This window comes from Armatimonadota bacterium (assembly GCA_031459765.1).
Lineage (GTDB): Bacteria > Sysuimicrobiota > Sysuimicrobiia > Sysuimicrobiales > Kaftiobacteriaceae > Kaftiobacterium > Kaftiobacterium secundum.
Genome location: JAVKHY010000005.1, coordinates 57,672 through 114,568 on the forward strand (window position 1 = coordinate 57,672; position 56,897 = coordinate 114,568).

The following is a 56,897-nucleotide window of genomic DNA, read 5'->3' on the forward strand; positions in this document are numbered from 1 at the left end:
CATCGTGGAGTGCCTGCCGACACAGATCCCCGAGCACATCGAGGTGGATATCTCTCCGCTCGGCCTCGGCGACTCCCTGCACGTGCGGGATCTCGCCATCCCGGCCGAGGCGACCCTGATCTCCGAGCCGGACGAGGTCGTGGCCACGGTGGTGGCCCCCAGGGCGGAGGAGGTCCCGGCTCCGGCCGTCCCGGAGGCCGCGGTGCCGGCCGAGGGGGTGCCGGCGACCCAGGCCGCGGCGGTGCCCACGGGCGCTCCGGCAAAGCCGGAGAGGACGGAAGAGAAGGAGAAGGGCAAGGGAAAGGAGTAGGGGCGCTTTCCTCTCCATTGACCGGGACCAAGGGCGCTGCCGTGCAGCGCCCTTGATATGAAGCTCATCATCGGGCTCGGCAACCCCGGCCGCCGCTACCGCGGCACGCGCCACAACGTCGGCTGGGAGGTCGTCTCACGGCTGGGCCGCCGTCTCGGGGTTGCCGCCTGGCAGGAAGAGGGATTCTCCGAGGTGAGGCGCGGGTCGATCGGAGGCACCCGTGTGCTGCTGGCCCGCCCCCAGACCTACGTCAACGTCAGCGGGGCGGCGGTGCTGGAGCTGTGCCGGCGCCATCGGGTGGACGTCCAGGACATCATCGTCGTGGCGGACGACCTGGATCTGCCCCTGGGGCGGATCCGCCTGCGCCCCGGCGGAAGCGCCGGCGGACACAACGGGTTGAAGTCCATCATCGAGGCCCTGGGGACGACGAACTTCCCGCGGCTGCGGGTGGGGATCGGACGGCCGCCGGAGGGAGTCGATCCGGCCGACTATGTCCTGGCGCGGTTCCGCCCCGAGGAGCAGCCTGTCGTCGATGAAGTCCTGGAGCGGGCCGCACAGGCTCTGGAGGTGGCGGTGACCGAGGGGATTCCGGCGGCGATGAACCGGTTCAACGCGACCACAGGCCGTCCAGGCGGGCGCGGCAGGGATGGCGAAGGTATCCCACCCCATGCCTGAACGTCCGCCCGCCCCCTCCGGCCGACTGCCGCCGGGTCAGTACGAGACCGCCAGGTGGCCCGTCCTGCACTACGGCACGGTGCCGCCCTTCGACCCGGCGCGCTGGGACTTCCGCATCTTCGGCGAGGTGGAGACGCCGGTACGGCTGACCTACCAGGAGTTCATGGCCCTCCCCAGGACGACGCTGACCTGCGACCTGCACTGCGTCACGGCGTGGTCGAAGTTCGACGTCACCTTCGAAGGGGTGCCGGCGAAAGCGGTGCTCGATCTGGCCGGGGTCAGACCGACGGCGGCGTTCGCCATGGTGCACGCGGAACAGGGCTATGAGACGAACCTGCCCCTGGAGTACCTGCAGGCCCCCGATGCCCTGTTTGCCTTCCGGGCGGACGGCGCGGACCTCACCCCCGAGCACGGCTGGCCCCTGCGTCTGGTCGTCCCCCGCCTGTACTTCTGGAAGAGCGCAAAGTGGGTGCGGGGCGTGGAACTGATGGCCCGGGATCGACCGGGGTTCTGGGAGCGCAACGGCTACCACAACCATGCCGATCCCTGGAAGGAAGAACGCTACGCCGACCCCTGGTAAGGGGGCGGCCCGGCGAGGGAGGTGATGCCGCTGGCGGATTTCAACTCGATGTGGTACGGGGTGCTGCTGGTCGGGGTTCTGGGGCTGGTCTACGCCCTGGCTACGGCGTCCTGGATCCGCCGCGCCGAGGCGGGCGATGCCCGGATGCGCGAGATCGCCGGAGCGATCCGCACCGGGGCGATGGCCTTCCTGGCGCGGGAGTACCAGGTGCTGGCCGTCTTCGTCGCCGTGGTCGCCGCACTGCTCTGGATCGCGCTGGAGGCGAAGCTGGCGATCTCCTTCGTGACCGGAGCCACCCTGTCGATCCTTGCCGGCAACCTGGGCATGCGGATCGCTACGCTGGCCAACGCGCGCACGGCCTGGGCGGTGCAGGGCGACCTCAACGCGGGACTGGTCATGGCCTTCCGCTCCGGGGCGGTGATGGGGTTCGGCGTGGTGTCGCTGGGCCTCCTGGGGGTGCTGGCGCTGTTCCGCATCTTTCACGACGCCAACGCCATCTTCGGCTTCTCCTTCGGCGCCTCGTCCGTGGCCCTCTTTGCCCGCGTCGGCGGCGGGATCTACACCAAAGCGGCCGATGTCGGGGCGGACCTGGTGGGCAAGGTCGAGGCGGGGATCCCCGAGGACGACCCGCGCAACCCGGCCGTGATCGCGGACAACGTGGGCGACAATGTCGGCGACGTCGCCGGGATGGGCGCCGACCTCTTCGAGAGCTACGTGGGCTCATTGATCGCGGCCGTGGCCCTGGGGGTCGCGGGGGCCGGCGGAGCCCTGGTCACGCTGCCCTTCGTCCTGGCAGCGCTGGGGATCGTGGGCAGCCTGGTGGGCACGTTGATGGTCCGGGTGCGGGCCGATGAATCGGCGCATCAGGCCCTCAACCGCGGGATCCTCGGCGCCACGGTGGGGACGGCGGTCCTGGGCGGGGCGGCGATCTACGTCATGCTCCGCGACCTGGCGCTGTACTGGGCTTTCCTCTCCGGGCTGCTCGCCGGCATCGTCATCGGCTACGCGACGGAGTTCTACACCTCGTCGTCCTACCGGCCCACCCGACGCCTGGCGGCGGCGGCGCAGACCGGGTCGGCCACCAACATCATTGAAGGGCTGGCTCTGGGGATGCAGAGCATCCTGCTCCCCGTGGCCGCGGTGGGCGCGGCGATCCTGCTGGCCCACGCCTTCGGCGGCCTTTACGGCATCGCCATCGCCGCCGTGGGCATGCTCTCCACCCTGGGCATCACGCTGGCCACGGACTCCTACGGTCCCGTCGCGGACAACGCGGCGGGGATCGCCGAGATGGCCCACCTGGGCGGGGAGGTCCGCCGCCGCGCGGAGTCGCTGGACGCCGTGGGCAACACCACGGCCGCCATCGGCAAAGGGTTTGCCATCGGTTCGGCGGCCCTGACCGCCCTGGTCTTTCTGGTCTCCTATGCCGAGGTGGTCGGGCTCCGCTCCGTCGATCTGCTGGCGCCCACGACGCTGCTCGGGCTGTTCATCGGCGGGGCAATGCCGTTCCTCTTCGCCTCCTTCGCCATGGCCGCCGTGGGACGCGCGGCGATGCAGATGGTGCAGGAGGTGCGCCGGCAGTTCCGCGATACGCCGGGGCTGCTCGAAGGTCGTGCCGCTCCCGACTACGCCCGGGCGGTGTCCATCTCCACCGCGGCGGCGATCCGGGAGATGGTCGTCCCTGGGCTCTCCGCCGTCGTCGTGCCGGTGGCCGTGGGGTTCCTCCTCGGCAAGGCGGCCCTGGCCGGCGTCCTCGCCGGGTCCATCGTCACCGGCTTCATGATCGCGGTGATGATGGCCAATACCGGCGGCGCCTGGGACAATGCGAAAAAGTTCATCGAAGAAGGGCATCTGGGCGGGAAAGGGTCCGACCCCCACAAGGCGGCGGTGGTGGGCGACACCGTGGGCGATCCCTTCAAGGACACCGCCGGGCCGTCGCTCAACATTCTGCTCAAGCTCATGGCCATCGTCTCCATCGTGATCGCGCCTCTGCTCTGACCCATCCCGAGGTGAGCGCACCGTGAGCGAGTCATCCGTGACGTTGCCGATCTTCGGCCGGCTGGAAACCCTGCTGCGGACGATGCTGCTCTTCATCGCCGCGGTGACGGTGGGGCTGTACCTGTTGTACCGCCCGATCTACGCCGACCATCCCACGCTGGCCACGGGCATCGCCCTCGCCTTCCTCCTCGGGTGTTTCGCCTCCTATGGGGCGGGGTTCGTCGGCATGACCTCCGCCGTGCACGGGAACGTCCGGGTGGCGAACGCCGCGCGGCGCAGCTACCGCGAGGCCCTGCAGATCGCCTTCCAGGCCGGCACGATCTCCGGCATGTTCACGGTGGGATTGGGCCTGCTCGGGGCGACGATCATCTTCATGCTGTTCCGGGAGCACGCGATGCGGGTGCTGGTCGGGTTCGGCTTCGGCGGCTCGCTGGTCGCGGCGTTCATGCGCGTGGGCGGCGGCATCTACACCAAAGCGGCTGACGTGGGCGCGGACCTGGTGGGGAAGGTCGAGGTGGGCATCCCCGAAGACGATCCGCGCAATGCGGCGGTGATCGCGGACAACGTGGGCGACAACGTCGGCGACTGCGCCGGGATGGCCGCCGACGTCTTCGAGAGTTACGAGGTCACGCTGGTCGCGGCGATCATCCTGGGCGCGGCGACCCTGCTCGACCCGGAGTTCGTGGCGCGCTACGGCGGGCCGGCGGAAGCGGGCCGCTTCGCCCTGAAGCTGATCATCTTCCCGCTGCTGGTGCGGGCCATCGGGGTCTTTGCCTCGCTGGTAGGCACGTGGGTGGTGCGGGGGAAGGACGAGGAGATCGGCGATCCGATGCGGCCGATCAACGTGGGCTTCTGGACCGCGGCGCTCCTCTCCGTGGCCGGCTTCGGTCTGGTGAACTGGCTCTACCTCAGGGACCCGGCGACCGGTGCGCCGGACTTCCGCTTCTTCTTCGCCACGTTCACCGGCATCGTGCTCGCCGTGGTCATCGGATGGCTGACCGAGCTGTTCACGCACCCGGACCGCGGTCCGGTGTCGGAAATCGCCTACGCCACCAAGACCGGGCCGGCCACCATGCTGCTCACCGGCCTGGGCACCGGGCTGGAGAGTACCGTGGCCTCCATCCTGGCCATCGCCGTGACCCTGGTCGCCTCCTTCGCCATCTTCGGGGGCAGCGTCGCCCTCGCCGCCTACGGCATCGCCCTGGCCGGCCTCGGCCTGCTGACCACCACAGGATTCATCCTGGCCGAGGACACCTTCGGGCCGATCGTGGACAACGCCAACGGCATCTTCGAGATGTCGGGGGTGGAGCGCGGGGAGTCGCTCGCCGGCCGCATCGTGGCCCGGCTCGATCAGATCGGCAACACGACGAAGGCGCTGACCAAAGGCTTCGCCATCGCCACCGCGGTGGTCGCGGCGATCGCGCTGTTCCGATCCTTCATCGGCGAAGCCCGCCTGTTCGTGACGGCCCAGGACCTGGCCGCATCCGGCGCGGCGCGGGCCGGCGAGCTGCTCACCCGTGTGGGCATCCAGGTCAACCTCCCCCTGGTCTTCATCGGATTGCTGATCGGCGGGGCGGTGCCGTTCCTGGTCTCCGCCTTCCTCATCCGGGCCGTGGGACGGTCGGCCTTCCTCGTCGTGGAGGAGGTGCGCCGGCAGTTCCGGGAGATTCCGGGACTGCTCGAGGGGCGGGCCCGCCCCGATTACTCCCGCAGCGTGGACATCGTCACCAAGAGCGCCCAGCGGGAGTTGCTCAGCCCGGCCATCCTCTCGATCAGCGCGCCGGTGATGGTCGGCTTCGGCCTGGGGGCGGGCGCGCTGGGGGCCTACCTGGCCGGCGCCATCCTCACCGCGCAGCTGCTCGCGGTGTTCATGGCCAACACCGGCGGCGCCTGGGACAACGCCAAGAAGAAGATCGAGGACGGCTACCTGGGCGGGAAGGGCACGGACGCCCACAAGGCCGCCGTGATCGGCGACACGGTGGGCGACCCGCTGAAAGACACCGCCGGCCCGGCCCTGAACCCGCTGATCAAGGTCATGAATCTCGTGGCGATCCTCATCGCGCCGGTCGTCATCCAACCGCTCCCACCCGGCGTCCGCTACGGGGTGGTCGCTGTGGCTGTGGTCCTCGTCGTGGTGGCCGTGGTCCTGAGCCACCGGAGCACGATCATCGCGGAGGCGGCCCGGGCGACGCTGGCGGTGGCGGCCCGGGTCAAGTAGTGCGCCTCGCCCCGGTGGGATCCTGATCGGCGAGCTCCGCTGACGGACGGACTGGTGAGCCTCCTCCTGCGTCACCGATGCCGGACGACACGGCGGTAGCAGTTCGGCAGTACGTCCCGCCCTTCTCGCCCCTCCGGCACCGGAACTTCCGGCTGCTGTGGACGGGCCTGCTGGTCAGCAACACCGGGTCCTGGATGCAGTTCGTGGCCCTGGGCTACCTGGTGGATCGCCTGACGGAGTCGCCGCTCTACCTCGGTGTGCTGGCCGCCGCCCAGGCCGTGCCGCGCATCGCCTTCTCCCTGCTGGGGGGTGCGATGGCCGACCGCATCGACCGCCGCCGCCTGCTGTTTGCGACCAACCTCTTCCTCATGGTCAGCGCCTCGCTGCTGGCCGCACTGACCATCAGCGGCCAGATCCGCATCTGGCAGGTCCTGGCCATCGCCGCCGTCAACTCGCTGGCCCAGTCCTTCGACATGCCGGCGCGGCACTCCATGGTGCCGGCCCTGGTCGACGAGCGCGAGGTGCTGAGCGCGGTCAGCCTCAACTCCGTGGCCTTCAACGGCGCGGGCATCTTCGGCCCCTCCCTCGGCGGCCTGATCATCGCCTGGATCGGCGAAGGCGGGTGCTTCCTGCTCAACGCGGTGTCGTTCCTGGGGACGCTCGGCGCCCTGCTGCTGATGCGGGTCCCGCGGCAGGAAAGAGGCGGGCAGGTGCGTATCTCGGAGGACCTGCGCGAGGGGTGGCGGCTGCTCCGGGAGCACCGGCACCTCCTGCTTTTCCTGGCCACCGTGGCGACCACGAGTTTCTTCGGTCGGCCGTACGTGCGCCTGCTGCCGACGTACGCCCGCGAAGTCCTGGGCGTGGGCGCCACCGCGCTGGGCCTGCTGCAGTCGGCGCCGGGCATCGGGACGGTCTTCTCGGCGCTGGTCGTGGGGCGGGCCTCGGCCCGTCGCGGGAAGGGGACGCTGCTGGGGACGGCGGTCCTGCTCTACGGCGTGCTGGTCACCGCCTTCGGGTTCGCCCGGTCGTTCCCGCTGGCCCTGGCCCTGCTGGTCCTGATGGGGATGATGCAGGCGATGGCGCTGGCCTCGGCCAACACGCTGGTGCAGCTGAACACGCCGTCCCACGCCCGGGGACGCCTGATGGGGTTCTACAGTATGGTAGCCTTCGGCGGGATGGCCCTGGGCAGTCTCCCGGTGGGGGCGGTCGGCGACGTCGTCGGCGTGGGCCCGGCCCTCTCCGGGGGCGGAGTGATCCTGATCCTGTTGGCCCTGGTCTTCATTCCCCGTCTCCGGGCCTTCGAGTGACGGTCACGCCCCCACCTGCCCTCCGGGGCGGTTCATGCCTCATCGAGGGTACCGGCCGAACACCAGCGCGGCGTTGATCCCGCCGAAGCCGAACGAGTTGCTCAGGACGTAATCTACCCGCCGGGCGCGGCCTCCGCCCGGGATGTAGTCCAGGTCGCACTCCGGATCGGGCTCTTCTAGGTTGATCGTCGGCGGCAGGTACTCGTCCCGCAGCGCCAGCAGGCAGATCGCCGCCTCGATGGCGCCCGTCGCGCCCAGGGCGTGGCCGTGCATCGCCTTCGTGCCGCTTATCGGGATCCGATAGGCGCCCTCCCCGAAGACGGCTTTGAGCGCCTTGGTCTCCGTGACGTCGTTCAGGGGCGTCGAGCTGCCGTGGGCGTTTATCCACGCCGCCGGCCAGCATCACGTCGGCATGCCCTTGGCGGATCGTGCGGAAGGCGGCGCCGATGGCGACGGCGCCGGAACTGCAGCTGTCGGAGTTGGCGCTGGTGGGGCCGGTGAGGCCCAGGTCGATGGCGATGTTGCAGGCGGCCGCGCCGCTGAACACGGCCAGGGCCAGCGTCGGCCTGACCCGGCGCAATCCCTCCCTCAGGAACACCGCGTGCTGCTCCTCGGCGAAGGCGCCGCCGCCGAGGGCCGCGCCGATGAAACAGCCCACCTGGTCGCGGTCTTCGTCTTCGAGACGGAGTCCCGCGTCGTCCACGGCCTGGCGCGCCGCGGCCACCGCGAACTGCGCGAAGCGGTCCAGCCGGCGGGCGCGCCTGCCGTCCAGGTACCGGAGGGGGTCGAAGTCGCGCACCTCCGCGGCGATCTGCGACGAAAAGGCGCGGGCGTCGAAGCGGGTGATGCGGTCCACGGCGGAGTGGGCGGCACGCACCCCCAGGCGCAGCCCCTGTGCCCCTGAGCCGATGGGGGTCACCGCGCCGATCCCCGTGACCACGACCCTCCGCATGCCGATCACCTCCCCTCCAGGATCCGGGCCAGGCCGGCGAGCGTCCGGGCGGCGATCCAGTCGATGAACACCGGGCCGACGAGGAGGTCGGAGACCACGCCCCCGAGGAGCGGCCAGGACAGGGCCAGATCGTGCACGATGGTGACGCGGGTACCCTCCGCAACCGGCTGCAATCGCCATTCCACGATCATGCCGCGGGTGATGCCGGCCACGTGCCGGAACACCATGCGCCCTTCCGCCGGCCGTGGTTCCAGACGGGCCGTCCAGCGGGCCGGCCGTCCGCGAATGCGGCCGCCCATCTCAAAGAGGACGAACTGCTCGCTCCGCTCCAGCACGCGGCACCAGCGATAGGCAGGATGCAGCGCTGGCCAGCGATCCACATCCGCGGCCAGGGCAAAGACCGCCGCGACCTGAGCCCGGATCAGCCCTTCATGCCGGGTGTGCATCGGTCCCCAGGAGCAGGCCGAGGAGGAAGCGGATGGAGAGGACGGCCCGCGGATCCAACACGTCGCCCGTGGCACCGAGCAATCGGCGGGCGGACTCCTGGTTCCCGGCCAGCCGGCGCACCAGCGCCGGCGCGGCGCGAGGATGGAGGGCCAGGGCACAGACGGTCTTCAGCAGGCGGATGCGCGGTCCGAACCATGCCGCCCGTTGGCGCTCGTAGCGGCGCAGGGCGGCGGCCGAACAGTCGCCCGAGCGCAGGGCGCGGTCGGCCGCCTCCGCGGCGAAGAGCGCCGAGCGCAGGGCAAAGGAGACGCCCTGACCGGTGAGCGGCTCCACCTGGCCGGCCGCGTCTCCGGCCAGTAACAGCCGGTCGGCGACGGCGGGATGGGCGGAGAAACCCAGCGGCCCCGCCACCCGGAAGGCGGATTCGCGGCGCCAGCCCCGGAGGGTCTCGGCCAGGACGGGGAGCCCGGCCAGGCCGAACGCGAACGCCTGCTCCGCCGACCGACGGTGGAAGATGCGTCGCGGCAGGGCCAGACAGGCGTTTGCCGTGCCGTCCCCGAAGCGGGCCACGCCGCCGTAGAGCCCCGGTCCCAGGTGCAATTCCCCCGCGGGCGGGCCCGGCACGCCCGAGAAGTATGCGCCGATCGCAAACCGGTCTCCGGCGGGCGCGCGCCGCCATCCGAGGCGCCGCGCGATCAGGGAGTGCATGCCGTCGCAGGCGATCAACAGCCGCGCGCCCAGGGTCCGTCCGGAAGGCGTCTGCCGGACCGCGACACGGTCGCCGACGGTCACGGCATCCACCCGGAATCCCTCCACCACCTCCACCCCGCGGCGCTGCGCCCGGCGCAGCAGCGACAGATCGAGGTCTTCCCTGCGGATGAGGGCGCCGTACCCCGAAGGAAAGGCTCCCCGAAAGCAGGAGCCGTCCTGGGCGAAGACGCTCATCGAGGTGACGGCTCCCGCACCGTCCAGCACGGGCAGGGTCTCGGGGCCGTCGGTGAGCAGGCGGATCGCGCCCGGATTGCAGTAGTCGCCGCAGGGCTTGGGCCGGGGGAAGAGGGCCCGGTCCACGAGCACGACCCGCCAGCCCAGTGCGGCGAGGTGCGCGGCCGCGGCGGACCCGGCCGGCCCCGCGCCCACGACAAGGACGTCGGCGTCCCTCATGGACGGCTGTCAGCCGGCGGGCGGACAAGGGCCGCGCGGAATCCGCCGTGGCGCCGGACGCGGGCCGAAAAAAGACCGGCGCGATCGAGGAGGTCACGCATCTCGGGAACGGTGAACGCCCGCAGGACGGAGACCGGCCCATCGTGGCGGGCCAGGCTGCTCCGCGCGAACAGTCGCGTGTCCAGCCACGCGCCGGCGTAACTGGCCCAGGACCGCACGACGTCGTGGATCACGAACGCCCCGCCGGCCACCCGGTCGACCTCCCGCAGGAGCCCGATGGCGTCGTCCTCGGCAAAGTGGTGGAGGGTCAGGCCGCAGTTCACGATGTCGAAGACGTCGTCACCGAAGGGCAGCCGCAGGGCGTCGGCCCGCACCAGCGCCACCGCGACGCCTTCCCGCTCCGTGCGTTCTCTGGCCCGGACGAGCACCGCGGGATTCACCTCCACCGCTACCACCCGCACCGCGATGCCGCGCCGCGCCGCCCAGGCCGTGATCGCCACGGGAATGTCCGCCCCGCCGGTGGCGACGTCCAGCACCCGCAGCGGCCGGCGGGGGATTTGCCTGGCGAAGGCGTCGAGATAGTGCAGGACGAGCCGGAGGCCGCCGTAGCGAAAGTTCACCCGGCGCAGGTCAGAGAGCAGGGCGGCCAGCGCCCGGGGGTCCTGCCCGGGTGTGTCGAGGAACTCGCGGATCTCGCGGCGGGCCGGGGCCGGCATGGCTCTGCCACAGTTCTACGCACGAGGATGTGACGCTCCTGTCACATCCTGCGGCGTGGAGTCCGACCGGGGCTGTGATGCGGGGTCGGTGGGGTGGCGGGGCGTCAGGGAGCGCTGCCGGCGCGGAGGATGAGCAGCGCCGATCCCACCGGGCGCTCCGCCCCGTCCGAGGGTTCGTTCACGGTGCGGCCGCCGACGACCATCGTGGCCGAGCCGCCGCCGTCGAGGTTCATCGCCTCCCGCGCGCCCAGGCTGACCATCAACCGGGCCAGCTCGTCCAGCGTCATGCCCGTGTTCCGCCGGCTGCGACCGTCCACGGTGACAAAGATGAGTTTCCCCTGGGCCGTGATGCCCACGGCGGTTCGCGGAGCGCGCTGGGCGAAGAGCCGGAAGGGAAACCACTCCCAGAAGAAGGGGACGAAGACGCGGCCGTCTTTGACCAGCCGCGGGCCGCCGCCCAGGGCGCTGACCAGGTCCGCCTCCGGCCAGAGGGTGAACCGGACCGTGACCCGCTCGCCGATCGTGAGATGGCGGGTGAGCAGTGCGGCGTCGTTCTGATTGACGGCAAGGACGTACCCGCGGTCGGGGATCATGATCCGTCCCGAGGCAAACCGCTGGACGATCCCCTCCCGCACGACCGCGGCCGTGGGCAGGGCGGGGGTGAGGGGGCCGTAGCGCGGGGTGTAGACCGCCACCGCGCCGGCGTGGGGTGGCCGGTTCACCGCCGAGACCCACAGCACCACGTTGCCGGCGGTCTGCACGCGGCCCTGGAACTCGAAGGCCCGGATGAACGGCTCGCCGTCGCGGGTGATGGCGAAGACCGACCGCCGGGGGAGCGGGGCGGAGACGAGTTCTCCGTCGATCACCACCATCCCCAGGGGGGCTCCCGTGCCGGAGAAGAAGCCGCCGTTGATCCCCGCCACGGCGTCATACCGGGTGGCCACGACGCTCGTCGTCTCCATGCCCGCGCCCACGTCTCCCGCAATCACCGGCCGGATCTCCACGTCGGAGGCGCGCGGGTCCACGCGCAGGACGTGGACGGCCGTGGACCCGCGCCCGGTGGCCACGCGCATCTTCTCGTAGGCGACGCTGGGCGGCAGCGGGGTGGTGGCCATCCAGGGGGGAATCACCAGCACCGCCACCGCCTGGGGGTGATACTTGATGAAGGTCTTGTAGCGGGCCGGCTTCTTCAGGTCCAGGTAGATGCGGGCGAGCCCCGGCATGTACTGCCGGATGCGCAGCCGGCGCACGTACTCGTGGTCGACGGCCTCGGTGTGCCAGCGCGCGTTCCCCGCCTCCCACAGGTCCAGGACGATGCTGTGCCGCTCCGCATAGGCTCGGAAGTTCACCGGGCCGTCGAGGCGGATCAGGAGTTTCCCGATGGGACCTTCCGTCGTCCACTCCACGCCGCCAATCATGGTCTGGGCCGCCGTCACCGGCGACCCGCCGCCCACCGGGCGGGGCGGAGCAGCCGTCGCCGCGTTCACCTCCGGCGGCTGGCCTGGGCCGGAGGAAGGCGCGGCGGAGGCGGGGGGGCCGGTCGAGGTAGCATCGGTCGGAGCGGACTCCTGAGGCGCGGAGGCCGCCGGCGTGGTCGTCACCGACGGAGCGGGCGGAGGAGAGGAAGGAGCCCCCGCCGGTCCGGGCACACTGCCGTCCGGCCCCAGGGCGCCCCAGGCAGCGGAGGCCAGCAGGAAGATCAGGACGGTGATGAGCGAGAGTCGAAGTCTCCTCAGCGACCTCACCGTGTGCAGGAACGGCCTTGCCACTAGAAATACCCCGCCCGCGGGGACCGCTAGACGCACCGGTCGCCGCCCGGAGGGGACCTTCCCGCAGGGCGATGCAGCCCGGCCGCGTCGGGTCAAGGGCGCGGCGCGTCAGGCGGGAGCGCCGAAAAGAAAAGCGCCCCGGCCCACGAGAACCAGGACGCTGGGAAGACCGAGAAGGTTCCGATCTATCCCGAGATCCCCTTCCGGTGGGCCGGGGTCAGTCTACGCATCGCCGGCCTCACCCCCTTTCTGGTCAGCCATCTGGAAGACCTAAAACGCGTCCAGGGTAGCATTGCCCCTGCGGAGTTGTCAAATGCGGGGGCGCATCTGGGGCGGGGTCGTCGGGCATGGTCGAGGGGATCGCGGGCCGTTGTCGAAGAGGGCAGCAGTTCCATGAACCTTCCCCGCATCGTGGTGGCCGGGACCCACAGCGGCTGCGGTAAGACCTCGGTGGCCCTGGGCCTGATCCGCGCCCTCCGCCGCCGGGGGATGACGGTCCAGCCCTACAAAGCCGGCCCCGATTTCATCGACCCTTCGCTGCTGGGCGTCGCCGCCGGGCGTCCCGCCCGCAACCTGGATTGCTGGATGCTCCCTCAGGCCACCCTGGTGGAACTGCTGGTCCGGGGCGCGGAACAGGCCCAGATCGCGGTAATCGAAGGCATGATGGGGCTGTACGACGGTCACGGCGGCGTCGGCGACGACGGATCGACCGCCGAAGTGGCCAGGATCCTGCAGGCTCCCGTCATTCTGGTGGTCGACGTGGGCGGCTCCGCCCGCAGTGCCGCCGCCACAGCCCTGGGCTTCACGGCCTTCGACCCCCGGGTGAACATTGCCGGCGTGATCGCCAACCGGGTCGGCGGGGCGGCCCACGTCCAGATGCTGCGGGAGGCGATGGCCTCCTCCTCCGCCCCGCTGCTCGGCACTCTCCCCTGGGACGACCGGCTCCGGCTTCCCGAGCGTCATCTCGGCCTGGTGCCGGCCGCGGAGGCCTCCCCCGAGGCCGCGATCGAGGCGCTGGCCGACGCCGTGGCCGCGAATGTCGATCTCGATGCGGTGCTCCGGGTGGCCCGGACGGCCCCGCCCGTCGTCGTCCACGGGCCGCCGGCATTCCCGCCGATTTCCGCCCCGGGGTCGGCGCGGATCGGCGTGGCGCGCGACGCGGCCTTCACCTTCTACTACCAGGACGGGCTGGAACTGCTGGAGGCCTACGGCGCCCGGCTCGTTCCCGTGAGCCCGTTGAAGGATGCCGGTCTCCCGGAGGTGGACGGTTTGTACCTCGGCGGGGGATTCCCCGAAATCTACGCCCGCGAACTGGCGGACAACGTCCCGATGCGGCGCGCGGTGGCCAGGGCCATCCGGCAGGGGATGCCGGTCTACGCCGAGTGCGGAGGGATGCTGTACCTGGCCGAGACGCTTGTGGACGGGACGCGCCGGGCGGAGATGGTCGGGGTCCTGCCCGCGTCCGCCCGGATGCACGGACGCCCCATCGCCCTCAACTACGTCACCGTGGAGGCGGAGGCCGACACGCTGCTGCTGCGGACCGGCGAGTCGGTGCGCGGGCACCAGTTTCACTGGTCCACGCTGGAGCCGACCGGTCCGCTGCCACTGGCCTACCGCTGCATGGGTGGCGCGGGGATCGCCGGCGGCCGCGACGGCATCGCCATGGGGGCGGTACTGGCCACCTTCACCCACGTCCACTTCGCGGCGAAGCCCGAGATGGCCGCCCGTTTCGTGGCCGCCTGCCGCCGCTTCGCCTCCGCCGGTGCGGCGCGCTGACGCCGCAGCAGGGCCGAGGGGGGCCGCAGGCTAAAGGGAGGAAGCAACGGGCATCATCGATCCGAAGGGGTGAACCGTCCATCCGGGGCACCGTCGCAGCGCTGATCCTCATCCTGGTCCTTGCCGGCACAGGGTACGGTGCCTTGAAACTCACCCGCTACTCCTGGGACGCCGTCGCGGCGTACCGCTCACCCTTCGTCACGCCGCTGCCCCGCGGGGCGGGCGGCCCGGCCCTGACCCGGCGGGTCGTCCTCGTCGTGGTGGACGGGCTGCGGCTGGATGCCTCCCGCGCGATGACGACGCTCAACAGCCTCCGAGAGCAGGGCGCGGACTTCACGGCCTGGACGGAGGAACCGTCGCTGTCCTATCCGGGCTGGACGGTGATCGCCTCCGGTGCGACCCCGGAGGTCAGCGGGGTGACCACCAACTGGTACGAAGGCCGGGTGCCGGTGGACCACCTCTTTGCCTCGGCGCTGTCGGCCCGTCTGCGCACCGGCGTGGCCGGCAGCCCGGGGTGGGCGATGCTCTTCGACGGCGCGGTGGAGGCCCGGGTGCTCGTGAAGGATCCAGAAGACTACACCGACGTCGCCGCCGCCCACCGAACCAGCGCGGAGGCCACGGAAGGGGCGCTGGACCTGCTGGCGCAGGACGTCGAGTTCCTCCTGCTCCACCTGCCGGGCGTCGACATCCTGGGCCACGGCTTCGGCGGCGCCAGTCCCCAGTACGCGGAGGGGGTGCGCCGCACGGACGGCCACCTCGCCCAGGTGCTGCAGGCCGTGGATCTCGCCACCACGACGTTGATCGTCACGGCGGACCACGGCCACACCGATGCCGGAGGGCACGGGGGATGGGAAACGGCGGTGAAGCGGGTGCCGCTGGTCCTGGCCGGAGCCGGCATCCGCCGCGGGGTGCAGGGGGCCGACGTCCGGCAATCCGACATCGCCCCCACCGTGGCCGCGCTGCTCGGCATCCCCATCCCGTCCCACAGCCAGGGACGTCCGCTGGTCGAGGCGCTCGACGGCGACCTCTCCACCCTTCCCCGGCGCTGGGCCGAGCAGCAGCGCAACTTCTACAGCTACGTCGCCGGATTTCTCGGCCACCTGCCCCTGGCGGCGCTCTTCACCGATGCCCGGTTGAACGCCCTCCACGATGACGGACCGGACGGCATCGTCGCCCTGGCCGACGAGATCGCAGGGGACTACGCCGCCGGGCGGGAGGCGCGCCTGGAACGGGAGCGGCGGCGGCGCCTGCCTGTCGCCGTCGGCGCGGCGTTCCTCCCTCTCATCTACCTCGCCCTGCACGGGCGCAAGCGCGTGCTGCTGCCGGCGGCGCTCGGGGCGGCGGTCTTCTTCGCCGTCGACTACGGCCTGTTCTTCGCCCGGGGGGGCTCGTTCTCGCTCAGCGTGTTCAACAGCGAGGCGATGATTCAGCGGTTCTTCCAGCGCCGGCTGCTCGATGCGGCCGTCGCCGTCTCCGCCGGGGCGCTGCTGGCCGGCCTGCTCACGGCGCGGGGCGGGATGGGCGATGCCGCCCGGGCCGGCCTGGACACCGGAATGCTGACCGGCTACGCGCTGCTGCTGCAGGTGCTCTACTTCTTCTGGCGGTGGGACATTGCGTTCGCCTGGTACCTGCCGGACCTGCGGGCGGGCTTCAAGTACTACCTGGACCTGCTGAAGATGGTCCCCGTGGGGGTCCTGGCGCCGGGCTACATGCTGGTCGCCGTGCTGGGCCGCGGGATCGCCCGGACGCTGTTCGCCTTCCGCTAGACGGGAAAGCCGAGGCTCTGCAGGGCGACGCGGCCGTCCTCGGAGAGCCGCTCCGGTGTCCAGGGCGGGCTCCAGACAAACTCCACCTGAACCTGGTCGGCCCCGACGGACTGCAGTTTGTTGCGGATCTCTTCCGCCACATAGGGACCGATCGGACACCCCACGGCGGTGAGCGTCATCTTGATCGCCACGTTCCACCCGGTGATCTGCAGGTCGTAGATCAACCCCAGGTCATAGATGTTCACCGGGATCTCCGGGTCGTAGATCGTCTTCAGGACGTCGACGACCTGCTCCCGGGTCAGCGCCTCCGTGTCCTGCCGCTCCGTCGTCTCCACCATGGCCTGATTGTACCACGGCAAAGGAAACCTCTCCCGCAGCGACAATACCTCGTGGGGGAGGCGCGACCGTGAGACTGCGTCTGTGGCTGCTGATCCTCTTCGTCCTGCTCTTCATCCTGGCGCCGACGCTGGCCCGCTGGTACACGGACTGGCTGTGGTTCGGCGAGCTGGGCTACCGCCGCGTCTTCTGGGTGCCGCTGCTGTCGCGCATCGGCGTCACGGCCGTCGTCGGCGGGGGCCTGTTCCTCCTCTTGGTCCTGAACCTCCGTCCGCTGCTGCCGGCGCGCGAGGCCGACATCATCGATCTCGAGCCCCGGGGCCCCCGCCGCTTCCGCCGGCCGATCCGCTCCCGCGGGGGGACGCTGCTCTGGTCGCTGGCCGGCCTGCTGGCCTTCGCCGCCGGGCTCGCGGCCAGCCGGCGGTGGGCGATGTTCCAGCAGTTCGTGCACAGCCGCCGATTCGGGGTCGCCGACCCGCTCCACGGCGCCGACGTGGGATTCTACGTCTTCCGCCTCCCCGTCTACCAGTACCTGGAGGGGGCGCTCTTCGGGTGGCTGGTCGCGATCTTCCTGGTCGTGGCCGCCGGGTACTACCTGCGCTACGCCTCACGGATGGTGCGCGGGGTGTGGGCTCTGCCCGGGGGCGCGCGCGCCCACCTCAGCCTGCTGGCCGGGCTGACGCTCCTGGTGCGCGGCTGGGGGTTCTGGCTGGATGCCTACGGCCTGGTGTACTCCCCGCGCGGGGCGATCTTCGGGGCCACCTATACCGATGTGCACGCCGTCCTGCCCGCGCTGCGGTTGCTTGCCGCGCTGTTCGTCATCGCCGCCCTGCTGCTCTTCGCCAACGTGCGGGCCCGCACGATCCGCTTCGCCGTCCTCACCGTCCTGGGAATCGCCGTGGCCTGGGTCGCCGGGCTCGGCGTCTACCCGCGCCTCGTCCAGCAGTTCCGCGTCGCGCCCAACGAGCTGACGGTGGAGACGCCCTACCTCCGCCACGGGATCGCCGCGACGCTGCGGGCCTTCGGCCTGGATCGGATCCGCGAGGTGAGCTTTTCCGCGGATGCCGTCACCGCAGAGATCGTGGAGCGGAACCGCGCCACCATCGACAACGTGCGGCTGTGGGACTACCGTCCGCTGCTCTCCGCCTACCGGCAACTGCAGACCCTCCGACCCTACTACGTCTTCGGCGACGTGGACATCGACCGCTACCGGGTCGACGGCGGGCAGCGCCAGGTGATGCTCGCCGCGCGCGAACTGGACAGCGGCCGTCTGACGGCGCAGGCCCGCACCTGGGTGAACCAGCACCTGGTCTACACCCACGGGTACGGCCTGGTGATGAGCCCGGTGAACCGCATCACGGAGGAGGGGATGCCGGAGTTCTTCATCAAGGACATCCCGCCCGTCGCGGTGCGCGGGCTGACCGTGACCCGGCCGCAGATCTACTTCGGGGAGCACACCGGCCGTTACGTCATCGTCAATACGGCCGTCCAGGAGCTGGACTACCCCAGCGGCGATACCAATGTATACACGGCCTACAGCGGTCGCGGCGGGATCCGGCTCACCCCGCTGCGACGCCTGGCCTTCGCCTATCGCTTCGGGGATCTCAAGCTGCTGCTCTCGCGGGACATCGGCGCCCAGAGTCGGATCCTCTTCGCCCGGGACCTCGGAAGCCGGCTGCGGCGTCTGGCGCCCTTTCTCACCTACGACACCGATCCCTACCTCGTCCTCGTGGGCGGCCGTCTGGTCTGGATCGTGGACGCCTACACCACGAGCAGCCGCTATCCCTACGCCACCCCCCACGACGGGATCAACTACATCCGCAACTCGGTGAAGGTGGTGGTGGATGCGTACGAGGGGACGGTGGACTTCTACATCGTCGACCCCGGCGACCCGGTGGTGGACAGCCTGGCCGGGATCTTCCCCGAACTGTTCAAACCCGCCGCGGCGATGCCGGAGGAGATCCGTGCGCACCTGCGCTATCCGGTGGACATGTTCGAGATTCAGGCGCAGGTCTACGCCACCTTCCATATGCGTGATCCGCGGGTCTTCTACAACCGGGAAGACCTCTGGACGATCCCCACCGAGCTCTTCGGGAACGAGTCGGTGCCGGTGGAGCCCTACTACGTGACGATGCGCCTGGGGAACGAGCCCCGGCCCGAGTTCATCCTGATCCTCCCCTTCGCTCCCGCCAACCGGGACAACCTGATCGCCTGGATGGCGGCCCGCAACGACGCTCCGGCGTACGGCGAGCTGGTCGTCTACCGTTTCCCCAAGGATCGTTTGGCGTTCGGGCCGATGCAGGTGGAGTCCCGCATCAACCAGGACCCCGTGATCAGCCAGCAGCTGACGCTGTGGAACCAGGAAGGCTCGCGCGTCATTCGGGGGAACCTGCTCGTCATCCCGCTCGAGGACACCCTGATGTATGTCGAGCCGCTGTTTCTGCAGGCGGAGCGCAGCACGCTGCCGGAACTGAAGCGGGTGATCGTGGCCAGCGGCCCCCGCATCGTCATGGCGGAGAGCCTGGAGGCGGCCCTGGACCAGCTGCTGGGGCGGACGCCGGGTCCGACGCGGCCGGCCGGCTCCCCGCCGGCAGGCGGGACGATCGGCGAGCTGATCCGTCAGGCCCGGGAGGCCTACGATCGGGCGCAGCAACGGCTCCGGCAGGGAGACTTTGCGGGTTACGGACAGGAGTTCGAACGACTGGGCGAGCTGCTCCGCCGGTTGGAGCAGGTCGAGCGGCCGTAAGAGAGGTTACGGCTGAGCCGGGCCCAACGTGGGGCGCTCCTCCGGGCGGAGGCGCTCCTCCGTCTTCCGGCGCTCCTCGGCCCTGCGGGTCTCGCGCTCCACCCACTCTTCGGGTGTCCAGGTGCCGACCCAGAGCTCCAGCGGGTCGCGGTGCCGTTCACCCATCGATCAGTCCCTCCGAAAAAGAACAACGCCCCCGCCCCAGACGGAGGCGTCGCGGCCTCAGATCACCTTCATGATAGCACGGGTGTCAAGCGGCCGGCGGTTTCCCGCTCGGGCGGGCCGCCGGCGTCAGGCCGGGGCGAAAGACGCCCGGCGCGTGGTGACCTGCTCGATCCGGTCCAGGCGGACCTGGAACCCGAGGCCGGGAGCGCGGGGGACGGTGACCGTGCCGTCCGGGTTGATCGTCACCGGCGGATCGATGAGGTCCTCCTGGAAGTAGCGATCGCTGGCCGAGAGGTCGGCCGGAAGGGTGAAATTCGGGAGCGAGGCCAGGGCGATATTCGCCGCCCTGCCGATGCCCGTCTCCAGCAGACCTCCGCACCAGACGGGGGCGCCGGCGCGCTGGCACAGGTCGTGGGTGGCCACGGCCGCGGTCAGGCCGCTCAGACGCGCCGCCTTGATGTTGATGATCCGGCAGGCGCCGATCTCCAGGGCCTTGCGGGCGTCGTCCGGGCTGACGATGGACTCGTCCAGACACAAAGGGGTACGCAGCTGCGGTTGCAGCCGGGCGTGATCGACGAGATCATCCTCCCCCAGCGGCTGCTCGATGAGCAGCAACTCGTAGTCGTCGAGATCGCGGAGCACGGCGGCCTGCTCCAGCGTATAGGCCGAGTTGGCGTCAACCTGGAGCCGGATCTGGCCAAAGCTCCGGCGGATGGCCTGCACGACGGCGACATCCCATCCCGGTTTGATCTTCACCTTGACCCGACGATAGCCGCGGGTGAGGAACTCCTCGACACGTTGAAGCAGCGTGCCCACCGTCGGTTCGATCCCCAGGCTGACGCCGACGTCGATCCGCTCCCGGGTGCCCCCCAGAGTCCGGGCCAGGCTGATCCCGCGGGACCGGGCGTAGAGGTCCCACAGCGCGGCCTCCACCCCGGCCTTGGCCATGTGGTGGCGGCGGAGGTGGCGGACCAGCGGGGGGAACTCCGACGGGTGGGCGAAGTCGCGGCCCAGCACCAGGGGCAGGATGAAGGCCTCCAGCACATGCCAGGCCGTGCCGACGGTTTCCTCATTGTAGAGAGGCGCCCGCGCGGCCGGGGCCTCACCCCAGCCCTCCAGCCCGTCGGCAAAGAGCCGCACCAGCACGCACGTTTTCGTCTCCTCCCGCCCGAAGCTCGTCTCGAAGGGGAAGACCAGGGGGAGCTCCACGATCCGCAGTTCGGCACGTTCGATCTTCACCCGGCCACCTCCGCGCGTTTCTTCCGCAGGATGTACGCCCCCTGGACGAAGTCCACGGCCTCGTAGCCGGCGGCGAAGGCGCGTTGAAACGCCTCGCGGGTGCGCAGCCGCCACCGCCGGACGCCCTCGATGTCGGTCCGCCGGAGGGCGTCGAAGTCGGCGGGGATCTCGATCCGGAGGAGGGCGCCCTCCTCGTCGAGGACTTCGCCGGACGGCGGCCGCCCGCCGGCCAGCAGCCTCACGCGCTCGCTGCGCAGCCACCAGTCGACCTCCAGGCGGTCGCTGGGCAGGCCGCGGTTCAGGGCGTCCGGCATCTCCCCGTAGTAGTCCACGTAATACCGCGACGCGCAGGCGCCGAGCCGGTGCAGGTTGAGGTGGGCGTTGGGCGCCTGGAGGGGGTCAAAGGTCCAGACCATCCGTTCCAACCCCCGGGCCAGGGCGGCCTCGCGCTGCGCCTGTTTGAGGCGGAAGCCGACACCCCGCCCCCGCCAGCTCCGGACCACGCCGGCCATGTGGGAGTAGAAGAGCGGTCGTCCCTCGCGCAGGCCGACGAAGCCGTAGCAGAATCCGATCAGTGCTCCTGTCGTGTCGAAGGCGCCCAGGACCAGACCGCCGGCGGAGACCGAGGCCAGCAGGTGGTGGGTGGGGACGACGTCGCGATCGGGCATGCCCCACACCTCCTGCTGTAGCGCTTCGACGGCGCGGAGGTCGGCCAGCGCGGTGAGCGGACGGATCACGATGTCATCCATCGCCTCGCCCCCAGAGATTTTTCCACGGACCGGCAGGAGAATTCCACCTCGATGTCGCACACTTGCACAACGCACGTCTAACGTCCTGCGGCGTGTGGTAGGGTGCATCGGGAAGGAGCACCGGCGCACGGCGATCCGGTCGAGCTCCCCGGTGCGCGATTACGAGCGCGGAAGCGCGAAGGGGGGAACTTCGAAGTGGCAAAGAAGAAGGGTGCCAAGAAGAAGAAGCGGTAACCCACCGCTTCCCCGCGCGGCGATGGCCTGTTACGGCTGTCGCCGCGTTTCGTTTTTCTGGAACATCTCCCGTTGCAGCGCCTCCAACTCTCCGCTCAGCGTCACCGGGGAGGGCGGGACGGTGTGGAGATGGGTGAAGGGCGCCGGCAGTCCGGCCAGAGCCTGCCGGCACCGTTCCCGCATCCGCCCCAGGGGCTCCGCGGCCGTGGCCCGCCCTGCGGCCATCACCCTCCGCAGGAGCGGTTCGGCGCCGGGCGGGCCGGATTCGTCGGCCAGGGCGATGACGTCCTGCGGCCCCTCCGCGGTCCGACGGCGCCACACCTGCTTGCGGCCCGGCAGCGTGGCCTTCCCCGCGGAGAGTTTGATCTTCGGTCCCTGGCGATCCTCGACCAGTTTGTAGACGCCGCCCATGGTGGGCGCGTCCTCGGAGGTGCCGAGGGCGGTGCCCACCCCGAAGGCGTTCACCGCCGCCTGCTGGGCCAGGATCTGCTCGATGCGGTACTCGTCCAGGTCGCCGGTCAGGATGATCTGGACGTCGGTCAGCCCGGCCTCGTCGAAGATCGCCCGGACTGCCCGGCTCAGGGCGGCCAGATCGCCGCTGTCGATGCGCACCCCGCGCAGGCGCTGGCCCCGGCCGGCCATCTCCCGGGCGACGGTGACCGCGTTCCGCGCGCCCTGCAGCGTGTCGTAGGTGTCGATGAGCAGGATGGCGTTCTGGGGGAAGTCCCGGGCAAAGGCGCGAAACGCCGACAGTTCGTCCGGGAAGGACATCACGTAGGAGTGGGCCATCGTCCCGTAGACGGGAATCCCGTACTCCATCCCGGCCAGGACGTTGCTGGTCCCCACGCACCCGGCGATGTAGGCGGCCCGCGCGGCCTTCAGCGCGGCGTCGGCGGCGTGATCCCGGCGGGGGGAGAAGTCGATGACGCCGCGCCCCTGCGCCGCCAGCACCACCCGGGCCGCCTTGCTGGCCACCATGACCTGGTAGTTGATGGTGTTCAGGAGGAAGGTCTCCACCAGTTGCGCCTCGATCCGGGGGGCGATGATCTCCAGGACGGGCTCCGGCGGGAAGAAGAGCTCTCCTTCGGGGATGGCCCAGACCTCGCCGGTGAAGCGGAACCGGCGCAGGAAGTCCAGGAAGGCGTCGCTGAACAGGCGCAACCCCCGCAGATAGGCGATCTGGTCCTCGCCCACCCGGAGGTGCTGGAGGTAGTAGAGCGCCGACTCCAGCCCGGCACTCACCAGGAAGGAGCGCCGCGGCGGCAGCGAGCGGATAAACAGGTCGAAGACGGCGACCTCGTTCATGCCCTGGCGCAGGTAGCTGTCGGCCATCACCAGCTCGTAGAGGTCGGTGAGCAGTCCCATGTTCTGGGGGGAGACGAAGCCGAAGGACGGGTAGCTCATCTCACAGCCACCGCAGCCGTCTGAAGGCCGCCACCATGCCCGCGGCCACCGCCACCATGAACAGCAACACGGCCGCGGCGCCCCACGGCGCGCCGAAGGCCGGGACGGTGCGCTCGAAGTTCATGCCGTAAAACCCCGTAATCACGGCCAGGGCCCCGGACAGCGCCGTAATCACCGTGAGCACCTTGACGATTTCGTTGAGCCTGTTGCTGATCACGGACATGTAGATCTCCACCGCCCCGGTGAGGAGATCGCGGTGGGTGTCGATCATGTCCGTGATCCGCAGCAGGTGGTCGTAGACATCCCGGTAGTAGACCAGCGTCTCCGGCCGCACCAGGGCCAGGTCGCGCCGCATCAGGCTGCTGAAGATGTCCCGGAGCGGCGAGGAGACCCGGCGCATGTGCAGCAGCGACCGCTTCAGGGTCAGGAGGTGGTCGAGGGCCTGCGGCGTGGGCCGCCTGAAGAGCTGGTCCTCGGCCCGGTCCAGGGCCTGGTCGATGCGGTCGATCACGGGAAAGTAGGTATCCACCGCCGTGTCCACGATCGTGTAGAGGATGTAGTCGGTGTGGGTGCGCAGGGCGGGGGCGGCCTTGGCCAGCCGCAGGCGGGCCTCGTCGATGACCGGGCTGGGCTGGGGATGCACCGTGACCACATAGCGGGGAGAGAAGAACAGGTCGATCTCCTGCAGGCTGACGGTCTGGCGCTGCCCCGCAGGACGCAGGGCGTGCAGGGTCATGAAGCAATACCCGGCGTATTCTTCGAGTTTGGGACGCTGGGCCTGCTTCTGCGTGTCTTCGATGGCCAGGGGGTGGAAGTGGAAGACCTCGCGCATCATCCGGAGGTCGTCCTCGCCCGGCCCCGTGATGTCCACCCAGAGCAGGCCGTCGGGGCGGGCCAGCAGGTCGCCGACGGGCTGCGGCGGGTCTTCCACCACCTGCTCGCCGGCGCAGTAGACGATCTTCATCCGCCCACCCCCGGCGCGACCGCGGCAAGGGCGGCCACCTGCTCCTCCACCTCCGCGGGCATGAGGTGCAACCCGGGCGGGAACGCGTCGTGGCGGCGGACGATGAAGGCGATGCCGGCGAGCATCAGCGCCGTGGTCAGGTCGAAGGCATCGTAGGGATCGCCGAATCCCGCCGCCAGGTTCAGCATCGCCCCGCCGGCCAGGAGGTAGAGGCGGCGACCGTCCAGGAGGAACTCCTCGAGGCCCGGCCGCACTGGTGTTCGCCCGCCGCCGGGCGCGGCCGCGGCCCGGCGCAGCGCGGCGACATCGATCTCTCCGTTCGAATGTCCGGCGTTGGCCAGGATGCAGCCGTCGCGCAGCACCGCGACCTCCCCGGGGCCGATCACACCGTCCCGGCCGGTCGCCGTGATCACGACATCGGCCGCGCGCAGGGCGTCGGGCAGCGCGGCGACGCGGGCGCCCTGGTAACGCGCCTGCATCTGGCGGACGGGATCGAGATCGGTGACCGTCACGTGCGCGCCGAGCAGCCGGGCGTACTCCGCGATGCCCTGACCCACCAGGCCATAGCCTATCACCGCGACGCGGCGGTCGAACAGCGTCAGGCGGGTGACCTCGATGAAGGTGTGCCAGACCATCAGACCGACCAGGTAACGGTTGTGCAGGCCCCGCTTGAGCGTCAACCCGTCCCAGTTGAACACCGGCACCGGCAGGCGGAGCCGGCGGAGGAGGGCGATCCCCGTGCCGGTGGCCTCCATCGAGGCCCGCAGGGGCGGGATGCGCTCCGGGAACTGGTCCACCAGAAGCGCGGTCAGTTCTCCGCCCATCTCGCTGATGAACTCCGCCCCGGCGCCGGCCGCCCAGCGCAGCGCCTCCTGCCGTTCCGGCTCCGTCATCCCCGCCCAGGCGTAGACCTCCGCTCCGGCCGCGCTCATGAAGGCGGCGACGTCGTCCCGCGTGGTGGCAGGGTTGCAGCCCACGACGAACAGGCGGGCGCCCGCCCGGAGGAGCGCCTCCACCACGGGGACCATCTTCACGTCCAGATGGATGTTGAGGGCGATGGTGCGGCCGCGGAGGAGGTGCGGGTCCAGCCGCTCCGCCACCGCCTCGGTCAGGGGGATGTGCCGCCGCAGCCAGAGGAGCTCCGCTGCGGCATCGGCGGCACGCGAGGCATCCCTGAGTCGCGACATGGGAATGAACGACGGGTATCGGCAAGTTTGTTCGAGCGAAGGCGTCGTGCTCCTGCCGTGGTCCCGGGCCGGGGCGCGGCGGTGCCGCGGGCGGCAGCAGGAGATCACCCCGAGGAGGTGGCGTCGTGCCCGTCGAGGTCGGTCAAAAGGTCCCCGATGTGCCCCTGGTCAATGCCGAGCGCAGGATCGTGAAGCTCTCCGAGTTCTTGGGCCGACCCACCGTGCTGGCCTTCTTTCCCGGCGCCTTCACGGGCGTGTGCACGAAGGAAGCGTGCACCTTCCGCGACTCGATGGCGCGCTTTGCCGGGGTCGGCGGGCAGGTGATCGGGATCAGCGTGGACAGCCCCTTCGCTCAGAAGGCGTTCGCCGACGCCCACAACCTGAACTTCACCTTCCTGAGCGACTTCAACCGCCACGCGGTGAAGACGTTCGGGATCGAGGATCCCAACTTCGCCGGCGGCGCCCTGCCCGGCGTGGCCAAGCGGTCGGTCTTCGTCCTCGACCGCGAGGGCACGGTGCGCTACCGCTGGGTCTCCGACAACCCCGGAGTGGAGCCCAACTACGACGAGGTGGCGGAGGCGGTCAAGGCGATGTCTTGAGCGCGCCGACGGTCGGGCTGCAGACTGGCCGGTGACTCCACTGGGTGGTGGACACTGGGTCCGGACCCAGTTCCGTTCGGGAACCCGGGTGCGTCAGACCACCTCGCCCTCCGGGACGCGTTCCCCACGGGAATGGCGTGAATCGGCCTTCACCAATCGGCGGAACCCGGTTCCTCGCCGTCCACCCGCTCGCCGTCGCTCGCAGCGCCGCCGGCGTCTCCCGCTCCGCCACCATCCTCATGCGCCTCACGCCGGTGCGCCTCACGCCGGACCAGGCCCGAGACCCGCACGCCCACGAGGCGGACCGGCCGGTCAAGGGTAAACCGGTCCAGCAGGGTCAGGGCGGCCTCGCGGATCTGCCGGGCGTTCCCGATCTCTTCCTCCAGGGTGCGCGCGCGGGTGTGGGTCTTGAAGTCGTGGTAGCGGATCTTCACCGTGACGGTCCGGCCCCGGTAGCCGTCGCGGCGCAGGTCGTCCGCCACCTCCTCGGCCAGGGCGGCGATCGTCCGGACGATCACCTCCCGTTTCCGGGTGTCCACCTGGTAGGTGGTCTCCCGGCTCATCGACTTCGGTTCCCACTCCGTGACGATCGGGCTGTCGTCCTCCCCGCGGCAGACGTGATACAGGTACGCGCCGTGGTGTGGCCCCAGCAGCGCCTGGAGCCGCTCCAGCGGCACGGCGCACAACTCCCCGACCGTCCGGACGCCGAAGGCCTCCTGCAACCGCGCCGCGGTCTTGGGCCCGACGCCCCACAGCACCCGGACCGGCAGGTCCCGCAGCGTCTCCGCCGCGCGGTCGGCGGGAATCCGGGTCACCGCGTCGGGCTTGCGCAGCCCCGAGGCGATCTTTGCCAGCAGCTTGTTGGGTCCGATGCCGACGGAGATGGTGAGGCCGGTTTCCTCCCGGATGCGGCGGCGGATCGTCTCGGCGAGGTCGAGGGGGTCCTCCGGGCGGGCCGAGACGTCCAGGAAGGCCTCGTCCACGGAGACCTGCTCCACGAGGGGCGTGTACTCGCGCAGGATGGCCATGATCCGCCGGGAGTACTCTCCGTAGGTCCGGAAGTCGACCGGCAGGAAGACCGCCTCCGGGCACAGGCGGTAGGCCGTCCGCAGCGGCATCGCGGAGTGGATCCCGTAGGCCCGCGCCTCGTAGGACGCGGTGCTCACCACTCCCCGCCGATGCGGATTCCCGTCGCCGCCCACGACCACCGGCCTGCCCCGCAACTCAGGCCGCCGCAGCTGCTCCACCGCGGCGAAGAAGGCGTCCACATCGACGTGCAGGATGGTCCGGCCGGTCATGGGGCCCTCATCGGGGGCGCTTTCCCCCCTGCGTCGCCAGCAGCTGCGGGTGGACGAACACCGTCTCGCCGGCGATCTCGGCCTCAACGACCCGCCCGGCCAGCGCGCGACGCGCGGCGGCGAACAACGCCGGCGGCCACCGGAAGAGGCCGGCGGCGGTGTCCACCGAGACGGCGCCCAGGGTCTGCACATAGCGTTCCAGCAGCACCGTGGCCGCCTCCAGCGTGGTGATGCCCGCTGCGGCCCGGACGACCTCGGGCAGCCAGCGGTCAAAGGTGTCCCAGATGTAAGCGTAGCTGCCCCGCTCCTCCTCCGCCACCTTGGCGATCAGGCAGCGCTCCTGCAGGTCGTGCAGGGCGCGGTGAAAGGCGCCGGAGCGGTCGCCGCCGGGGACGAACTGCCGGCGCAGGGTCCAGGTGGAGCACCGGCCGTGATCGCGGAGATACTCGTAGATCTCCTTGCCCAGGCGCGGCAGCCGCCCTTCCCGGTAGGCCTGCAGGTAGTCGTCGGGTTCACCGACGTTGCCGGTCAGGACAAAGAAACAGGGGAGGTAGATCGGGGAGACGAAGGTCGGCTTGCGGGCCAGCAGCCGCCCGTAGAACAGCTTGCGCTGCCGGACCAGTTCGTCCTTCCACCGCCAGGCCCACGTCCACATCCGATCGACGCTCCGGGTGTCCAGGACATCGAAGAGCCCCGGGAGATCCCCCGGACCCGCGGTGAACGCGTAACAGAACCCCAGGGCGCGGACGAAGCGCAGCGCCCCGCCTTTGGTCCGAACCCGGTACGACTCCAGGAGCGCGCGACGGTAGCGTGCCACCTGAGCCCAGCGCAGACCGGCCACCCCCCACTCTTCTTCCACCGGGAGGACGGCCTCCTCCGCCGCGCCGCCGGGCGGGCACACCGGCGGCGCCGTCCTTTGGCAGGATGCGGCCGCAGTTGGTACACTGATACCGCGTTTGGTGTATGACGTGCCATCGCCCGTTCCGGTTGCTCCCACAAGGGGAACGTTTTCGTCAGGGAGAATGCACGGGGGAATGCGGTCCCTGCGCACAGTCCGGCTGGCCAACGGTCTGGAGGTCCTGCTCCTGGAGTCGCACGCCGCACCGGTCGCCACCTTCTGGGTCTGGTACCGGGTCGGCAGCCGCAACGAGGCGCCGGGCACGAGCGGCATCTCCCACTGGGTCGAGCACATGCTCTTCAAAGGGACCCCCGCCCATCCCAAGGGGACCCTGACACGCTTCGTCGACCGCCGGGGCGGACGCTGGAACGCCTTCACCTGGAAAGACTACACGGCCTACCACGAGGTCCTGCCCGCCGAACACCTCCCCGTGGCCGTGGAGCTGGAAGCCGACCGCATGGCCAACACGATCTTCGATCCGGGCGAGGTGGAGAGCGAGCGGACGGTGATCATCTCGGAGCGCGAGGGGAGCGAGAACTTCCCGTCCTACCTCCTGTACGAAGAGGTGGACAGCGTCGCCTACAAAGTCCACCCGTACCGGATTCCGGTCATCGGCTGGAAGGACGACCTGCGGACGATCACCCGGGACGACCTGTACCGTCACTACCGCACCTACTACCATCCCGGCAACGCGCTGGTGGTCGCCGTGGGGGCGTTCGACTCCGACCGGATCCTGGACCTGATCCGCCGGTCCTTCGAGCCCATGCCGCCGGGGGATCCGCCGCCGCCGGTGCGGAGCCGCGAACCGGAGCAGGAGGGGGAGCGGCGCGTCGTGCTGCGGCGACCGGGCGGCGCCACCGCCTATCTCCAGATCGCCTACCACGTGCCGGCGGCGACGCATCCGGATCTCGCCGCCCTCCTGGTCATCGACGGCCTGCTCTCGGGATTCAAGAGCATCGTCCCCTTCGATCAGGCCGGCGGCGGCCGCAGTTCGCGCCTCTACCGGGCGCTCGTGGAGAGGCAGCTGGCCACCGATGTGACGACGTCCGTGATTCCCGCGGTGGACCCCACGCTCTTCCGCATCATGGCCACGGTACGGGCCGGCGCGGATGTGCGGGCCGTCGAAGAGGCCGTGCTGCAGGAACTGGAGCGGCTGGCCCGGGATCCCGTCCCCGCCGCGGAGCTGGCCAAGGTCAAGAAACAGGCGAAGGCCCAGTTCGTCTTCGCCCGGGACGGCGTCTTTCGCACGGCCCTGGCCCTGGGCGCCTTCGCCGTCGTCGATCATGTCGAGGCCTTTCCCCGGTTGTTGGAGCGCATTGCAGAGGTCGACGCCGACGCGGTGCAGGCCGCCGCGGCCCGGTACTTCGTGGAGCGGCACCGGACCACCGGATGGTATCTCCCCGAACCCGGCGGGACCGCCGTCGCGGCACCCTCCGCCGCGTATCGTCCGGGAGTCTTCGGGTATCGCCCGCCCCCGCAGGCCGGGGCGCCGGCGGTCGCCGTCGTGCCGGACACCGTGACGCGCGGCGTCCTGGCCAACGGGCTCACCGTGCTGGCCCACGAGCAGCCCGGCAGCGGGATGGTCGCGGTGCACGGCTATGTGAAGGCCGGGGCCCTCTTCGACGGCGGCAGGTCGGGACTGGCGCGGTTCGTGGCCTCCCTGCTGCAGCGGGGGACGCTGACCCGTTCCTCCCAGCAGATCGCGGAGGCCCTGGAGGGGATGGGCGCCAGCCTCACCGTCCTGGCCACCCCGGAGACGGTGTCGGTCGCCCTCCGGGTCCTCGCGGAGGACGCCCCCGCGGCGCTGGAGATCGTCGGCGACCTCCTCATGCGTCCCGCCTTTCCCCCCGAGGAGGTGGAGAAGGTCAGGGGCGAGCTGTTGACCGGGCTGCGCATCACGGCGCAGGACACGCGGACGGTTGCCGAGCGCGCCTGGCGCCGGCTGGTCTATCCGGAAGGCCACCCGCACCGGCAGATGGTGGAGGGCGAGGAAGCCGTCATCCAGGCGCTCACCCCCGAGGCCCTCGCCGCCTTCCACCGGCAGCACTACCGGCCGGAGGCCACGATCCTGACCGTCGTCGGCGACCGGCCGGCGGGCGATATCCTGGAACTGGTGGCCCGGGTCTTCACCGACTGGCCGCGCCAGGGCGTCTGGCGCCTGCCCCACATCCCCCCGGCCGGAGCGGCGGGAGGGCCGCGACGGGTCGAGGTGCGCCTGCCGGGCAAGGTGCAGTCGGACATCGTCCTGGGCGGGCCGGGGCTGGCGCGGAACGACCCGGCGTATTACGATGCGATGGTGGCCAACCTGATTCTCGGTCAGATCGGCATGATGGGCCGCCTGGGGGACAGCGTCCGCGAGCGCCAGGGCATGGCCTACTACGCCTACAGCGATCTGCGCGCGGGCCTGACCGCCGGCCCCTGGTGGGTGCGTGCCGGCGTGAACCCCAGGAATGAGGCGCGCGCCATCGACAGCATCGTCGGAGAGATCCGCCTCTTCCAGCAGGAGGGGCCCACCGGGGAGGAGCTTTCGGACGCCCGCAACTTCCTCATCGGCTCGCTGGCCCTGCGCCTGGAAACGAACGGCGGCATCGCCCAGACGCTGGCCGACATCGAGTTGTATGCGCTCGGACTGGACTACCTGGTCCGGTACCCGGAGATCATCCGCGGGATCACCCCGGAAGGGGTCACCGCCGCCGCGCAGCGCTTTCCGCTGGACGGCTATGCGGCGGCGGTGGCCGGACCGCCGCCCGGATGACGGGGCGCCCCGCGGGACGGATTGCGATCGTCGGCGGCACCGGCCGCCTCGGCCTGGGACTGGCGCGGCGGCTGGCCCGGGCCGGCGCGGGAGCGCAGGTGCTCATCGGATCGCGGGATCCGGCGCGGGCGCGGGCCGCTGCGGCGGACGCGGGGCTGGACCCGGAGGCGGGGCGCGGGAACGCCGAGGCGGCGGAGTTGGCCGAGATCGTGATCCTCACGGTTCCCGCCGAGGCCCATGCGGTCACGGTGGCCGGGCTGGCGCCGGTGCTGGCGGGGAAGATTGTGGTGGACACCACCCTGTCCTATGACCGGTCCACACGGACGATCGTGCTCGTGGACGGGCTCTCCGCCGCCGAGCGGGCGCAGCGACTGGTTCCCGGCGCGCGGGTCGTGGCCGGATTTCAGACCGTGAGCTGGACGATGCTGGCCGATCTCGATCGGCCGCTACGCGGGGACGTCCTGCTCTGCGGCAACGACCGCGACGCCAAGGCGCAGGTGGGCGCGGTCGTGCGCCAGGTCCCGATGCGTCCCGTGGACGTGGGCACGCTGGAGCAGGCGCGCCTCCTGGAGCAGCTGGGCGGTCTGCTCATGGCGCTCAACCGTCGCTACGGAAAGAAGGATCTGGGCATCGTGATCGCCGGCCTGGAATGACGCCCCCTCCGCGGACGCTGACGGCGTGGGTGCCCTCCGGATTCCCGGACATCCGGCCCGGCGCGGACCTGGGAGCCGTCGTCCTGGACGTGCTGACCCGCAACGACCTGACGCTGTGGCCCCACGATGTCCTGGTCCTGGCCCAGAAGGTGGTCAGCAAGGCGGAGGGCGCCGTCGTGCGCCTGGCCGATGTCACCCCCGGGGCAGAGGCAGAGGCCCTGGCCCGGGAAGCGGAGAAGGATCCCCGGTTGTGCCAGGTGATCCTGGACGAGTCCCGGCGGATCCTGCGCGTCCGCGCCGGGTTGATCATCGCCGAGCACCGCCTGGGCTTCATCTGCGCCAACGCCGGGGTCGATTTCAGCAACGTCGGCCTCGGCGCCGACTGGGTGTCGTTGCTGCCCCGGGATCCGGACCGCAGCGCCGCCGGCCTCCGGGACCGCATCGCCCGGGCCCACGGCATCCCCGTGGCGGTGATCATCAACGACACCCACGGGCGTCCCTGGCGCGAGGGCGCGGTCGGCGTGGCGATCGGCGTGGCGGGACTGGAACCGATCTACAGTTACATCGGGCAGGAGGACCGCTACGGCTACGTCCTGCATTCGTCCATCGAGGGCGTGGCCGACGAGCTCGCCGCCGCCGCCAGCCTCCTCCAGGGGCAGGCGGCGGAGGGGACGCCCCTCGTGGTCATCCGGGGGGCGCGGTTCACCCCCGACGGAGGCCGGACGAAACTCCTGCGCGAGCCCGACCGGGACCTGTTCCGATGAGGACGCGATGAAGATCGCGAGCGTGCAGTGCCGCATGCTGGCCGCCACACTGCCGCGCCCCATCCAGTTCGGGATCGGGGCCTTCCCCACGTTCTCCGCCACCCTCGTCCGGATCACCACCGACGACGGGCTGAGCGGCGTGGGGGAGTGCATCGTGCGCAAGGCGCCCCGGGTGACCCGGACCGTGGTGGAGGAGCTGCTGGCGCCGGTGCTGATCGGGCGCGACCCCCATGATGCCGAGGGGCTGTGGGACGAGATGTTCCGGCAGCTGCGCGGGTGGGGACATTACCGGGGCTTTGTCTTCGAGGCGATCAGCGGCATCGACACGGCGCTGTGGGACATCCTGGGCCAGGCGGCGGGACTGCCCGTCTACAAGGTGCTGGGCGGCGCGGGACGGACGCAGGTGCCGTGCTACGCCTCGTCGGTGTACTTCGCCGACCTACCGACGATGGTCGAAGAGGCGCGGGCCCAGGTCGCCGCCGGCCATCGGGCGATCAAGGTCAAGATCGGCCGCCCGCCGGACCTGGGCGGGCGGCGGCAGGATGTGGCCTCGGTGAAGGCCATCCGGGACGCGTTGGGCCCGGAGGTGGACATCATGCTCGATGCCAACAGCGCCTACGACGCGGCGACGGCGATCACCGTGTGCCGCCAGCTGGAAAAGGAAGACATCACCTGGATCGAAGAGCCGGTGCCGGCCGACGACCTGGACGGGTACCGGAAGGTGCGGGAAGGACAGAGCATCCCCGTCGCCGCCGGGGAGAGTGAATTCGGCGTGTTCGGATTCAGGGAGCTCATCCTCAGGGGAGCGATCGATATTGTCCAGCCCGATGTGGCGCGTGTCGGTGGGTTCACGGCGGCGCGCCGCGTGGGGGCCCTCGTCCATGCCCACAACCTGCGCTACGCTCCGCACACCGGGTTCTCCGCCGGAGTGTCCCATCTGGCCGCGCTGCATGTGGCCGCCGCGGTGCCCAACCTGATGACCTACGAGTACTTCTATGCCCCCAACCCGCTGCGCGACCTGTTCACGGAGCCGTTCCCGACGCCGGTCCGGGGGGTCGTGGACGTGCCGCAGCGGCCCGGCCTCGGACTGGAACTCGATGCGCGCGTCGTGAAGGAGTTCGAACTGACCTGACGACAAGTACAGGAATGGTCGGGCCGCGACGGAGCGCGGCCCGATGACCCATGCCGGCGAATCTGACCCCCGAGTATCTGGCCGCGGATCGGAAGTTCAAGGCGGCGGTCACCCCCCAGGAGAAGCTGGCCGCGCTGGAAGAGATGCTGGCCACCATTCCCAAGCACAAGGGCACGGAGAAGATGCAGGCGGACATCAAGCGCCGCATCGCCCGACTGCGCGCCGAAGCCCAGCGGCAGCGCCGGGCCGCCCGGGGGAAGCCCTTCTACCATGTGGACAGAGAGGGCGCGGGCCAGCTCGTCCTGGCGGGCGCGCCGAACACGGGCAAGTCGGCGCTGCTGGCGGCTCTGACCAATGCCGCGCCCGAGGTCGCGGAGTACCCCTTCACCACCCGGGTCCCGCTGCCGGGGATGATGATCTATGAGAACGTGCAGATCCAGCTGGTGGATCTGCCGCCCATCACCGCCGATCTCACCGAGGGCTGGCTCTACGCCCTTATCCGGACCGCCGACGGGGTGCTGCTGGTCGCCGACCTGGCCAGCGACGACCTCCTCGAGCAGACCGACCAGGTGCTCACGCTGCTGGCCCGGGCCAACATCCACCTCAGCCCGCCCCCGGCGCCGCCGCACCAGAAACCTGCGCTGGTCATCGCCAACAAACTGGACGCCTCCGGCGCCGGCGACCGCCTGGCCCTCCTTCGCGAGTTCCTCGGCTCCCGGCTGCCCGTGCTGGCGGTGTCCGCCGGGATGGGAACCGGCCTGGAAGCGTTGCGCGAGGCGGCATTCCGGCTGCTGGGGGTGATCCGCGTCTACAGCAAGCCCCCGGGCAGGAAGGCCGACCTGTCCGCTCCCTTCATCCTGCCGGCGGGCGCCACGGTGCTGGACGCGGCGGAAGCCATCCACAAGGACCTGCGGGACAGCCTCCGCTACGCGCGCCTCTGGAGGCGGCAGGGCGCGCAGGGCCAGATGGTCGGTCGCGATCACGTCCTCGCCGACGGGGATGTGATCGAGATCCACGCCTAGGGCCCTGTGCGGGTAGGGACGCGGCCTCCGACGTTCGTATTTCACCGGTGAGGGAATCTACTCGCCGGCAGGTGTGGCGGGCGAAGAGGAGGACGGCAGATGAAGCTCACCTACTACGGCCACGCGAGCTTTCTGCTGGAGAGCGACGGGACGTCCATCCTGATCGACCCCTTCAACGAGAAGTGTGGGTACCCGTTCCCGAAGGTCTCGCCCACGGCGGTCGTCGTGTCCCACGAGCACTTCGATCACAACTACGTCCAGGTCGCCGGCGGCTCGCCGCGGGTGATCCGCGGCCTGCGCGCCGACGGCCAGGAGTGGGCCGACGTCCGGGAGCGCGTCGGGCCGGTCGCCCTGACGACGGTGAAGACCTACCACGACACCGCGCAGGGCAAAGAGCGCGGCCGAAACGCCATCTTCATCTTCGAGGCGGAGGGACTGCGCCTGGTGCACGCGGGCGATCTGGGCCACACCCTCTCCCCGGACCAGGTGAAGGCCGTGGGCCGGCCGGACCTGCTGTTGATCCCGGTCGGCGGCTACTACACCATCGGCCCCGCGGAGGCGACGGCGGTCGTGGACCAGCTCCGCCCGCGGGTCGTCGTCCCCATGCATTACAAGACGGAGGTGAACAAAGACTGGCCCATCGGCCCGGTGGACGACTTCCTGCGGGGCAAGAGCGGGATCAGGCGGCTGGGACACACCGTCACGGTGTCTCCGGCCACCCTGCCCGAAGGGCAGGAGATCTGGGTCCTAAGCCACGCCTGACAGATAGGTGAGCAGGGTGCGCACGCCGTAGCCCGTCCCGCCTTTGGGCAGGTACGGCCCCGTGCCTTCCTCCTTCTCGAGGAACGCCGTCGGCGCGATGTCGAGGTGAGCCCAGGGCCGGCCGCCGGTGAACTCCCGGAGGAAGATGGCCCCCTTCTGCGCGCCGCCGTACCGGCCGGCCGAGTTCCGCAGGTCGGCGATCGGACTGCGCATCTCCTCCAGGAACTCCTCGTACAGCGGCAGCCGCCACAGCCGCTCTCCGGCCGCCTCGGCGGCCTGGAGCAGCCGCGCGGCCAGGGCGTCGTCGTTGCTCATCAGGGCCGCGGCGTGGTAGCCCAGCGCCACGATTGCCGAGCCGGTGAGGGTGGCCAGGTCGATGATCTCGTCCACGTCTCCGGCGGCGGCGTACGACAGGGCATCGGCCAGGATGACCCGTCCCTCCGCGTCGGTGTTGTTGATCTCGATCGTCTTGCCGTTCATCGCCCGCACGATGTCGCCGGGTTTCACGGAGCGCCCGCTGGGCATGTTCTCCACCGCGGCCACGATGCCCAGAACCCGGACCTTCGGGCGCAGCGCCGGCAGCGCCTTCATGGTGGCGATGACCGCCGCGCCGCCGGCCATGTCGCTCTTCATCCACTCCAGGTCGTCGCGCTTGAGGTTGACCCCCCCGCTGTCGTAGCAGACCCCCTTGCCGACGAGGGCCACCGCGCGCCGGGCCCGTGGCGGCGCGTACTCGAGGACGATGAGCCGCGGGGGCTGGTCGCTCCCGGCGCCGATGGCCAGCAGCGCCCCCATCCCCTGCGCCCGCATCGCGTCCTCATCGAGCACCGCGCACCTCAGGCCTGCCTGTCGGGCGACGTCTGCGGCGATCTCCGCCAGCCGGGGCGGAGGGAGGTGGTTGGGCGGCTCGTTGACCAGGTCCCGGGCAAAGATCGTCGCCTCGGCGAACAGCGCGCCGCGCCGGCGGCCTTCTTCGAGATGGTGCCGCTGGCCCTCGTCGGAGGCCAGCAGGGTCACCCGCTCCACTCTGCCGGCGTCCTCCTTCTTGTATTTGTCGAACCGGTAGGCTCCCAGCAGCGCGCCCTCGACGCTGGCCTGGGCCACGCCTTCCAGCGGGGCGGAGGGCGCGGTGGCGGGGGGAAACGCCACGTGGGCGGCCCGCGCCGCGGCGGCCGTCCGGATCACGGCCGCGGCCGCCTTGCGTATCACCTCCAGCGTGACGCGCTCGGCGGCGCCGAGGCCGACGGCGAGGACGCGCTTCGCCGGGATCCGGCCGTGGGTGTGCAGGACCAGGGTGCGGCCCGGCCGGGCCTCAAACTGCTCTTCCTGCAGGACGCCGGACAGGAGTCCTCCCAGCGCCCGGTCCACCCCCGCGGCGGCCCCCACGATCTTCCGGCCGTCGGCGTGCACCGGCACGGCCAGCGCGTCGCAGGCGATGGACTCCGGTCCTTCCGTCGAGACAGCGAACTCCATGACCCCTCCCTGGATCAACTCCAGATCGTGATGCCGGCCCCGTGCTCGCGGGCCAGGTCGTAGACCAGCTTCATCGCGGCCACATCTTCGAGCGCCACTCCCTGGGATTCGAACAGGGTGATGTCGTCGGCGGCGGCGCGGCCGCGGACCTCCCCCGTAACGATCCGGCCCAGTTCGACGACAGTCTCCCAGGTCGTGGCTCCTGCCCCGACCGCGTCGATCAAATCCCCGCACTCGACGCGGGCCTGGACCAGATCGTCGACCGCACACACCGCGGCCCGCCCCACTGCCTCCGTGTCCAGCTCGCGGCGGGAGGCGGCGTTCGACCCCACGGCGTTGACGTGCATCCCCGGCTCCAGCCAAGCGCCGAGGAGGACGGGCTCGCGGGCATTGGTGACGGTGATCACGATCTCCGTCCCTTCGACCGCCTCGCGGCCCGACGCTTCGGCCACGACCTCCGCCCCCAGTTCCTGGATCATCTCCGCGGCGAAGGCCTCGCGCCGCGCCGGGGACCGACTGTAACACTTCACCAGCGCCACCGGCCGCACCCGGCTCACCGCGAGCACCTGGCTGCGGGTCTGCCAGCCGGTGCCGATGATACCGACGGTGCCGGCCTCGGGGCGGGCCATGTACTTCGTGGCCACGGCGCTGGCCGCTCCGGTGCGCATCTGTCCCAACCGATCCGCCTCGATGACCGCCAGCAGCTCTCCGCTCTCGGCGCTGTAGAGGTAGGCCAGGAAGCGGGCGCCGCCCGGGACGCTGGTGTACGCCTTGAACCCCATCACGCCGAGCGCGGGCAGGCCGGCGGCCATGACGTGCAGGGTGCTGCGTCCGGTCTGGATCCGCTGGCGGGGCCGGTTCACAACCTCTCCCCGCCCCTGTCGGCGGAAGGCGTCCTCCACGACGGCGATCACGTCGTCGATGCGCAGCAGCCGGGTTACATCGGATTCGGTCAGGTAGAGCGCCATGGACGCAGAGTGTGGAGTTCTGCGTGCAACCTTGCAGGCCTGCTCCCGATGTGCAACTGTGGGAATGATGAGGATCGACGAGTCGTGGTATCGTCGTCCGCCGGAGGCGGAGGCCCACACGGCGGCCGGCGGGGTGGTGGTGCGGCGCGCGGGAGAGCGCCTGGAGGTCCTCCTGGTGCGGGAGGGAGCGGAACACGGCTACGTGCTGCCCAAAGGGCACGTGCATCCGGGCGAGCGACTTGAGGAGGCGGCGCGGCGGGAGATCGCGGAGGAGGCGGGAGTGCGGGATCTGGTGCTGCTCGGTCCCCTCGGCGTGCGGGAACGGTTGGACTACCGGAAGACCTCCTGGAAGATCGCCCACTACTTCCTCTTCGCCGCTCCGGATGTGCCGGGGGATCCTCAGGCCGGAGGGAGGACCGGGGCGGAACGCGCTGTCGGCCTGCCGGCCTCCGCCGCGACGTGGGCGCCCCTCGACGACCTTCCGGCGATCTTCTGGCCCGAACAGCGGCAACTGCTGACGACCTCGCGGGAGGACATCCGGGCCGCCTTCCTGCGGTACGAGGCGCAGCGCCAGTTCGGCCGGCAGGCCCGGTCCTACGCGCGCAGCGTGAGTCACGCCCAGGATCGGGATCTGGAACTGCTCGTGCGCCACCTGGCGCTCCGGGAGGAAGACCGGGTGCTGGACGTGGCCACCGGCACCGGATTCACGGCGCGGGCCCTGGGCCGGGTGGTCCGCGCCGTGATCGGGATCGACCTGACGCTCGGGATGCTCCGGGAGGCGCGGCGGATCGCCCCCGGGCCCCGCCTGCGCTGGGTGGTGGGGGACGCGGGGGCGCTGCCCTTCGCCGATGCCGTCTTCGACGTCGTCACCGTCCGGCGGGCCGCGCATCACTTTCCCGACCTGGTCGGCGCGCTGCGGGAGATGCTCCGCGTGCTGAAGCCGGGTGGACGGATCGGGATCGTGGACCAGGTCCCTCCGGAGGGTCCCGGCGGCGAGCTCATGGAGCGCCTGGAACGGTTACGGGACCCCAGTCATGTGAAGGCGCTGACCGCCTCCCGCTGGCGGCGGCTCGTCGGGGAGCTCGGCGTGGCGGTGAGGTTTCAGACCGTCGTGGAACGGAAGGTGACGCTGGCCGACTGGCTGGATCTGGCCGGTGCGGACGCGTCCCGACGGCGGGCCGTCGAGGAGGCTCTGGCGCGGGCCGACCCGGAAGCGCGCCGGGACATCGGCGACGACGGCACCGCCCCGCTGTCCTTCATGAAGCGGTGGATCGTCGTCACGGGGCTGAAGGGGTGAAGAGAAGGCTCGCAAACCCCGCGCGGGCTTCAAGGGCCGGAAGCCCGGTCTCCACGAAGCGCGTCCAGGCCGTCCGGATCTCGTCGCTCTGCGCCTGAGGCAGGTGCAGCCCGAGCGGCGGTTCGGGCCACGGCGGAGCGTCCACCTCCAGGGCCAGATCGTCGCAGTAATCCAGACAGGCCTGGAGGAACTCCTCCGGATCGCCGCGCCGGCCGTCGCCGAGGTCGAAGGGTGTCGCCGTCCGGTCGGTGTAGGCGGCCAGCAGGAGCCGGGTCATCGCGGCCAGCGCGGCCAGGGCCCGCACCTCTGTCCATCGATCCTGGATGCTCTGCTGCTCCTCCGCGGCCCGGCGGCCGAGAGTCGCCACCCAGCGGTCGACGACGGCCAGGCACCTCCCCACCGCGCGGCGCAGTCCGGCGTCGTCGGATCCGGCCAGGGCCAGCACCGCCACCGCGCCGTCCCGGGCCTTCGCCGCCTGCACCGGGGTGGCGATCCGCGGCATCACCACGTGCCGCTCGAGCCACCCATCGACCATCAACTCGATCTGCGACCGCGCGGCGTAGCGGTCCGCCCGTCCCCTCGCGGCTGCAGCCAGCCGCCGCCGCACGGCCGGACCCAGGGTCCCGGCCGCCTCCAGGAGGATGCGCAGCGGGACGTAGACAAACAGCGCCCACACCAGCAGGACGAAGAACCACTGGTGTAGACCTCCCCCTGAGGCCAGCAGGACGGCCATCGTGAGGAGGAAGCCCAGGACGGCGACGACGGCCAGCGCCCGCCCCGCCGCGCCGCGGGTGCGCGCATCGGCCAGCCTGCTGAGCAGCAGCCGCAGGTCCATCAGACGGTGAACTCTTCGCCGGCCCGGGAGCCGTGACCTCGCCGTGATGGAGGAGCGCTATCCCTTCCTGGTGATGAGGGTCCTGACCGGGGCGGTGATCGCGGCCGCCACGCTCCTGCCCGTCGGCGCCTTCGTCGCCGACCCCGCGGCGAGCCGCGTCGAGTTCTTCGTGCGGGACAACCGCGGAGGATTTGCCGGCGTGGTCCGGGCGATGGAGGTGCGGGTCGCGGTCCGTGAAGACGGCGACGCCTTCGCCGCCGACGTTGAGGCCAGATTCGACGCGGCGAGCCTGACGACCGGGAACGGCCTGCGGGACAGCCAGATGCGCCGGGAGTTCCTGCAGACCGACCGCCATCCCGTCATCCTCTTCCACGGCACGGCGGTCCCGCAGGCCCGTCCGGGCGGACTCCCCTTTCCCGCGACGCTGCGGGGAACCCTGACCCTCCGCGGGGTGAGCCGGGAGGTCGAGATCCCGCTCCGGGTCACGGCGCTGGCCGACGCCTACCTCGCCGAGGGGCGGCTGACCATCCGCCTGTCTGAGTTCGGGATCCCCGTGCCCCGCTTCCTCATCTTCGTCGCCGAGGATCCGGTGGCGGTCAGCTTCAAGATTCGGCTCGTGCGGCGGTAGGGCAGGCGTCGCCCCCGTCGAAGCCAATCAGGGTTCTCAGCTCTGCCACGGAGGTGAGCGATGAACGCGCGCGCCTATGCCCGGGACCACCGCGACCGGTTTCTGGAGGAGTTGAAGGATCTGGTGCGCATCCCCAGCGTCAGCGCCCTGCCGGCGCACCGGGACGATGTGCGGGGCGCCGCCCAGTGGCTGCTGGAGCACCTCCGGGGCGTGGGGTTGACCGGAGAGCTGATCCCGATCGACGGCGGGCACCCCATGGTCTACGCGGAGTGGTTGGGGGCCCCGGGCCGGCCGACCGTCCTGTTCTACGGACACTACGATGTCCAGCCTGTCGAGCCGCTGGAGGAGTGGCTCTCGCCGCCCTTCGAGCCCACGGTGCGCGGGGAGAACCTCTACGCGCGGGGCGCCAGCGACGACAAGGGCCAGGTGTTCGCCATTGTCAAAGCCCTGGAGTCCTGGCTGCGCGGGGAGGGGCGGCTGCCCCTCAACGTCAAGCTGCTGATCGAAGGGGAGGAGGAACTCGGCAGCCCCGGGCTCAACCGCTGGATCGAACGTCACGGGAAGAAGGTGGCCTGCGACTTCGCCTGGGTTTCCGACGGCCAGCTCTTTGCCCCCGATCTGCCCACGATCGTCACGGGGTTGCGCGGCCTCTGCTACACCGAGGTGGAGGTCCGCGGGGCCTCCCGCGACCTGCACTCGGGCCAGCACGGCGGCGCGGCGCCCAATCCGCTCAACGCCCTGGCCGTGATCATCGCCGGGCTGAAGGACCGGCGCGGCCGCGTCACCGTCCCGCGATTCTACGCCCCGGTCAAGCCTCCGACCCCGGAGGAGAAGGCGTCCTGGGAGCGGCTGCCCTTTTCGGAGGAGGCCTACCTCAACGACATCGGCGCCACGGCGGCACCCGGGGAGGAGGGTTACGGCATCCTGGAGCGGAGATGGGTGCGGCCCACGTTGGACGTCCACGGGATCGCCGGAGGCTGGACCGGCACCGGTCCGAAGACCGTGATCCCGGCCAAGGCGACGGCGAAGATCAGCATGCGCCTGGTCCCCGAGCAGCGGGCGAAGAATGTGTTCCGGGGTTTCGAGAAGCGCGTGCGCCGGCTGGCCCCGCCCGGAGTGGAGGTCGCGGTGCGCCTGCTCTCGGGCAGCGACGCCGTGGTGGTCGATCCGGCGGCGCCGCCGATCCAGGCCGCGGCCCAGGTGGCGCGGGAGGTCTGGGGACGCGATCCCGTCTACATCCGGGAGGGCGGCAGCGTCCCGGTGGTCACCCAGTTCTCCCGGGTCCTCAAGGTGCCGACGGTGATGTTCGGCTTCGGGTTGCCCGACGACAACCTCCACGCGCCCAACGAGAAGTTCTACCTCCCGTACTTCCACAAGGGCGTCGAGACGGTGATCGCCTGGGTGGAGCGCGTCGGCCGGTAGGATGCCCTCCATCGCGGAGACCACGCTGGAGATGGTCCAGCTCGTGCTGCCCGGGCAGGCCAACGTCCGCGGCACGCTCTACGGGGGCATGATGATGCACTGGATCACTACCGCGGCCACGATGGCCGCGATGCGGGTGGCCCGCGGCTCCGTGGTCCTGGGCAGCATGGACGACCTGGACTTCGTCGCGCCGGTGAGCATCGGCGACCTCGTCACCCTGCGCGCCCAGGTCGAAGACGTGGGCCGGTCCTCCCTGGAGATCGGAGTGGAGGTGCACGCGGAGGATCCGCGCCGGGGCCTCCGCCGGCTGGCCACCGCCTCGCACCTGGCGATGGTGGCCGTGGACGACGCGGGGCGTCCCCGGCCGGTAGAGACCGCGATCACGCCCGCCGACCGGGAGGAGGAGGCGATCGCCGCGGCCGCGCGCCAGCGCCGGACGGCGCGGAAGGCGGCCCTGGCCGACCGCCGAGAACCGGCCGCGCCGGTGGAGGGCGACGAGGGACTCACCCACGCGATGCAGGTGGCGCGCATCGTCTTCCCCGAGGACGCGGTGCTGGGGACGATGATGTTCGCCGGGCGGCTGATGATGCACCTGGACGAAGCGGCCTCGATTCTGGCCCTGCGCTACTGTCGGGGGCCCATCGTCACCGCCTCGATCGACGCCCTGGCCTTCCACGCCCCGATTCGCGTGGGAGAGATTGTGATCTACCAGGCGGCGCTCAACTACGTCGGGAGGAGCTCGATGGAGATCGGCGTCCGCGTGCTGGCCGAGCACCCGCTGGAGGGCCGCCGCCGCCACACCTGCACCGCCTTCCTCACCATGGTGCACATGACCGACCAGGGACCCCAGCCTGTTCCGCCCTTCACCCCCCGCACCGAAGCGGAGCGCCGCCGCTGGGCGGAAGCCGAGCAGCGCCGCGCCTCCCGGCAGGCCCGCCGCCAGCGGCTGCGGGAAGCGCACTGATGCTGCCGGAGTTGATCGACTTCGTGCTCCACCTCGACCGGCATCTCGATGCCGCCCTGACGCAGTACGGGACGCTGACCTACGCGCTGCTGTTCGGCATCGTGTTTCTGGAGACCGGGGTCGTCGTCACACCGTTCCTCCCCGGCGATTCACTGCTGTTCGCGGCCGGGGCGCTGGCGGCGCGCGGGTCGCTGGACCCCGTGCTGCTCCTGGTCCTCCTGACCGCGGCGGCGATCCTCGGCGATACGGTGAACTACTGGATCGGCGCCCTCGTCGGTCCCCGCGTCTTCCGCGCCGAGCGCGCCCGTCTCTTCCGGCGCGACCACCTGGAGCGGGCGCACCGCTTCTACGAGACCTACGGCGGGATCACGGTGGTCCTGGCGCGATTCCTGCCGATCTTTCGGACATTCGTCCCCTTCGTGGCGGGGATCGGCCGGATGACGTACCACCGGTTTCTCACGTACAACGTGGCCGGCGGTATCCTCTGGGTGTCTCTGTTCGTGGTGGGGGGCTACTACTTCGGCAACCTGCAGGTCGTGCGCGACAACTTCACCCTGGTCATCCTGGCCATCATCCTCATCTCGCTCCTCCCCGCCAGCCTCGAGACGCTCCGCCACGTCCGCCGGGCGCGGCAGGCGCCGACGATCCGGCCTACAGCGTCATCCGCGGGTCCAGGGCGTCGCGCAGACCATCCCCCAGGAGGTTGAAGGCCATCACCGTCAGGAAGATGGCCAGCCCCGGAAAGATCAGGGTGTGCGGGGCGAGCTGGATGTACTGCCGCGCCGTACTCAACATGGCGCCCCACTCCGCGGTGGGCTGCTGCACGCCCAGGCCCAGGAATCCCAGCGCCGCGGCGGAAAGAATCGCGCTCGCCACCTGTAGGGTGCTCTGCACGACAAGGACGGCCAGCGTATTGGGCAACAGATGCCGGAGGATGATGCGGCTCTGGCCGGCGCCGAGCGCCCGCGCCGCCTCGACGTACTCCAGGGTCTTCAGAGAGAGGACCTGTCCCCGGATCAGGCGGGCGTAGGTCGGCACGGAGACGATGCCCACCGCGATCATCACATTGACCAGCCCCACCCCCAGCACGGTGACGAGCACGATGGCCAGGATGATCCCGGGAAAGCCGAGCAACACGTCGATCACGCGCTGGCTGAGCAGGTCGAACCGGCCTCCCAGATAGCCCGCGGTCAACCCCACCGGCACGCCCAGCGCCACGCCGATCGCGACCGAGATCGTGCCGATGACCATTGAGATCCGCGCGCCGTAGATGACGCGGCTGAGGATGTCCCGCCCCAGCTCGTCGGTGCCCAGCCAGTGCTCCCGGCTGGGACCGGCGAGGCTGCCCAGCAGGTCGGAGGCGTAGGGGTCATAGGGGGCGAGCCACGGCGCCAGCAGCGCCGACGCCGTGAACAGGGCGAGGATTCCGAGGCCCGCCAGCGCTCCACGATTGCGGCGCAGCCGGCGCCAGACCAGGGCCGCCGTGGACTGCGCCGGTCGGGGTCGGACCGCAACGGCCACGGAAGGGGCGACCATCACTCGTACCTGATCCGCGGGTCGAGCAGCGCGTAAAGCAGGTCCACCACGACATTCAGCAGGACGAAGGTCGTCGCAATCAACAGCACCGCTCCCTGGATGACGGGGTAATCCCGCGCCAGCACGGCATCCACCAGCAGCCGTCCGACCCCCGGCCAGGCGAAGACGGTCTCGGTCAGCACGGCGCCGGAGAGGAGCGTCCCCAGCTGCAGGCCGACGACCGTGACCACCGGGATCAGGGCGTTGCGCAAGGCGTGCCGGCGGACCACGGCCGGTTCGGCCACGCCCTTGGCCCGCGCCGTCCGGACATAGTCCTGGCGCAGCACTTCCAACATGGCCGAGCGTGTCATGCGGGCGATGAGCGCCGCGGACGCCGTGCCCAGCGTGATCGCGGGGAGGATGAGGTGCCGCCAGGTCTCGTGGCCGATCGCGGGCAACCACTGCAGCCGCACGGCGAAGATGAGGATGAGGTTCAGGCCCAGCCAGAACACCGGCATCGAGACGCCGGCCAGGGCCAGGATCATGAGCAGGGAGTCTGCCCAGGAGAGGTGTCGCGTGGCGGAGACGATGCCCGCGGGGATACCGATGAGCAGGGCCACGACCATGCTGGCCAGAGCCAGGCGGACCGTGCGCGGGAAGCGCTGGGCAAGTTCCTCCGTCACCGGGGCGCTGTTGAACAGCGATCGGCCGAGATTCCCCCGCACGGCGTTGCCGAGGAAGATGCCGTACTGGACCACCAGCGGGCGGTCCAGGCCGAGGGAGTGGCGGATCTCCTGGACCACCTCGGCCGTCGCCGCCTGCCCCGCCATCAACAGCGCCGGATCGCCCGGGATGAGCCGGATCATAGTGAAGACGACGAGGGAAACGCCGAGCAGGACGGGCAGGGCCAACAGCAGCCGCTTCACCAGATAGACGGACATCCCACGTGTACGATACGCGGCGACGGAGCCAGAGGCAACCGCCCCCCGGCGCCGTCGCCGCTCGATACCGCAGCGCCTACCGGCTGAATCTCGCGTTCATGGCCAGGACGCGCTCGGTGGGGTGTACCAGCAGCCCCGTGACCTCGCGGCGCAGCCCCGTGATCTGCGACTCGCTGTGCAGGAACAGCCAGGGCGCATCCTGCATGATCAGCTCCATCGCCTGCTTGTAGGTCGCCGCGCGCCGCGCCGGATCGGTGATGGCGCGCGCCTGGTCCAGCAGGCCGTCCACGCGCTCGTTCTTGTAGAAGAAGCGCCCGGACCCGCCCGGGGCCCACTGGCTGCTGTGGAACAGGCTGTACAGCCCGTAGTCGGCGTCGCCGGTGACCGTGCCCCAGCCGAGCATGAACATCTCGATGTCGGTCTGGTCTACGGGCCGGTTCGTGACCTGGAGGTAGGTGGCCCACTCCATCGTCACCAGCCGCGCGTTGATGCCGGCTTCGCGCAGTTGCGCCTGCACCGCGGCGGCCACCGCCGCGTCCTGCACGTAGCGACCGGTGGGATGGTGCAGCGTCACATTCAGCCCCTGGGGAAAGCCCGCCTCGGCCAGCAGTTGCCGTGCCCTGGCCAGGTCACGCGGGTAGCTCATGATCGGCGCGTAGCCCACGATCCCGGGGGCGATGGGCGCGTCGCTGACCCGGGCCGCGCCGCCCAGGATGGTCTGCACGATCGCCCGCTTGTCCACGGCGTAGTTGAACGCCTGGCGGACGCGCACATCGGTGAACGGGCGGCGCTGGTTGTTGAAGCCGATGTAGATCGTGCGCAGGCTGCTCGTGCGGTCCACGCGCACCGCGCGGTTGAGAGCCAGTCGCGACGTCTCCCGCGGCGGGACGCGCACCGCGACGTGGATCTGTCCCCCCTCCAGGGCCAGCACGCGCGCCCCGTCGTCGGGGATCACGCGCCAGACGATCTGGTCGATCACCGGTTTGTTTGGTCCCCAGTAGTCGGGATTCCGATCCAGGACGATGCGGTCCCCGCGCACCCATTCCCGGAACCGATAGGGCCCGGTGCCCACCGGTGCCGCGCCGTAGGGCATCCCCTGGGGCGGTCGCATTCCGCCCGCCCGTTCCACCGCCGCTGGGCTGTGGATCCCGACGAAGTCATGGGTCAGGTGCGCCAGGAGCGGCACAAAGGGACGGCCGGTCGTGATCCGCACGGTGTTGACATCAACGACATCCACGGAGGTGATCTCGCTCAACAGGAAGCGGAAGGTCACCCGGTTCTCCGGGTTGCGGAAGTAGTCCAGGTTCCACTTTACCGCCGCGGCGTCCAAGGGGGTGCCGTCGTGAAATCGGATCCCGCGGCGCAGCCGGATGGTCAGCTGGCGGCCGTCGGGCGACAGGCGGTGGGATTCGGCCAGCAGCGGCTCGATCTTGCCGTCGGGGGTGAGTTTGAACAGCGTCTCCACCACGTGTGCCATCGTCTCGCTGTCCGGAGCCGCGCTGGCGTAGAAACTCAACGTGACCGCATCGGCGCCCCGGCCGATGATCAGGGTGCCGCCCGACTGCTGGGCGAACGAGGGCGCCACCAGGACCGTCGCCACGACCGCCGCGGCGAACAGGGCAACAAGGCGTGTCTGCACGGGCATCCCTCCTACGGAGAAGTTGGGTCAACAGATTCGGAGCGCAGGAGCGCTCTCCTCCGCTGCGAAGGTATTGGACGGCACGAACGCCCGTGCTACGATGGGGACCGTTGTGCCGGTCCGCCCGTTCGCGAGGGCGGTGGGGAGGTGGAGGATGGAGACGATCGGGCACCACTACATCGCCGAGGCCTCCGGGTGCAACCCGGAGATCATCGGGAAGGTCGAGCTCGTGGAACAGATCCTGGTCCGGGCCGCGGAGATCGCCGGGGTGCAGGTGTGGTCGATCTCCTTCCACCGCTTCAACCCCAACGGGGTTTCCGGCGTCGTCGTGATTTCGGAGTCGCACCTCTCGGTCCACACCTGGCCGGAAGTGGGCTATGCCGCCCTGGACATCTTTACCTGCGGCGACACCAGCAAGCCGGAGGAAGCGGTGCAGTGGGCGTTGCAGCAGTTCGGCGCGACCAACGTCCACATCACCGAGGTGACGCGCGGGCTGGAGGAAGGCGACCGGGTCTTCTTCCACAGCATCGTCACCTGGGAGGAGGACCTCCTCAAGCGGGCGGTGAACGGGCAGGCCCGGTCGCGCGGCCGCCGACGCCGCGCCCCGGCCAAACCGAAGGCCTAGCATCCCGACGGGGAACCCCGGGGAGGATCCCGGGCCTCGCCGGCCGTCTTCGACCGTTCCGTCGTCTGACCGATGATCCCGACGGGCCGGGAGCACTCGGACCGGCCCGGGTGCACCTGACCCGTGTAGGTTCACGAACGCGTCCCAGAGAAGTGTAGGTTCGTACCGCCGTCGATGGATACCGAGCGCCTCGTCCACGCCCTGCGTGAAACGGTCCGCGGCGAAGTCCGCTTCGATCTCGTCTCCCGGACGCTTTACAGCACCGACGCCAGCATCTACCAGATCATGCCCATCGGGGTGGTCATCCCCCGCGGTCCCGAAGACATCGCGGCCACGCTGCGCATCGCCGTGGAGGAAGGCGTCCCCGTCCTGCCCCGCGGTGGGGGGACCAGTCTGGCCGGCCAGGCCGTCGGCCGGGCCATCGTCCTGGACTGTTCGAAGTACATGAACCGCCTCCTCGAAGTGGATCCGGCCGCGCGGTGGGCGCGCCTTGAGCCGGGTCTGGTGCAGGACGACCTGAACGCGGCCGCGGGGCGGGCCGGGCTGCGCCTCGGTCCCGACACGGCGACGAGCAACCGGGCCACGCTGGGCGGGATGATCGGGAACAACTCCTCCGGCGCCCGGTCCATCGTCTACGGGAAGACTTCGGATCACGTCCAGGAGCTCACGGTCCTCCTCATCGACGGGACGGAGCTGCGCCTGCGACGGCCAACGCCTCAGGCCCTGGGCCAGAGCGCGCCGACGGCCGGCCGGGAAGGCGAGCTGTATCGCACGGCCGCCCGCCTGGCCCGGGAACACCAGGACGAGATCCGGCGGCGCTTCCCCAGGATCCTCCGCCGGGTCAGCGGCTACAACCTGGATCTGCTGGTCGACGATCCGACAGACCTGGTCGGCCTGATGGTCGGTTCGGAGGGCACGCTCGGCGTCGTGACGGAGGCCCGGGTCGGCCTCGTGCCCAGGCCGGCGCACGCGGCGGTCACCGTGATCCATTTCTCCGACCTCTTCGCGGCCTTCGAGGCGGTCCCGGCGATCCTCAGCCACGGGCCGTCGGCGGTCGAGCTGATCGACCGGATGGTCCTGGAGATGACCCGCGCCCAGCGCGAGTACGCCCGGCGGATGACCTTCGTGCAGGGCGATCCCGATGCGCTGCTCATCGTGGAGGTGTCCGGCGACGATCCCGAGGAGCTGCGGGGGAGACTGGGCGCGCTGGAGGCGGAGCTGCGCCGGGCGGGGATGGGCGAGGCCTTCATCCGGGCCCTCGACCCCGCGGACCAGGAGAACATCTGGCGGGTGCGCAAGGCGGGGCAGGGGCTGCTCCAGGGCGTCAAGGGCGACAGCAAGCCGATCACCTTCGTGGAGGACACCGCCGTGGCGCCGGCGCACCTGGCGGCCTACATGCGCCGGTTTCGCGAGATCCTGGACCGTCACGGCGTCCCGGCCGCCTTCTACGCCCACGCCAGCGTGGGATGCATCCACGTCCGGCCGCTCATCAATCTCAAGGACCGGCAGCAGATCGAGACGATGAAGGCCATCGCCCGCGAGGTGGGGGAGCTCGTCATCGAGTTCGGCGGCGCGATGAGCGGCGAACACGGCGACGGGCTGGTCCGCTCCTGGTTCGTGGAGCGGTTCTTCGGGCCCCGGATCTACGCCGCGTTCCGGGAGATCAAGCGGGCGTTCGATCCCCCGGGGCTGATGAACCCCGGGAAGATCGTGGACGGCCCGCCGATGGATGCCTCGCTGCGGTACGGGCCCGAGTACAGGACCGTGCCCGTGGCCACCGTGTTCGACTGGTCGCGCGACGGCGGCTTCGCCCGGGCCGTCGAGTTGTGCAGCGGCGTGGGGGCCTGTCGCAAGACCGGAGAGGGAACGATGTGTCCCTCCTACATGGTGACCCGCGAGGAGGAACACAGCACCCGCGGCCGGGCCAATCTGCTGCGCGCCGTGCTCTCGGGCCTCCTCCCGCCCTCGGAGCTCAGCGGGCGGCGCCTCTACGAGGCCCTCGACCTCTGCCTGGAGTGCAAGGGCTGCAAGGCGGAGTGTCCGGCCAACGTGGATATGGCGAAGCTGAAGAGCGAGTTCCTGGCCCGCTACCACCAGGCCCACGGCCTGTCGCTGCGGGCCTGGGCCTTCGGGAACTTCCGCACCGTCGCCCGGCTGGCGCACGCCTTCCTGCCGGTCTCGTCGTGGCTCGCGGTGTCCCGTCCGATGCGCTGGATGATGGAGGTTGCGGTCGGCGTGGACCGCCGGCGTCCGCTGCCGCCGCTTGCGCGCCCCACCTTCCTGCGCTGGTGGCGGGGGCGGGCGGCGCGCCGGAGCGGCGCGGCCGGTCGGCAGGCCCGGGGATCCCGCGGGCCGGTGGCGCTCTTCGCCGACACCTTCACGATCTACACCGCTCCGTCGATCGGCCGGGCCGCCGTGGAGCTGCTGGAGGCCTTCGGCTACGACGTCCTGCTGGCCCCGGCGGGGTGTTGCGGGCGGACGATGATCAGCAAAGGCCTGCTGGGACAGGCCCGGCGCGCCGCCGCCCGGAACGTCGACACCCTCCTGCCCCTGGTCCGGGCGGGCGTGGCGATCGTGGGCCTGGAGCCGAGCTGCCTGCTCACGTTCCGGGACGAGGTCCCCGACCTCGTCCCCGGCGACGGGGCCCGGGCGGTGGCCGCGCAGGCGCTGCTCATCGACGAGTTCCTGGCCCGCGAGCACGCCCGCACCCCGCTGCCGCTGGCAGGGATCGGCGCCGGTCGCCGCATCCTGCTGCACGGCCACTGCCATCAGAAAGCCCTGGCAGGCCTGCAGTCCGCCCGCGAGGTGCTCCGCGTCGCCGGGTTCGCCGTCGACGAGGTGGACTCGGGGTGTTGCGGGATGGCCGGATCCTTTGGATTCGAGCGGGAGCATTATGATCTCTCGATGGCCGTGGGCGAGCGACGGCTCCTCCCCGCCGTCCGCCGCCTCCCGGAGGACGCGGCGGTGGTGGCGATGGGGATCTCGTGCCGCCAGCAGATCGAGCACGGGACCGGTCGCCGGGCGCTGCACCTGGTTGAGCTGCTGAACGCGGCGCGGCTGGACGATGCGCGGCGTGGCTGAGGCCGCCGCCGCACCGCGGCCGCGCGGGGCGGGATTCGACGCCCCGGCGCTGTGGGCCGCCACCGGCGCCCATTTCCTCAACGACTTCTACGTGGCGTTCCTTGCGCCACTGCTGCCGCTCGTGGTCGCCCGCTTCAACCTGTCTCTGGCGCTCGCCGGGTTGCTGGCCACCGTCCTGACGACCTCGGCGGCGATGTCCCAGCCTTTCTTCGGGGTGATCGCCGACCGGCTGCGCGTCCGGATCTTCGTCGTGGCCGGCCCCACCCTCACCGTGGCGACAATGGGCCTCATGGGCCTGGCGCCGTCCTACGCCTGGCTCATCGTGCTCCTCCTCCTCGCCGGCACGGGGACAGCCTCCTTCCACCCCCAGGGCGCGTCCACGGCGGGCGAAGCCAGCGGGCGGCGGAAGGGGGCGGGGCTGTCTCTCTTCGTCGCCGCCGGGGAGCTGGGCTATGCGCTGGGCCCGCTGGTCATCGTGATCGTCGTAGCCTCCTGGGGTCTGGGCGCGACGTGGATGGTGGCCGTTCCGGGCGTGCTGGCCTCCCTCCTCCTCTGGCGTCTGATCCCTCCGCACCGCGATCCGCCCCCGCGCCCCGCCGGGCAGACGCTGCGCCGCGACCTGCTGGAGGCCCTCCGCCCCCTGGCCGTCCTCTGGTTCATCGTCGTGCTGCGCAGCATCGTCATCTCGTCGTACCAGACCTTCATCCCCCTGCTGCTGAACGCGCGCGGAGGCTCGATCGTCGCCGGCGGAGTCGCGGTCTTCCTCTTCGGGGGCATCGGAGCCATCGGCGGCATCTCGGGCGGGACGCTCTCCGACCGCCTGGGGCGGAAGCGCATGATGGCGCTGTCGCTTATCCTGAGCACGCCGTTGCTGTTCGCCTTCATCCACGCCCGGGGCCCGTGGGCGTACGTCTTCCTGGCCGCGGGCGGGGTCGCGATCTACCTCTCGGCCGCCGTGACGATCGTGATGGCACAGGAGTTGATGCCCCACCGGGCGAGCGTGGCCAGCAGCATCGTGATGGGGCTGGCCTGGGGCACCGCCGGGCTCTCCCTGACCGCGGTGGGCGCCCTCGGAGACGCCATCGGCCTGGAGCGGACCCTGATCGGGGTTCTGGGGCTGTCCGGGGTGGCGCTGGTGGCGGTGCTGTTCCTCCCCGCGGCGCCGCGCGCCGGGTCCACGCCGGCCTGAGGGAACCTGCGGGTCAGGCCTCCGGTTCGAACAACTCGATGATGTTGCCGTCGGGATCGGCCAGCCGCGCCATCCGGCCGCCGTCCACGGTGCGGGGTGGACTGATGACGCGGGCGCCGCGGCGCTTCGCGTCGTTGAAGGTGACCTCCACATCGGCCACCTGGAAGGTGATCTGCATCGTGCCCGCCCCCCCGGGCTGCTCGCGCGGCTTCACCGCCAGCACCGGCCCGTCGGTGCGGAACTCCACGCTGCGGTCGGACTTGGTGATCACGGTCAGTCCGAGGATGTAGGAGTAGAAATTCACCGACTTCTTCATGTCGGAGGCCAGAATGGCGACCTGCAACACCTGGTCCAGCATCGAGATTAAGGATTCACCTCCGTTGTGAGATTGGTGTTCACCGCGAGATCGGCGTGACCACGCAGGTGGTGGTGCGGGTCACGCCCGGCGCCTGCTGGATGCGTGAGATGATCAGCCGTCCCAGGGCGTCCATGTTGTCCGCTTCGACGAAGGCGATGACGTCGGTGGGACCGGTGACGGCGTGGGCCGCGCTGACCCCGGGAATGGACTGGATGCGCGCCAGGGCTTCGCCCGCCTGTCCGGGCATCGTTCGCACCAGGACGTACGCCTGTACCGACATTTCTTCCACCCCCTTCGCAGGGCTCCTCCGCTTCGGCTAATAGGACAGGGTCATGACGAGCAGGTCCACGACGATGCGCTGCGCCAGCACAAGGAGCAGGATGGCCACCATCGGGGAGAGATCCAGTCCGCCGGCCGGGGGCAGGATCCGGCGGAGCGGCGCCAGCACCGGCGCCGTGGCGCGGTCCACGAACCGCACGGCGGGGTGACCGCGGTCGATGCCGGGCACCCAGCTCAGGATGACGCGGAGCAGCAGGAGGACGTAGAAGGCCTGGAAGAGCAGGTTGACCAGCCCGATGAGGCTCACGGCGGCGTCCCCTACCCCTGAATTCCATCGGCCTGCGGGGGATTTCCTGTCAGCCGGCGCCGCCCGGGCGCAGAGCCAAGGGCCCGGCAGGTTCGTCCCTGCCGGGCCCTTGGGGCGACGTCGTGTTCGCGTTTAGAGCGGGACGACGTTCGCGGCCTGGGGTCCCTTCTTGCCGTCGACGATGTCGAACTGCACCTGCTGGCCTTCCTGCAGCGTGCGGAACCCGTCGGCCTGGATGGCAGTGTAGTGGACGAAGACGTCCTTGCCACCCTCCACGGAGATGAAGCCGTAGCCCTTCTCCGCGTTGAACCACTTCACGGTCCCAGTGACCATCTGGCGTGTTGCTCCTTTCCTTGCAAGCGTACAGATACGGGCACAACGAGCCTGTGACCTGTCCGGGCCAGCGTATCATGGCGCCGCAAGCGTGTCAACGCAGCAGCAGCAGTACCCGACGGCCCGCCGCGCCCTTGACGGATGGGACCCCCCGTGCTATAAACACAGCCAACTGAATACGGCGCTCCTTATCAAGAGCGGGTGAGGGACGGGCCCGATGACCCCCGGCAACCTGCGCGGACCCGCGCGAGGTGCCAATTCCCGCGGACCAATTCCGAGAGATAAGAGGGACGCGCACCCCTCCAGGAATTGGAGGGGTGTGTTGTTTCTCGGAGGCGATCAACAGAGACGATGAGGCGATCGAGCATCGGACCGGTGGGCCGGGGCTCCGCCGGCTGGGCGACGCCGGGAGCGCGGAGGTGATCGTTCGCGTCCGCGTGCCGGCGTCCACGGCCAACCTCGGGCCGGCTTTCGATGTCCTGGGCGTGGCGCTGACGCTGCACAACGAGGTGGAGCTCGAGCCGGGAGAGGCGACGACGGTGGTCGTGCGGGGCGAGGGGGAAGGGACGCTCCCTCCCACCGCGGCCAACCTCGTGGCGCGCGCGGCCGGGGGCGTGGCCCGGGCGGCGGGTGTGGCGCGGCAGTTCTCGATCCGCTGCCGTAACCGCATCCCGCTGGGACGAGGGCTGGGGAGCAGTGCCGCGGCGATCGTCGGCGGTGCCGTCGCGGCGAACGAAGCGTTGGGCCGGCCCCTTTCCACCGGGGCGCTGCTCGAGTTGGCCTGGAAGATGGAAGGCCATCCGGACAATGTCGCGGCCGCCCTGCTGGGGGGTGTCGTGCTGGTGGACGTCTCTTCGGGGTCGGTGGCCTGGACCCGTTTGTTGCCGCGGTGGGAGCTGGAGTTCGTCGTCGCCGTGCCGGAGTTCTCCGTGGCCACCGGGGCGGCGCGGGCCGCCCTCCCGGCAGCCGTACCGCTGCGCGATGCCGTGGCCAACCTGGCCCGGACCGCCCGCCTGGTCGCGGCCTTCGCCACCGGGCAGCCGGAGCTGCTGCGCGGCGCCTTCGACGACACGCTCCACCAGCCGTACCGCAGCGCCCTGGTGCCCGGGATGCAGGCGGTGATCCGGGCGGCGAACGAGGCCGGCGCCTATGGGGCGGCGCTGTCGGGCTCGGGGCCGACGGTCGTTGCCCTGGCGCCGGCAGGCGGAGGCGAGGCCGTCGGCCGGGCCATGGTGGAGGCCTTCGCCGCGGCCGGCCAGACCGCGGCGGCGAAGGTGCTCCAGATCGATGACGCGGGGGCCACGGTCGTGGACAGAGAGACACCGATGCGCCTTGGGGAGGGCGGCGATGGCGGCACAGCGCCTGCGATGTCGTGAGTGCGGGGCCACCTATCGGGCCGATCCGCTCTACGTCTGCGAGCGGTGCTTCGGACCGTTGGAGGTCGTCTACGACTACGACCGGCTGGCCGGGCAGCCGCTGCGGCGCCGCTTCGAGTCCGGGCCGCCGTCCATCTGGCGCTACGAGCCGCTGCTGCCCGTGGACCGCGTCCCGGAGATCGATCTCCAGCCGGGATGGTCTCCGCTCCTTCACGCGCCGCGGCTCGGACGGGAGCTGGGCCTCAGACAACTCTACATCAAGAACGACGGCGTCAACCCGACCTGGTCCTTCAAGGACCGGGTGGTCGGAGTGGCCGTGGCGGCCGCGCGTCACTTCGGCTTCGAGGTGGTGGCCTGCGCGTCCACGGGAAATCTCGCCCACGCCGTCGCCGCCCACAGCGCGCGGGCCGGTCTGCGGGCCTGTGTCTTCATCCCGCGGGGACTGGAGCGCGGCAAGGTCGTGGCCTCCGCCGCCTACGGACCGACCATTGTCGAAGTGGACGGGACCTACGACGAGGTGAACCGTCTTTGCGCGGAGATCGCCGAAGAGCATCCCTGGGCTTTCGTCAACGTCAACCTCCGGCCCTACTACGCCGAGGGCGGGAAGACGCTCGGGTTCGAAGTCGCGGAGCAGCTGGGCTGGCGGGCTCCCGATCACGTCGTCGTGCCGGTCGCCTCCGGGAGTCTCCTGGTGAAGATCCACAAAGGGCTGCAGGAGTTCCGGCGGACCGGTGTGATCCCCGCCGGGGGCCACACGCGGGTGCACGGCGCGCAGGCGGCCGGCTGCAGTCCTGTGGCCCTGGCCTTCGCCGAGGGGCGTGACGAGGTCCGCCCGGTCCGGCCCCAGACCATCGCCCGGTCCCTGGCCATCGGTGCCCCGGCCGACGGGCGATATGTCCTGCGCATCGCGCGGGAGACCGGCGGGCGCGTCGTCGCCGTATCCGACGAGGAGATCGTGGACGCCATGCGCCTGCTGGCCGCCACTGAGGGCATCTTCACCGAAACCGCGGGCGGCGTGACGATCGGCGTCCTGCGGGCGCTGGCCGCCGAAGGCGTCTTCGGCCCGGACGATGTCGTCGTGGCCTACATCACCGGCATCGGCCTGAAGACGCTGGAGGCGGTCGAAGAGCGCCTGGCGCCGCCGATCCGCATCCCCCCGACGCTGCGCGACTTCGAGCGCGCCGTCCTGGACCTCGTGGGATAGCCCGGGCGCGCTTGGTGCCCGATGGTCTTGAGGCGATGGAGGGAAGAGCACCGATGGCCACCGTCCGGATCCCCGCTCCGCTGCGGAAACTGACCGGCGACCGGCGCACCGTCCAGGCCGCCGGGAACACCCTGAGCGAGCTCGTGGAGGACCTGGATCGCCAGTTTCCCGGCATGAAGGCCCGGCTGGTAGACGGCGAGGGCCAGGTGCTTGCTTTCGTCAACATCTTCGTCAACGATCAGGACATCCGGTTCCTGCAGGGACTGCAGACGCCCGTCGCCCCGGACGCGGAGGTGGCCATCATCCCCGCCATGGCCGGAGGTTAGCCGGGCGGCCTGTGCCGCTGACGCGGGCGGACGACCGCGCGGCGGCCGGCCGCGCTATAGTGAGGAGGGATGGCCCGCGAACAGTCCGGCCAGACCCAACGAGGCAACGTTCGTCGAGTCGCGGCGCCCGTGACCTCTCGATCCGCAGGGATCCTGCTCCTGGCCCTTCTGGCCGCGTCCGGCTGCCGGCCGTCCGCGCCCGCCGAGGTCTCCGTCTTCTTTACCCGCGCCGAGGGGAATGCGTTCGTGGTGGCGGAAGTCCGGCGGGCGGTCCCCCGGGGGAGTCCCGAGACCCTGCTGCGGGCCGCCTTCGAGGAGCTCCTGCGGGGACCGACGGCGGAGGAGCAACGGGACGGCCTGATCAGCGCCATTCCTCCGGGGACCACCCTGCGCCGCCTCCGGATCGTGGACGGAGTGGCCGAGGTGGACTTCTCCCGGGAATTTGAAGCCGGAGGCGGCAGCGCCAGCATGCTGGGGCGATTCTGGCAGGTGGTCTACACCGGAACCCAGTTTCCCCAGGCCCGGCGCGTGCAGATTTTGATCGACGGCGAGCGACGGGAGGCCATGGGCGGAGAGGGCGTGGTCATCGAGGAGCCGGTCGGCCGCCCACCGACGCCGCCCCGGTTCTAGCGCCGGGGGCGAGCGCAGGAAAGATCGGGGAGTCGGGGAATCCCCCAACCATCACCGCTGCGGTGTGCCGTTCATGCCGAGCGAAGTCTTCGCCGAAGATCTCGAGAGGCTGCTGGAGCAGCTGGAAGGGGTGGCTGCGGCACGCATCGTCGCCACCGACGCAGGCGAGATCGACCGCATCTACGTGACTGCGTCGGGCGAGAGCGACGAGGCGAAGGTGCGCCAGATGGTGGCCGCCGCCCTCATGTCCCGGTACTCTCTGGCCGTCGATGCCTGGCGGATCCGCGTCGCCCGGCTGCGCGAGGCGCGCCCGGCGTCTCCCCGCTGGTCCCTGCACAGGGTGGAAGAGGTTCTCACGGCCACACAGACGCGCGTCACCGTGGAGTTGCGATCCGAGGACTCGGGCCGGGCGCCGCGGATCGGCACGGCGCGGGGGCCCACCGATGCGGCCGGCCGGCTGCGCACGGCGGCCCAGGCGGTCCTCGATGCTTTGAAGCCGTCTTTCGAAGAGGACGAGCGTCGGGCCCTGGTCGAGGCGATCCTGCCCGTGACCCTTGCTACGGGGAGGGCCGTGCTCGTGGCCGTTTCGGTCACCGGCGCCTCCACCGCCGAGCGCTACGTCGGTGCGGCGCTGGTAGAAGGCAGTGAGGCTGAGGCCGTGATCGCGGCCACCCTCGATGCCGTCGGCAAGCGGGGAGCGCCCCATCGGGGGCGGGGGTGGATGATGCGGGACCGTCGTGAAGAACTGGAGTCGATGGAGGCGCACTACCGCCGCCTGCGGGAGCCGCAGCGGCTGATGCCCCGGCCGGCCCGTGCTCCCCACGAGAGGGGTCCGGACGATCTGGGGGCGGAGCCCCCGACGGGCGGACCGGAGCCGCCGGACCGCCCCGAGGCCCCCTCCGTCGAAGGGTTCGTCTCCGAGACG

Annotated in this window: 53 protein-coding genes, 1 pseudogene and 1 riboswitch (2 of these 55 cut by a window edge); of the genes and pseudogenes, 29 read left to right on the plus strand and 25 right to left on the minus strand. The window is 70.8% G+C overall.

Annotated elements, in window-relative coordinates; translation table 11 throughout:
• The 6 genes from QN141_08060 to QN141_08085 form a co-directional block, all read left to right on the plus strand.
• On the plus strand, window positions 1-310 hold the 3' end of the coding sequence (locus tag QN141_08060) for a 50S ribosomal protein L25 (GenBank protein ID MDR7558429.1). The gene continues 404 nt to the left of window position 1, outside the view; only the last 310 of its 714 coding nucleotides appear in the window; its start codon lies off the left edge, out of view; its stop codon occupies window positions 308-310.
• Between the two features lie 57 nt (window positions 311-367).
• Window positions 368-985: an aminoacyl-tRNA hydrolase gene (gene pth / locus QN141_08065; protein MDR7558430.1), complete on the plus strand. Its 618-nt coding sequence runs from the start codon at window positions 368-370 to the stop codon at window positions 983-985.
• Window positions 978-1,565, plus strand: coding sequence for a sulfite oxidase-like oxidoreductase (locus QN141_08070; GenBank protein MDR7558431.1), 588 nt, complete (start codon window positions 978-980; stop codon window positions 1,563-1,565). Before pth ends, QN141_08070 begins: the two co-directional genes overlap by 8 nt.
• 24 nt (window positions 1,566-1,589) lie before the next feature.
• Entirely contained in the window at window positions 1,590-3,560 is a 1,971-nt protein-coding gene (locus tag QN141_08075) for a sodium-translocating pyrophosphatase (GenBank protein ID MDR7558432.1), read from the plus strand.
• A gap of 22 nt (window positions 3,561-3,582) precedes the next feature.
• The gene (locus tag QN141_08080) at window positions 3,583-5,778 is read left to right on the plus strand and encodes a sodium-translocating pyrophosphatase (protein ID MDR7558433.1); all 2,196 of its coding nucleotides are present in this window, start codon (window positions 3,583-3,585) and stop codon (window positions 5,776-5,778) included.
• A gap of 77 nt (window positions 5,779-5,855) precedes the next feature.
• Window positions 5,856-7,085, plus strand: a complete 1,230-nt coding sequence (locus QN141_08085; protein MDR7558434.1) for an MFS transporter — start codon at window positions 5,856-5,858, stop codon at window positions 7,083-7,085.
• 39 nt (window positions 7,086-7,124) lie between these two features.
• On the opposite strand, the gene QN141_08090 is transcribed toward QN141_08085, so the two are convergent.
• From QN141_08090 to QN141_08115, 6 genes and pseudogenes are all read right to left on the minus strand, one after another.
• Entirely contained in the window at window positions 7,125-7,469 is a 345-nt protein-coding gene (locus tag QN141_08090; protein MDR7558435.1) for a hypothetical protein, read from the minus strand.
• A gap of 55 nt (window positions 7,470-7,524) precedes the next feature.
• Window positions 7,525-8,037: pseudogene (locus QN141_08095) on the minus strand (beta-ketoacyl synthase N-terminal-like domain-containing protein).
• 5 nt (window positions 8,038-8,042) lie between these two features.
• Window positions 8,043-8,483 (minus strand): SRPBCC family protein, encoded by a 441-nt coding sequence (locus QN141_08100; protein ID MDR7558436.1) that lies wholly within the window; start codon window positions 8,481-8,483, stop codon window positions 8,043-8,045.
• Window positions 8,467-9,648 (minus strand): FAD-dependent monooxygenase, encoded by a 1,182-nt coding sequence (locus QN141_08105; GenBank protein MDR7558437.1) that lies wholly within the window; start codon window positions 9,646-9,648, stop codon window positions 8,467-8,469. Before QN141_08105 ends, QN141_08100 begins: the two co-directional genes overlap by 17 nt.
• A complete protein-coding gene (locus tag QN141_08110; protein MDR7558438.1) occupies window positions 9,645-10,364 on the minus strand; it encodes a methyltransferase domain-containing protein in 720 nt (239 codons plus the stop codon). Before QN141_08110 ends, QN141_08105 begins: the two co-directional genes overlap by 4 nt.
• Window positions 10,365-10,468: 104 nt before the next feature.
• Window positions 10,469-11,851 (minus strand): phosphodiester glycosidase family protein, encoded by a 1,383-nt coding sequence (locus QN141_08115; protein ID MDR7558439.1) that lies wholly within the window; start codon window positions 11,849-11,851, stop codon window positions 10,469-10,471.
• A 675-nt stretch (window positions 11,852-12,526) separates the two neighbouring features.
• On the opposite strand from QN141_08115, the gene QN141_08120 reads away from it, so the two are divergent.
• Window positions 12,527-13,909 (plus strand): cobyrinate a,c-diamide synthase, encoded by a 1,383-nt coding sequence (locus QN141_08120; GenBank protein ID MDR7558440.1) that lies wholly within the window; start codon window positions 12,527-12,529, stop codon window positions 13,907-13,909.
• Between the two features lie 143 nt (window positions 13,910-14,052).
• Complete coding sequence (locus QN141_08125) at window positions 14,053-15,675, plus strand: alkaline phosphatase family protein (protein ID MDR7558441.1); 1,623 nt, start codon at window positions 14,053-14,055, stop codon at window positions 15,673-15,675.
• Here the strand turns inward: QN141_08125 and QN141_08130 are convergent.
• Window positions 15,672-16,034 (minus strand): iron-sulfur cluster assembly protein, encoded by a 363-nt coding sequence (locus QN141_08130; protein ID MDR7558442.1) that lies wholly within the window; start codon window positions 16,032-16,034, stop codon window positions 15,672-15,674. The genes QN141_08125 and QN141_08130 overlap by 4 nt on opposite strands.
• 47 nt (window positions 16,035-16,081) lie before the next feature.
• Here QN141_08130 and QN141_08135 point away from each other — a divergent pair, with 47 nt between their 5' ends.
• Window positions 16,082-18,757, plus strand: coding sequence for a UPF0182 family protein (locus QN141_08135; protein MDR7558443.1), 2,676 nt, complete (start codon window positions 16,082-16,084; stop codon window positions 18,755-18,757).
• A 6-nt stretch (window positions 18,758-18,763) separates the two neighbouring features.
• On the opposite strand, the gene QN141_08140 is transcribed toward QN141_08135, so the two are convergent.
• From QN141_08140 to QN141_08165, 6 genes are all read right to left on the minus strand, one after another.
• Complete coding sequence (locus QN141_08140) at window positions 18,764-18,922, minus strand: hypothetical protein (GenBank protein ID MDR7558444.1); 159 nt, start codon at window positions 18,920-18,922, stop codon at window positions 18,764-18,766.
• Window positions 18,923-19,048: 126 nt separating this feature from the next.
• Window positions 19,049-20,161, minus strand: a complete 1,113-nt coding sequence (gene menC / locus QN141_08145) for an o-succinylbenzoate synthase (GenBank protein MDR7558445.1) — start codon at window positions 20,159-20,161, stop codon at window positions 19,049-19,051.
• On the minus strand, window positions 20,158-20,910 hold the full coding sequence (locus QN141_08150) for a GNAT family N-acetyltransferase (protein ID MDR7558446.1): 753 nt from the start codon (window positions 20,908-20,910) through the stop codon (window positions 20,158-20,160). Before QN141_08150 ends, menC begins: the two co-directional genes overlap by 4 nt.
• A gap of 264 nt (window positions 20,911-21,174) precedes the next feature.
• Window positions 21,175-22,548, minus strand: a complete 1,374-nt coding sequence (locus tag QN141_08155) for a nicotinate phosphoribosyltransferase (protein ID MDR7558447.1) — start codon at window positions 22,546-22,548, stop codon at window positions 21,175-21,177.
• Window position 22,549: 1 nt separating this feature from the next.
• A complete protein-coding gene (corA, locus tag QN141_08160; protein MDR7558448.1) occupies window positions 22,550-23,512 on the minus strand; it encodes a magnesium/cobalt transporter CorA in 963 nt (320 codons plus the stop codon).
• Window positions 23,509-24,699 (minus strand): adenosylhomocysteinase, encoded by a 1,191-nt coding sequence (locus QN141_08165; GenBank protein ID MDR7558449.1) that lies wholly within the window; start codon window positions 24,697-24,699, stop codon window positions 23,509-23,511. The genes corA and QN141_08165 overlap by 4 nt, the downstream gene beginning before the upstream one ends.
• Before the next feature lie 125 nt (window positions 24,700-24,824).
• On the opposite strand from QN141_08165, the gene QN141_08170 reads away from it, so the two are divergent.
• The gene (locus QN141_08170; GenBank protein MDR7558450.1) at window positions 24,825-25,298 is read left to right on the plus strand and encodes a peroxiredoxin; all 474 of its coding nucleotides are present in this window, start codon (window positions 24,825-24,827) and stop codon (window positions 25,296-25,298) included.
• A 149-nt stretch (window positions 25,299-25,447) separates the two neighbouring features.
• Here QN141_08170 and QN141_08175 read toward each other — a convergent pair whose 3' ends face one another.
• Both QN141_08175 and QN141_08180 read right to left on the minus strand, forming a co-directional pair.
• A complete protein-coding gene (locus tag QN141_08175; protein ID MDR7558451.1) occupies window positions 25,448-26,596 on the minus strand; it encodes a DNA polymerase IV in 1,149 nt (382 codons plus the stop codon).
• 7 nt (window positions 26,597-26,603) lie between these two features.
• A complete protein-coding gene (locus tag QN141_08180) occupies window positions 26,604-27,497 on the minus strand; it encodes a hypothetical protein (GenBank protein MDR7558452.1) in 894 nt (297 codons plus the stop codon).
• A gap of 133 nt (window positions 27,498-27,630) precedes the next feature.
• Here QN141_08180 and QN141_08185 point away from each other — a divergent pair, with 133 nt between their 5' ends.
• The 6 genes from QN141_08185 to QN141_08210 all read left to right on the plus strand — a co-directional run bounded on the left by QN141_08185 (window position 27,631) and on the right by QN141_08210 (window position 34,582).
• On the plus strand, window positions 27,631-30,249 hold the full coding sequence (locus QN141_08185) for a pitrilysin family protein (protein MDR7558453.1): 2,619 nt from the start codon (window positions 27,631-27,633) through the stop codon (window positions 30,247-30,249).
• The gene (gene npdG / locus QN141_08190; protein MDR7558454.1) at window positions 30,246-30,902 is read left to right on the plus strand and encodes an NADPH-dependent F420 reductase; all 657 of its coding nucleotides are present in this window, start codon (window positions 30,246-30,248) and stop codon (window positions 30,900-30,902) included. Before QN141_08185 ends, npdG begins: the two co-directional genes overlap by 4 nt.
• Window positions 30,903-30,931: 29 nt before the next feature.
• Window positions 30,932-31,666 carry a coenzyme F420-0:L-glutamate ligase gene (cofE, locus tag QN141_08195; GenBank protein ID MDR7558455.1) on the plus strand — a complete coding sequence of 245 codons (735 nt, stop codon included), beginning with the start codon at window positions 30,932-30,934 and terminating at the stop codon, window positions 31,664-31,666.
• A gap of 7 nt (window positions 31,667-31,673) precedes the next feature.
• The gene (locus QN141_08200) at window positions 31,674-32,798 is read left to right on the plus strand and encodes a mandelate racemase/muconate lactonizing enzyme family protein (GenBank protein ID MDR7558456.1); all 1,125 of its coding nucleotides are present in this window, start codon (window positions 31,674-31,676) and stop codon (window positions 32,796-32,798) included.
• Between the two features lie 50 nt (window positions 32,799-32,848).
• The gene (locus tag QN141_08205) at window positions 32,849-33,820 is read left to right on the plus strand and encodes a TGS domain-containing protein (GenBank protein MDR7558457.1); all 972 of its coding nucleotides are present in this window, start codon (window positions 32,849-32,851) and stop codon (window positions 33,818-33,820) included.
• Between the two features lie 99 nt (window positions 33,821-33,919).
• On the plus strand, window positions 33,920-34,582 hold the full coding sequence (locus tag QN141_08210) for an MBL fold metallo-hydrolase (GenBank protein MDR7558458.1): 663 nt from the start codon (window positions 33,920-33,922) through the stop codon (window positions 34,580-34,582).
• On the opposite strand, the gene QN141_08215 is transcribed toward QN141_08210, so the two are convergent.
• Both QN141_08215 and QN141_08220 read right to left on the minus strand, forming a co-directional pair.
• Entirely contained in the window at window positions 34,568-36,055 is a 1,488-nt protein-coding gene (locus QN141_08215; GenBank protein MDR7558459.1) for a leucyl aminopeptidase, read from the minus strand. The two genes, QN141_08210 and QN141_08215, sit on opposite strands and share 15 nt — an antisense overlap.
• A 14-nt stretch (window positions 36,056-36,069) precedes the next feature.
• Complete coding sequence (locus tag QN141_08220; GenBank protein ID MDR7558460.1) at window positions 36,070-37,023, minus strand: ornithine cyclodeaminase family protein; 954 nt, start codon at window positions 37,021-37,023, stop codon at window positions 36,070-36,072.
• 67 nt (window positions 37,024-37,090) lie between these two features.
• Here QN141_08220 and QN141_08225 point away from each other — a divergent pair, with 67 nt between their 5' ends.
• Entirely contained in the window at window positions 37,091-38,320 is a 1,230-nt protein-coding gene (locus QN141_08225; GenBank protein ID MDR7558461.1) for a methyltransferase domain-containing protein, read from the plus strand.
• On the opposite strand, the gene QN141_08230 is transcribed toward QN141_08225, so the two are convergent.
• Window positions 38,301-39,155 carry a hypothetical protein gene (locus tag QN141_08230; GenBank protein MDR7558462.1) on the minus strand — a complete coding sequence of 285 codons (855 nt, stop codon included), beginning with the start codon at window positions 39,153-39,155 and terminating at the stop codon, window positions 38,301-38,303. The two genes, QN141_08225 and QN141_08230, sit on opposite strands and share 20 nt — an antisense overlap.
• Before the next feature lie 46 nt (window positions 39,156-39,201).
• Between QN141_08230 and QN141_08235 the strand changes: the two genes are divergently transcribed.
• The 4 genes from QN141_08235 to QN141_08250 are packed head-to-tail and all read left to right on the plus strand — an operon-like array spanning window position 39,202 to window position 42,876.
• Complete coding sequence (locus QN141_08235; GenBank protein ID MDR7558463.1) at window positions 39,202-39,783, plus strand: YceI family protein; 582 nt, start codon at window positions 39,202-39,204, stop codon at window positions 39,781-39,783.
• A 60-nt stretch (window positions 39,784-39,843) separates the two neighbouring features.
• A complete protein-coding gene (locus QN141_08240; GenBank protein ID MDR7558464.1) occupies window positions 39,844-41,205 on the plus strand; it encodes a dipeptidase in 1,362 nt (453 codons plus the stop codon).
• Between the two features lies 1 nt (window position 41,206).
• A complete protein-coding gene (locus tag QN141_08245; GenBank protein ID MDR7558465.1) occupies window positions 41,207-42,169 on the plus strand; it encodes an acyl-CoA thioesterase in 963 nt (320 codons plus the stop codon).
• Entirely contained in the window at window positions 42,169-42,876 is a 708-nt protein-coding gene (locus tag QN141_08250; GenBank protein ID MDR7558466.1) for a DedA family protein, read from the plus strand. The genes QN141_08245 and QN141_08250 overlap by 1 nt, the downstream gene beginning before the upstream one ends.
• Here QN141_08250 and QN141_08255 read toward each other — a convergent pair.
• From QN141_08255 to QN141_08265, 3 genes are all read right to left on the minus strand, one after another.
• Window positions 42,821-43,705 (minus strand): ABC transporter permease, encoded by an 885-nt coding sequence (locus QN141_08255; GenBank protein MDR7558467.1) that lies wholly within the window; start codon window positions 43,703-43,705, stop codon window positions 42,821-42,823. The genes QN141_08250 and QN141_08255 overlap by 56 nt on opposite strands.
• A complete protein-coding gene (locus QN141_08260; protein ID MDR7558468.1) occupies window positions 43,705-44,625 on the minus strand; it encodes an ABC transporter permease in 921 nt (306 codons plus the stop codon). Before QN141_08260 ends, QN141_08255 begins: the two co-directional genes overlap by 1 nt.
• Window positions 44,626-44,701: 76 nt before the next feature.
• Window positions 44,702-46,264 (minus strand): glutathione ABC transporter substrate-binding protein, encoded by a 1,563-nt coding sequence (locus QN141_08265; protein ID MDR7558469.1) that lies wholly within the window; start codon window positions 46,262-46,264, stop codon window positions 44,702-44,704.
• A 154-nt stretch (window positions 46,265-46,418) separates the two neighbouring features.
• Between QN141_08265 and speD the strand changes: the two genes are divergently transcribed.
• From speD to QN141_08280, 3 genes are all read left to right on the plus strand, one after another.
• Window positions 46,419-46,889, plus strand: a complete 471-nt coding sequence (gene speD / locus QN141_08270) for an adenosylmethionine decarboxylase (protein ID MDR7558470.1) — start codon at window positions 46,419-46,421, stop codon at window positions 46,887-46,889.
• Between the two features lie 174 nt (window positions 46,890-47,063).
• A complete protein-coding gene (locus QN141_08275) occupies window positions 47,064-49,970 on the plus strand; it encodes an FAD-linked oxidase C-terminal domain-containing protein (protein MDR7558471.1) in 2,907 nt (968 codons plus the stop codon).
• Window positions 49,963-51,159: an MFS transporter gene (locus QN141_08280; protein ID MDR7558472.1), complete on the plus strand. Its 1,197-nt coding sequence runs from the start codon at window positions 49,963-49,965 to the stop codon at window positions 51,157-51,159. The genes QN141_08275 and QN141_08280 overlap by 8 nt, the downstream gene beginning before the upstream one ends.
• Before the next feature lie 13 nt (window positions 51,160-51,172).
• On the opposite strand, the gene QN141_08285 is transcribed toward QN141_08280, so the two are convergent.
• The 4 genes from QN141_08285 to QN141_08300 all read right to left on the minus strand — a co-directional run bounded on the left by QN141_08285 (window position 51,173) and on the right by QN141_08300 (window position 52,436).
• Window positions 51,173-51,517 carry a VOC family protein gene (locus QN141_08285; GenBank protein ID MDR7558473.1) on the minus strand — a complete coding sequence of 115 codons (345 nt, stop codon included), beginning with the start codon at window positions 51,515-51,517 and terminating at the stop codon, window positions 51,173-51,175.
• A 37-nt stretch (window positions 51,518-51,554) separates the two neighbouring features.
• Window positions 51,555-51,797 carry an Lrp/AsnC ligand binding domain-containing protein gene (locus QN141_08290; GenBank protein ID MDR7558474.1) on the minus strand — a complete coding sequence of 81 codons (243 nt, stop codon included), beginning with the start codon at window positions 51,795-51,797 and terminating at the stop codon, window positions 51,555-51,557.
• A gap of 36 nt (window positions 51,798-51,833) precedes the next feature.
• Window positions 51,834-52,103 (minus strand): YggT family protein, encoded by a 270-nt coding sequence (locus QN141_08295; protein MDR7558475.1) that lies wholly within the window; start codon window positions 52,101-52,103, stop codon window positions 51,834-51,836.
• A gap of 132 nt (window positions 52,104-52,235) precedes the next feature.
• Window positions 52,236-52,436 (minus strand): cold-shock protein, encoded by a 201-nt coding sequence (locus tag QN141_08300; GenBank protein ID MDR7558476.1) that lies wholly within the window; start codon window positions 52,434-52,436, stop codon window positions 52,236-52,238.
• A 185-nt stretch (window positions 52,437-52,621) separates the two neighbouring features.
• A riboswitch (SAM riboswitch) is annotated at window positions 52,622-52,724 on the plus strand.
• 29 nt (window positions 52,725-52,753) lie between these two features.
• Between QN141_08300 and thrB the strand changes: the two genes are divergently transcribed.
• The 5 genes from thrB to QN141_08325 form a co-directional block, all read left to right on the plus strand.
• Complete coding sequence (gene thrB, locus QN141_08305; protein MDR7558477.1) at window positions 52,754-53,812, plus strand: homoserine kinase; 1,059 nt, start codon at window positions 52,754-52,756, stop codon at window positions 53,810-53,812.
• Window positions 53,784-55,016 (plus strand): threonine synthase, encoded by a 1,233-nt coding sequence (gene thrC / locus QN141_08310; GenBank protein ID MDR7558478.1) that lies wholly within the window; start codon window positions 53,784-53,786, stop codon window positions 55,014-55,016. The genes thrB and thrC overlap by 29 nt, the downstream gene beginning before the upstream one ends.
• 53 nt (window positions 55,017-55,069) lie before the next feature.
• Window positions 55,070-55,342 (plus strand): MoaD/ThiS family protein, encoded by a 273-nt coding sequence (locus QN141_08315; protein MDR7558479.1) that lies wholly within the window; start codon window positions 55,070-55,072, stop codon window positions 55,340-55,342.
• Between the two features lie 129 nt (window positions 55,343-55,471).
• The gene (locus tag QN141_08320; GenBank protein MDR7558480.1) at window positions 55,472-55,972 is read left to right on the plus strand and encodes a GerMN domain-containing protein; all 501 of its coding nucleotides are present in this window, start codon (window positions 55,472-55,474) and stop codon (window positions 55,970-55,972) included.
• A 73-nt stretch (window positions 55,973-56,045) separates the two neighbouring features.
• On the plus strand, window positions 56,046-56,897 hold the 5' portion of the coding sequence (locus QN141_08325; protein ID MDR7558481.1) for an RNA chaperone Hfq. It continues 372 nt past the right edge of the window; only the first 852 of its 1,224 coding nucleotides appear in the window; its start codon is at window positions 56,046-56,048; the stop codon falls past the right edge of the window.

Bases quoted from the DNA above. Each gene is read 5' to 3' on its own strand.
- pth (MDR7558430.1), top strand. From the start codon at position 368: ATGAAGCTCATCATCGGGCTCGGCAACCCCGGCCGCCGCTACCGCGGC.
- QN141_08070 (MDR7558431.1), top strand. From the start codon at position 978: ATGCCTGAACGTCCGCCCGCCCCCTCCGGCCGACTGCCGCCGGGTCAG.
- QN141_08075 (MDR7558432.1), top strand. From the start codon at position 1,590: ATGCCGCTGGCGGATTTCAACTCGATGTGGTACGGGGTGCTGCTGGTC.
- QN141_08085 (MDR7558434.1), top strand. From the start codon at position 5,856: ATGCCGGACGACACGGCGGTAGCAGTTCGGCAGTACGTCCCGCCCTTC.
- QN141_08100 (MDR7558436.1), bottom strand. From the start codon at position 8,483: ATGCACACCCGGCATGAAGGGCTGATCCGGGCTCAGGTCGCGGCGGTC.
- QN141_08105 (MDR7558437.1), bottom strand. From the start codon at position 9,648: ATGAGGGACGCCGACGTCCTTGTCGTGGGCGCGGGGCCGGCCGGGTCC.
- QN141_08110 (MDR7558438.1), bottom strand. From the start codon at position 10,364: ATGCCGGCCCCGGCCCGCCGCGAGATCCGCGAGTTCCTCGACACACCC.
- QN141_08120 (MDR7558440.1), top strand. From the start codon at position 12,527: ATGAACCTTCCCCGCATCGTGGTGGCCGGGACCCACAGCGGCTGCGGT.
- QN141_08140 (MDR7558444.1), bottom strand. From the start codon at position 18,922: ATGGGTGAACGGCACCGCGACCCGCTGGAGCTCTGGGTCGGCACCTGG.
- QN141_08150 (MDR7558446.1), bottom strand. From the start codon at position 20,910: ATGGATGACATCGTGATCCGTCCGCTCACCGCGCTGGCCGACCTCCGC.
- QN141_08155 (MDR7558447.1), bottom strand. From the start codon at position 22,548: ATGAGCTACCCGTCCTTCGGCTTCGTCTCCCCCCAGAACATGGGACTG.
- corA (MDR7558448.1), bottom strand. From the start codon at position 23,512: ATGAAGATCGTCTACTGCGCCGGCGAGCAGGTGGTGGAAGACCCGCCG.
- QN141_08165 (MDR7558449.1), bottom strand. From the start codon at position 24,699: ATGTCGCGACTCAGGGATGCCTCGCGTGCCGCCGATGCCGCAGCGGAG.
- QN141_08175 (MDR7558451.1), bottom strand. From the start codon at position 26,596: ATGACCGGCCGGACCATCCTGCACGTCGATGTGGACGCCTTCTTCGCC.
- QN141_08185 (MDR7558453.1), top strand. From the start codon at position 27,631: ATGCGGTCCCTGCGCACAGTCCGGCTGGCCAACGGTCTGGAGGTCCTG.
- npdG (MDR7558454.1), top strand. From the start codon at position 30,246: ATGACGGGGCGCCCCGCGGGACGGATTGCGATCGTCGGCGGCACCGGC.
- QN141_08200 (MDR7558456.1), top strand. From the start codon at position 31,674: ATGAAGATCGCGAGCGTGCAGTGCCGCATGCTGGCCGCCACACTGCCG.
- QN141_08205 (MDR7558457.1), top strand. From the start codon at position 32,849: ATGCCGGCGAATCTGACCCCCGAGTATCTGGCCGCGGATCGGAAGTTC.
- QN141_08210 (MDR7558458.1), top strand. From the start codon at position 33,920: ATGAAGCTCACCTACTACGGCCACGCGAGCTTTCTGCTGGAGAGCGAC.
- QN141_08215 (MDR7558459.1), bottom strand. From the start codon at position 36,055: ATGGAGTTCGCTGTCTCGACGGAAGGACCGGAGTCCATCGCCTGCGAC.
- QN141_08220 (MDR7558460.1), bottom strand. From the start codon at position 37,023: ATGGCGCTCTACCTGACCGAATCCGATGTAACCCGGCTGCTGCGCATC.
- QN141_08225 (MDR7558461.1), top strand. From the start codon at position 37,091: ATGAGGATCGACGAGTCGTGGTATCGTCGTCCGCCGGAGGCGGAGGCC.
- QN141_08230 (MDR7558462.1), bottom strand. From the start codon at position 39,155: ATGGACCTGCGGCTGCTGCTCAGCAGGCTGGCCGATGCGCGCACCCGC.
- QN141_08235 (MDR7558463.1), top strand. From the start codon at position 39,202: ATGGAGGAGCGCTATCCCTTCCTGGTGATGAGGGTCCTGACCGGGGCG.
- QN141_08240 (MDR7558464.1), top strand. From the start codon at position 39,844: ATGAACGCGCGCGCCTATGCCCGGGACCACCGCGACCGGTTTCTGGAG.
- QN141_08245 (MDR7558465.1), top strand. From the start codon at position 41,207: ATGCCCTCCATCGCGGAGACCACGCTGGAGATGGTCCAGCTCGTGCTG.
- QN141_08250 (MDR7558466.1), top strand. From the start codon at position 42,169: ATGCTGCCGGAGTTGATCGACTTCGTGCTCCACCTCGACCGGCATCTC.
- QN141_08255 (MDR7558467.1), bottom strand. From the start codon at position 43,705: ATGGTCGCCCCTTCCGTGGCCGTTGCGGTCCGACCCCGACCGGCGCAG.
- QN141_08260 (MDR7558468.1), bottom strand. From the start codon at position 44,625: ATGTCCGTCTATCTGGTGAAGCGGCTGCTGTTGGCCCTGCCCGTCCTG.
- speD (MDR7558470.1), top strand. From the start codon at position 46,419: ATGGAGACGATCGGGCACCACTACATCGCCGAGGCCTCCGGGTGCAAC.
- QN141_08275 (MDR7558471.1), top strand. From the start codon at position 47,064: ATGGATACCGAGCGCCTCGTCCACGCCCTGCGTGAAACGGTCCGCGGC.
- QN141_08285 (MDR7558473.1), bottom strand. From the start codon at position 51,517: ATGCTGGACCAGGTGTTGCAGGTCGCCATTCTGGCCTCCGACATGAAG.
- QN141_08290 (MDR7558474.1), bottom strand. From the start codon at position 51,797: ATGTCGGTACAGGCGTACGTCCTGGTGCGAACGATGCCCGGACAGGCG.
- QN141_08300 (MDR7558476.1), bottom strand. From the start codon at position 52,436: ATGGTCACTGGGACCGTGAAGTGGTTCAACGCGGAGAAGGGCTACGGC.
- thrC (MDR7558478.1), top strand. From the start codon at position 53,784: ATGGCGGCACAGCGCCTGCGATGTCGTGAGTGCGGGGCCACCTATCGG.
- QN141_08315 (MDR7558479.1), top strand. From the start codon at position 55,070: ATGGCCACCGTCCGGATCCCCGCTCCGCTGCGGAAACTGACCGGCGAC.